Source organism: Streptococcus castoreus DSM 17536 (assembly GCF_000425025.1).
GTDB lineage: Bacteria > Bacillota > Bacilli > Lactobacillales > Streptococcaceae > Streptococcus > Streptococcus castoreus.
The window spans coordinates 1-57,671 of record NZ_AUKZ01000009.1; the positions used below are offsets into that span (position 1 = coordinate 1).

A 57,671-nucleotide genomic window follows, 5' to 3' on the forward strand; every position below is an offset into this window, starting at 1 on the left:
AATTTCATGACCATCTTTTTCATCATATTTTGGTAGGTCTTTAAAAGTGTGTTTCCAATCGGTGGCGGCTGTCAAGGTGACCGTTGCTTTTTCAATGCCATCTGCAAGTAGTTTGACTTCTACCTTATCGGCTGCCTTTCCTACCCACTGTTTGACGATTGGAATAGAAATCTTATCCGTATGTATATTCGTATTTGTATTCGTAACTACAAAGCCTTGATCAGCATTCCCCGTTATTTTGGATTCATATCCATCAATAGCGTCCTCTGTTATATAATACCTACTTTTACTCGATAATCCCGATTCATTAAAATAGAATTTTTCTAATCCTTCAAAAACATATTTCCAGTTATTATTTTCATTTAATTCTATCGTTTTTACTTTTTCGCTTTTCGTTACTTTATTCAATGTATCGGTTTCATCATTGTATTCTTCAACTTCATACTCCCTATACAAGTGAATTGTTGCCGAGTCTCCTCTTTTTCCTATCCATTTTTTCTCTACTGGAATATCAATGATAGACTTATTTACAATTGCAAAATAATCACCTCTATATTCTATTTCTGATTTATACCCCTTAACCTCATCTTCCTTACATGTATATTCAATATGATGCCCATCTGTTTTATCATAAATAGGCATATCTTTGAAAAAGTGTTCCCATCCATCGGCTTCAGTTATCGTTGCTGAAGCTATTTCTTTGCCATCAGCCAATAATCGAACAGTAATACTTTCTGGCGTTGGCTGTTTCAATTTAAAAATATCGTCTTTATCTTCTTGCTTTCCTGAAATAGAGGGCAAAGAGAATTTGCTCCTCGGTATCAGTGAAGGTGGTTCTTGGTTCCAAAATTTTCTTACGTTTATATCCCTTGTAGTTATATTAGTATTAGTAATTACAAACCCATTTTCAGCATTTCCCGTAATCTTGCTTTCATAAGCATTTCTTCCCCAATCGGATAATTCTTCTTTAACACTATAATTAATTATTTTGTTATTATTATCATACTTAGGCAGGCGTTCGAAAGTATGTTTCCAATGATTGGCTTCACTTAATTCCTTAGATTCTTTTTCTTCCCCATTCGCAAACAGTTTTACCTTTACAGAATCCAACGGATATCCAATCCATTTTTTCTCTACAGATATTGATCTTTCTTTTTGCACCACCTCTTGTGCAAATACAGATTGACTTTAGAATATTAATCCCAAAAACATCACAAAAACCAAGAAAAATGAAGTCAGATTTTGTCTGTTTCCTCTCTTTTTCATTTTCTTTTTATACTCCTTCCTTCGTTTGTTGTTTCAACTTTTGGAAACAAACTTATGCTTTAAGTGTCAATAATGTTAGACTTTAATTAACAACGAATTATTAATGAATAACACAATATTACTCATCACTAATTCATTGATATACAAACAAAAATCTACCGTACATATTATACTAGATAATAGGAAGAAAAAACTGGCATTATTGACAACTTTTTCTCAAATATAACCATTTTCGCACAACAATTTTGAAAAAATTCTGTGACTTTTATAAAATAACTTAGCGCCTTTTCTTAAATTTATTTCTTCACTTTTAACTATATGTTAAGATTCTTTATTTTATCTCGTATTTTTTCGATTCTCTTGCCCTCTCTATCTGTTTTGGATGACTGTTTTTTTCTAACTTGTGTAATTAAAAATTGCAACGTTAAATCTAACTAGATCCTCCGATCAGATAAAATTCATCACTTCGTGCTTTAATATCTCTGCTGAACTCATCTTGATAGAAAATGCCAAATAGATTTAGAAATAATATAAAAATGCATGTGCTCTGAAAGAAATGACACGCATTTTTTTAATATTTGACATTTGCTTTTCATTCATTTACTTGACATCGTTGCAACTGGTTGCCTAATTCTTCTTGAAGTCATAATAAGAATAGACTATCGCTAAAGCGTATCATACATCACCTTTAAACCACGAAGTTATTTTGTCGTGAAAACAAATGGCTTTTATTATATTTGTACAGCTAACGAATCCTCGTGTTTTATTATAAATCCCTATAATCAATCAGTTCAACCTTTTTCTTATCCAAAAAGGTTTTGATTTTTGAACCAGTTAACATTGCCACTTCTTGGGGACGAATCATTGTCATGCTAGAGGTTTGGAGTAATTCCCAATCTAAGTATCCTGGATGAAAGACAAAAAGTTCTACGATGTCTTCTGACATTTGCTCAACTACTGTCTTAACCATATCAAATGGGTCATAGTCTGGAAGCATAGATGCCATTGTCATCCGCACTCGTGATGTTCCAATTGTCAATGATTGGTTAAAATTCTTTGGTAAACCAGAGTATTTCAAGTCATATTTACGTGCTATTGTTTCCAAAGCATTGAAAAAATTCTGTGATGCAACAGCATGACCTTCAAAATAATCAGGCTTTCGCCCAAAGAGTTCAGTAAACTTCAAGTATTGGGCTTCCACCTCAAGGATCACTTCCTCATATACCACAAATTCCTCTTTTGAAGATCGATAAGTCGTTGAAGATTTAAAGAAACCATCTTCAGTAACAAGGCTCGGAATTAAAGCAGGATCTGTTAATGGTCGTCCATTGCAAATATTGACATGAACGCTAAAAGCAATATCATAATCCTTGACCAAGGTCACTCCGTGCTGAGTAGCGGGCATATTGACCATGACCCCCTGACTCCTTATAAGACCTTGACTAACCGCCTTATGAATACCGTAGTTGACTCCTTCTGAGTAACCCAAATCATCACCACGAAAAATAACTTTTTTGGACATGATGGCTCCTTTGCTCTATTTTTATCTAATTGACAGTAGCTAAGAGGAACTCACCTGCTTGGACAGTGTCCGCATGAGTGACCTCGACATCTATAAACGCATTACTATTAGTAACAATAATTGGTGTGACCAGTGAGAGATTGGCTTGACGGATGATTTCCGAATCAAAGCTAATTAATACCTGACCTTTAGAAACCCTATCTCCTGCCTGAACATGCGTTGTAAAACCTTTACCATTCAATGATACGGTATCCATGCCAATATGAATAAGAAGCTCTGTTCCGTTTGAGCTTGTTAAACCAATTGCATGACCTGTTGGAAAGACTAAAGTTACTTCAGCATCTACTGGTGCAATTACTTGATGATCTACCGGTTGAATCGCCATCCCTTTCCCCATTGCACCTGTTGCAAAGACTTGGTCTGGAACATCTTTGAGAGGGATGACATCCCCAGTTAGTGGGCTAACAATTTCTTCAGAAACACTTGACTTTCTTTGAACGGACTCCTTTTCAATGTTTTGAGCAACGATGAGATCATCTTTGGTAAAACCAAAGAAATAGGTCAAAACAGCTGTCCCGAAAAAGGCAATGGCTGTGGCGACAAGACCATTAATGATATTACTCGAACCCCCCGCAAAATAGCCGACTACACTAAGGAAATTTGAGGCACCAGCGACATAAAGACCGACCTTAGTCAATCCCGCATAGGTTCCAGCAATAAAACCTCCTAACGACAGAATTGCGATGGTTCGTTTATATTTGAGCATCACTCCATAAATTGTAGGTTCTGTTACCCCACCAATAAGACCACTAATCACATAACCAAAAGTTAAGGCTTTTTCTTCCTTATCCTTGATACGCAAGGCGGCACCAAGTGCCAAACCAAAGGTCGCCCAAGTTGCCAAAATAGCAGCTACCATAACAAAATGATCCACACCATTAGTCATCAAACCAGTTAGGGCAAAAGTAATCAAAACCATATGCATCCCAGTCATCACCAACAATTCCCAAAGTGCAGCTACCACAGCCACTGCTAAGAAACCTCCAATACCACCAAAGGAAATAAGCCCTGTACCAATCCATTGTCCAAAGATATTTCCAATAGGTGCAAGTCCCATCAAAATAATTGGTGTCATGACCACCATAGTCAAAAATGGCACAAAAATGGTTGAGAGAACTGCAGGAATAATCCTTTTGAAGAATTTCTCTACATAGCCCATAACCCAGATACTAAGAACAGCTGGTAATACCGTTTGTGCGTAATTATGTAAAACTGCTGGAATAAAACCGTAAATTGTTATTGGTTTTTCAGCCAAAGTGACCAAATCAGGTACGACTAAAAGTGCACCGATATAAAGCCCCATGACTTGATTAACTCCCAATTTTTTAGCTGCTGTAAAACCGAGAAATATTGGTAAAAAATAGAAAAAAGCATTATAGAGAGCACCTGTCAGAATAAAAAAATCACTTTTATCACTGATAAGGTTAAGGAGCGACGGACCAAAAACCACCTGTAAGGTTTTAAACATAGCAGCTGTAATCATCGCAGGAATCATAGGTGTCATGCTTCCTGAAAGGTAATCCAAAGTCTTAGTTAAGACTGTTTTAATAGTCAATTTTTCCTTAGCTTGGTTTACTTCTGACGCATCCACTTGGTTAAAGCCAGTTAAATTGCCTAACTCTACAAAAACCTTATCCACCGTCTGCCCGATGATAATCTGGTATTGCTCGCCTGAGTGATTGACCCCAATAACTCCCTTGATACGCTTAACAGCATCGTCGTTTACCAAACTTTGGTCTTTTAGGTTAAAACGCAGGCGTGTCATACAGTGGGTCATGTTTGAAATATTGGCTACACCACCAATTTCTTGTAAGATGTTTTTTGCGATTAGTTGAAAATTATCTTGCATCATTTTTTCTTCTTTCATTTTTATCATACAGACGGTTGATGTGGATCATGAGATATAACAGTTCATCTCCCGTCATTTTCAAGCAATAAGATTGATTAATTACTTGACCAATCTTATAAGCAACTGTATAGATTTCATTTTTTTCATGTTTAAGACTCTCTAAAATACTGCTATTATCATCCATAAATTGTTCTCCCCCACGCATGTGCATGATATAGTAACGAATATGGTTTTTAAAGCGATTATAGTTGAACTCATCACGATTTATCTGGATATGAAGTGACTGCTCAATAATCTGAGTTACTTGCTCAATGGTATCCTCCAACCGCAACTCTTCTTGAGATTGTTTGAACTCTGTTTGACTGGTCACAAAATGCATTGCTAAAGTTGTAATCTCACTTTTAGGCAAAACAACACCTAACTGTTCCTTTAGCATCTCACGTGCTTGTTCACCCAAACGTGTTTCAAGAGGATAGAGTTTCTCAACTTCATGGGAAAACAGTAATTTCATCTCTTGATAATTATTAAGCCGCTGAATAGCAAAGTGAATATGGTCGGCTAGGCTAAAGACTAATGTCGGGTTCAGTCGTCCTTGAAGTTCTTTCTGGGCCATCGTAACAATCATAACACTGACTGTCACAATTATTTCAGGCAACTCAGTCAACAATTGTTCAAAATGCCTTTCCAATTTGTAAAATGTCATATCAATCATTGTCAAATCCGTTAAGATATACGGCATCTTTGGAAAGCCAATTCCCTTTCCAAAAGCAATTAAGCTTCGACCATTGCCGTCAATACATTCTGCAACATTATTGTTAATTTTCTTAACAACTTCCATGATAACTTCCTTCCAAACTCATTTATTTAACATAAAAAAACTCTTCAAAGACATACCACACCCCTTACTTTTGGATATTTGGTAATGCCTCCCGAAGAGTTACAATCCGTTTATTAAATTATTAATCAGTTTAACAAAAAATGGTAACGCTGTCAATAGAGACTTGATCATTTTCCACGACAGGCACATGAAAAATTTCAAATAATGAGTTAAGTTCCCTACTCCAGATAACACCAAACAAGGAAAATTCACTTCACAACTCACTATAAGCATCTATCGCTAGTAGCTAGAAAAAATATTCTTTTACTAACAGAATAATTCATTTATATTATGTTGTAGGCAGAATCGGTAAGGTGTTTCTAAAAGATCATTGCGGTTCATTAAGACGACCGACACAAACAAAAATTTGAAAACCTTTCACTTGCAGAAAAAAGAAATAGAGAAAGTGGTTAGACAATGCCTTGATCTGACATGGCTTGAGCAACTTTAAGGAAGCCTGCAATATTGGCACCAAAAACAAGATTACCTTCTTGACCAAATTCTTTTGCAGCACTGGCTGATTTTTCATAAATACCTGCCATAATCTCATAAAGTTTGCGATCAACTTCCTCAAACGACCAAGACAAACGACTACTATTTTGCGCCATTTCAAGGGCAGATACTGCAACTCCACCTGCGTTCGCTGCTTTTGCCGGTCCAAATAAAACATCTGCTTTCTGGAAATAATCAATTGCTTTTAGGGTCGATGGCATGTTGGCTCCTTCAATTACAGCCAAAACACCGTTAGCAACCAAAGTTTTAGCAGCTTCTTCGTCCAGTTCGTTTTGAGTGGCACACGGAAAGGCTAGATCAGCCTTAATCGACCAAATGTGATCTTGATCAGCTGTTTTAAAAATAGCTGTCGGACGATCTTTGAGATAGGCTCTAATCCGACCACGTTCAACCTCTTTAATACGTTTTAAGAGTTCTAGATCAATCCCATTATCATCATAAACATAACCTGATGAATCAGAAACAGCTAACACTCTAGCCCCTAACGCTTGTAACTTTTCAACAGCGTAAATAGCAACATTACCAGAGCCAGATACAATAGCTGTTTTACCTACCAGGTTCTCTCCCCTTGCCGCTAGCATTTGTTGTGCAAAATAAACAACACCGTAACCAGTCGCTTCCTTACGGGCTAACGAACCACCATAAGTTAAGCCCTTACCAGTTAGAACACTATTTTCAAAGCCACGTAGGCGCTTATATTGACCAAATAAATATCCAATTTCACGTCCCCCAACTCCAATATCACCAGCAGGGACATCAAGATCAGGACCGATATGTTTTTGCAACTCTGTCATAAAACTTTGAGTAAAGCGCATCACTTCCCTATCAGATTTACCTTTAGGATCAAAATTGGCGCCTCCTTTTCCACCACCAATAGGTTGACCCGTTAAGGAATTTTTAAAGATCTGTTCAAATCCCAAAAATTTTACGATTGATTGATTCACCGACGAATGAAATCGTAATCCACCTTTATAAGGACCTAGGGCAGATGAAAATTGAACACGGTAACCACGATTGACCCAAACCTTACCCTGATCATCAACCCAAGGAACACGAAAACTCACAATGCGTTCTGGCTCCACCAAACGCTCTAAAAGATTCTCCTCAATGTACTGGGGATATTTCTCAAAAACGGGTACTAAAGAAGCAAACACCTCTTCAACTGCTTGAAGAAATTCTATTTCGTGTTGATTCTCTTTTTTTACTGTCTCAAAAACAGTTGCAACATATTCTTTTGCAGTTATCATATAAATATCCTCCCTTATCTATTGATTTAAGTATAATCAATATTATAAATTTTCAGAATATTCCTGTCAAGTTCTGCGCTTGCAGAGCTAAAAGTGTTCTCAAAATGATCAGTAAAAAACAGTCTCCTCAATATGGGGAGACTGTCAAACATGCCACTATTATTTTAACCAAATTATGATAGCCTTTTTATTGCCAGTCTCGCATGAAAAACGATCGTAACATACAATTTATACCTCTAATCCACTGAGATAATCAAAACGGTCATAGGCTTCTAATAAGTCAAGATTCCATTGTTCTAGCTCTCGTTGCAACTGAGCCAGTTGACCATAGTCACTAGCAACTTCTGACATCTTATTTTCTATTTCTTCTATTTTCGTTTCGATGTCAGTAATTTTATCTTCAATCCCTGACCACTCTTGCTTTTCAAGATAAGACATCCTCTTCTTTGCCACCTTTTGAGAACGTTTATTTTCTTGAACCACAGTCGGTTTAGTCATCTCTACCTTTTCTTTTTCAAAAGTTTTTTCATCAAGGTAATCGCTATAATTGCCATAAAAAACAGCAATGTTCCCTTCTTCAAAAGCTAAGATTTTAGTAGCTACCTTATCCAAGAAATAACGGTCGTGACTGACAGTGATAACAGGACCAGAAAAGTTCGCCAGAAAATTTTCTAAAACCGTCAAGGTTGCAATATCTAAATCATTAGTCGGTTCATCAAGAAGTAAAACATTTGGTTTTTCAATAAGGAGTTTCAGTAGATAAAGACGCTTTTTCTCTCCACCTGATAACTTTGAAATCAAGGTACCGTGACTAGATCTCGGAAAGAGGAATTGTTCCAATAATTCACTGATACTGGTTGACCCTACATTCGTCTTGACTTCATCAGCTACTTCTTGAAGGTAGCTAATAACACGTTTATTACCGTCCATATCTTTAATTTGCTGCGAGAAATAAGCCACTCGGATGGTTTCACCAATATCAAGTTTACCAGATGTTGGTTTAAGATCACCATTAATTAAACTCAAAAGGGTTGTTTTTCCAACCCCATTATCACCAACAATACCAATACGATCCTTGCTTTGAATAATCAAATTAAACCGATGAATTAACTGTCGATCTCCATAAGCAAAAGAAAGCTCTTCAAAATGAATAACCTTTTTCCCTATCCGGCTTATCTCAAAAGACATTTCCAGTTGATCTGTCGACTTGTTTTGATGAACCTCTTTTTTAAGATCTGTAAAACGATTAATTCTTGCTTGTTGCTTGGTGGCACGCGCCTGTGGCTGAGTCCTCATCCAAGTTAATTCTTGCTTATATAATTGCTTTTTCTTATGCAAACTGGTAGCATCACGGTCATCTTGCTCTGCCTTTAGCCTCACATAGTCCTGGTAATTTCCCTGATATTCTGTCAGCCCAGCCTTATCCAATTCAAAAATACGAGTGGCTACATGATCCAAGAAATAACGGTCATGGGTGATAAAGAGGACTGTTTTTTTAGAATGCTTCAAATAATGAGTTAGCCAAGCAATGGTATCAATATCTAAGTGGTTAGTTGGCTCATCTAATAGTAACAAATCAGCCGATCCCAAAAGGACTTGTGCCAACTGAACACGTCTTTTCATCCCTCCAGATAAATGACCTACCTTTTGATTAAGGTTTTGAATACCAAGTTTAGATAAAACCGTTTTGACATCACTTTCTATTGACCAAACATCTAATCTATCCATTTCAGACATCAACATTTCTAACTTCTCTTGATTATTTTCAGAATAGTTAGTCGTTAACCATTCGTATTGACGAATCAGCTGTATCTCTTTCAAGTCTGAAGACAAAACGGTATCTAAAACCGAATCGGTGTCATTAAATTCAGGGTCTTGCGTCAGATAAGAAATCTTGTAATCGCTGGCTTTTGAAAAGGGGGAAACATCCCCATCAAAACCAAGTTTTCCTGACAAAACATCTAAGAGGGTTGTTTTTCCTGCTCCGTTTACCCCAATAATTCCAATCCGATCTAGCTCATGAATGATAAAGGAAATATCCTGAAAGACCGTTTTGTCTCCAACCGATTTTGTGAGTTTTTCCACCAAAAAATGGCTCATTTTGCTAATTCCTCTCTAACAAAAGTGTTAATCATAACTGGATCATTGTCTAATCGACCTTCTACAATGGCTGATTCAATTTTTGCAAGCATATGACCGAGTTGAGGTCCCGGTGTCATACCAAAGGTTTGAATCAAGTGAGACCCATTGATGGCAATATCATGTTTATCATGAATGGCTAAGGCTTGATTGAGTTGCCCAATACGTGTCATATCAACCTCAAATCCCTGTGCTTGACGAAGTTCTTCAACTAGCACTGCCAATTTCTCGCCATATCGGTAAATATCTGATTTTTGAAAGGGTCTTTCTTGTCGAATGGCATAGAGGGTCACCAAATTTGTAACACAATGTTGAAAATCATTTGATGTTTTCCAAGCCTTTAAGAACTGTTTAGGATTACCAACCTCAAGATTAATCATAAGGCAAGCCCAAGCTTGATGATTATCCGTAAAAGTAAACGCATTAGATAAAGAGCCTGTCATTTGCTTCAAAGCCACCTCTTGATTTTTCAAACCAGGTAAATATTGATAGGCTTGACAAGCAATCATAGCAGAAATTCCCTTACGCCAATGAGGAGCTGTTAATAATTTATCAAACTCAATAAAAGACCGCTCCACAGAAATTTTTTCTAATAAAAACGAATGACTTTTCATGGCATCAAAAGTTGCTTCTTCAATCTCAAAATCTAAACTAGCCGCAAAGCGAAAACCTCTCATAATGCGTAGAGCATCTTCTTCAAAACGTTCTTGAGCGCTACCGACAGCTCGTAATCGTTTTTGCTCTAAATCTTTTAAACCTGTAAATTTATCAATGACTTGACCATTGTCATCTAAGGCTAAGGCATTGACTGTAAAATCTCTTCGTTTTAAGTCTTCTTCCAAAGAGCGCACAAATGAAACCTGACTCGGACGACGGTAATCCACATAAACATCTTCTGTCCTAAAGGTTGTAATTTCATAGTCATCACCGTTTTCTAAGACGAGAACTGTCCCATGTTCGATGCCAACATCAACCGTTCTGGAAAAAATGGTCTTAGTCTCCTCTGGATATGAGCTAGTCGCAATATCAACATCATGGATAGGGCGTTCTAACAAAGCATCCCTAACACTACCTCCAACAAAGTAGGCTTCATAACCAGCTTCTTTAATTTTTTTCAGTATTGGTAAAGCCTTCTGAAATTCAGAAGGCATCGTCATTAATTTCATATTTTCTAACCTACCATCCAACAGGTTTGACAAGCCTATTTGTCAAAATTACTAAATCATCAACAACTGCTACTATCAACTGATGTCTTAATCATCGTTTCAGAATTAGAGAGTTTGCTTTGCCCAAATCAAATACTAGACGTGAGGGGTAACACCAAAAGCGACTGCCCCTTCTCCAAGATGTGTTGCAATAACAGCACCAAAATGCGCCTCTTCAATAGCACATTGACAGCCACTATCAAGCAACAGTTGTCTTAAATAATCAGCTTTATCTTGTGCTCTTGAATGAATGATTGAAACCTCGTAGTCACCCTCTTCGGTTAAATCCTTTAAAATATCAACCAAGCGTCTCATGGCTTTCTTTTCCGTTCTCACTTTTTCATAAACCACAATTTTTCCTTCATCATTAAAATAAAGAATTGGCTTAATACTCAACAAGTTTCCAAGTAAGGCAGAACCATTTGATAAACGCCCCCCTTTAACCAAATGATTAAGATCATCAACCATGATAAAAGCTGTTGTGTCATCAATTTGCTTTTGCAATCTGTCTAAAATAGCTTGAAAAGTCATCTCTTGACTGGCCCAATCCAATACATTTTTCACCATACTGCCAAGCGGTGCGGACGTTATTTTACTATCTGGAAAAGCAATTGTCAATTCAGGATGTTCTTCAATCAAAAACTGAATATTTTGCCAAAATCCTGAGATACCACTTGCTAAAAACAGACCGATAACATGAGTATATCCTTTGGAAGGTAAAAGTTCTAAAAGGTTATCCAATTCAGATAGACTTGGCTGACTCGTCTTAGGAAGATCCTGTGATACTGCCATCTTTTGATAAAAATCATCAATAGTCAGGTTATGCCCTTCAAAATAAGTTTCACCATCAATAATAATCGGAATATCAAGACTAAAAATCGCATCATGATTTTTCAGGCTTGCCGGTAGTGCTACTGTACTATCTGTAATGACTGCTAATTTCATTAATTTTTAAACTCCAAATTTATACCAGGACGATCCAAGGCAATTTCTGTAACTTCATAAGTCAAGCGCTTAACAATATCCAATAAAGGAGCGGCTAAAGATTCGACTTCTTCCTGATTAAATTCACTCGGTTTATCAACCAAACGGTCCAAAATACGAACCATCTGTGAAATCACACCACTAATCACAAACTCTTCTTTCACGATCACAAATTGTAAAACGGAAACAATAGCAGTTTCTTTTTGCACTTTATCTTTATTGATTAATTGAAAAGTCACTTCAAAATTCGTTTCAGGTATTCCATTTTCTTTTTCCCATTCGAGATTTCTAGCATCATAGTGGTATTGGTTGACAAATTCTTTTTCACGAACTAATTTCATGTGTTCTTTCTCCTCGGTGGTAATATGACTCATTATAGCATAGATTTGAAGATTATTAAAGTAGGCTTAAACTAGTATTTTTTAGGGTGACGATTAATAATATCGGTATTAGCAGACAAAACTCTCTCGCCTTTTTCCAGTAAACGGTAACCCCTCACTTCAAATAACCGGTCTAATTCCTCTTCGTTGAAATGCCTTAACACAACCTGATCCAATTCTTGACGTTTCAATTTTGATAGCCCTTTAATACCTTTTTGTTTTAAAAACTGGTTTAAGCTGCTTGCCGGTAAATGACAAAGTGACTCTCTTGCAGAGTTTTTTGAACATAGCCTTGTGCTATTAACCAATCCAGTTCAGTTTGAGCATCAATGCCATAGTTGGTATAAAAATATTTGTGATGACTAGTAGCTGTTGTATAGGTGCCAAAATGAATACGCCACAACATAACCAAATGACCTGGTAACAAGCCTTCTATTGTTCTCACCATATGCCGTTTGGGAATTGGCTTTCGTCTCAATTCTTCTTGATATTTTAAGGAAATGAAAGGCATTTCAGCATGATTTTTGTAAATTTCTTCAATGGTTTTCATGACTTTCATTATACCAAAAAAATCACCCTTTTGGATGATTTTCTGCTCATATTAATTGTAGATGCGTCGCGCCCAAGCCTCATCAACCGCTAGTGTTTCAGCGTCCGTATAATTTTTACGGTAGTGATTCCAAACATAAGTTGAAGTTGCCACACCTCCACCTTGAGTATTGGTATTAACCACATCATAAGCTGTTAGACCGTAAGCTTCAATAATGCTATTTAATTTCACGTTATAACGGGTATCCGTAGCATACAAGCCTGTCAAGGCTGCTGTAGCATCTTGGTAAGATAAGGTATTTGATTTTCTTGCACCTGCATAAATGTCAGAACCCAATAAATCGGCATAATCATAAAGGGACTCTGAAATGCTTGAATAGGCTCTAAATGGCTGATTAATCGTGTAAGTATTACCGGCACCATCATCTTCCCATGTTGACATGGTCACAGAAGCACCTTTATAAGCACCTTTTATGCCAAAGAAATTATAATATGGCGCTTGGCTTAAACCAGACTGACCATTACCTGACTCCAAAATAGCCTGAGCAATCATGACAGAGGCATAGAGGTCACGTTCTTGGGCAATGACACTTGCTGTCGAACCAATTTTATTAATAAAAGCTTGCGTTGAAGAAACAGATACTGTTTCTGCCGATACTTTTGAAGTGCTACGCGGTTGTCTCATTGAGCTATAAGCCCCTAAACAAGCCGCTAAAACAAAAAGACCAATCAGTAGAAACTTACCTTTCTTTTTCATCATTATACTATTTATATCCCTTTTCTATTCGTTTTCTGATACTTATTATAGCATAAGAATTTTTTAATAGAGTTATCCACAGATAATTTAATCAGATTGATAAGTTTTGTCTTTAAATCGAAATATTTCTTCTGATTTTTGAGAAAATCTGTGAATAACTTATTTCATAGGACTATCAAAATTAGTCAACTGATAACGCTCTATTATGTCATTCAACTTAATATTATAAGCTGTATCAGTCGCATAAGTTCCTGTTAAAGTCGCTGTCGCCTTCTGATAATGAGACCTGAAAGATTTCTTTGTGTTTTGGTAAAGAGGATCACTTAAAACCCTAGCATAATCTTCAAAACTCGCCGTCAAACTACCATACGAACGAAAAGCGGCATCAATTTGATAAAGATTACCCTGTCCATCGTCTTCCAAAGTTGGAAAAATAGCTGACCGTCCTTTATAACTCCCCTTAATGCCGAAAAAATTATAATAAGGTTTTTGACTCAGTTGTGACTTGCCATTATTGGATTCTAAAATGGCCTGAGCCATCATCACAGAACTATATAACTTTTTCTTTTGAGCGACTGCTCGTGCAGAGTGACTAATCTGGCGGACAAAGACCATGGTTTGATCCCCCGCATAAGGTTCTAGGCGCTTCTTAGTGGATATGAGTGTCCATACACTAATCATCAGATTAAGTAATACTAAACCTACAACAAACCCATCAAATTGTTTCGGATGACTTCTTCTCCTTCTTTTGGTTTTCAAAACATTTTCCTCATTCCTGTCGTTTATCTCCAGTATATCAAAAAACTAGAATCTTAGCAGATTCTAGTAAATTTCGATTTGTTTAGAATAATCTTGTAAATTTAAGCTTTTTTGCGGAGAGCACCAAAGAGAATCCCTGAAACAAGTGCACCTACTGCCACAAAGACAAGGTATAAAATTGGATTACTTGTTAAAGCAATAACGAAGATACCGCCATGAGGCGCCATTAATTTAATACCAGCTAACCCAACAAGAGCACCGGTCAAGGCAGAACCTGCAATAAAGCTTGGGATGGCACGTGCTGGATCAGCAGCTCCAAACGGAATAGCCCCTTCTGTGATAAAAGAAAGTCCCATAACAATATTTGTTAACCCTGATTCACGTTCTTCTTTAGTAAATTTCTCTTTAAACAATAAGGTTGCGACAAAGACTGCAAGTGGGGGTACCATACCACCTGCCATTACAGCCGCCATTACCACTGAACCACCGTTTGCCACAGTAGCTGCTAAAGTACCTGTACCAAAAACATAGGCTGCCTTATTTACAGGACCACCCATATCAACAGCCATCATACCACCGACAAGAAGTCCCATGAGAATTGCAGAACTACCAGAAAGACCTTGTAAGAAGTTATTAAGTGCTGTGTTGATAGCTGCCATTGGAATATTGATAAAGAGCATCAAGAAGCCGGTCACAAGCACCCCCAGTAATGGATAGAGGAGAATGGATTTAACCCCTTCTAAAGAACGTGGTAAACCTGCCAACAATTTACGCAAAGCAAGAATGACACCACCTGCAAGGAAACCACCAACAAGGGCTCCTAAGAAACCTGATGGCACACCTGCTAAGGTCAAGCTCGCTTCTCCTCCCGCTGCAAATGGCACCTTGCCAAAAGCAAGACCATTTGAAGCAATTGCACCTGCCACAAAACCAGCAACCAAACCTGGTTTTTCAGCAATAGAATATGCAATGTAACCTGCTAATACTGGCAACATAAATGAGAAGGCTGCGCCCCCGATTTTCATGAAAATAGCGGCTATTTCATGATAAGAACCTAGACTAGCAAGTTGATCTTTTGGCACACCAAGCATATTATCTAGCAAGAAAGCAAGGGCAATCATAATCCCACCACCGATAACAAATGGCAACATTTGAGAGACACCGCCCATCAAGTGTTTGTAGAAAGCACCACCTAGGCTTGTTTTCTCAGTTGATACTGCTTTTTCAGTCCTACCATTTTTAGCGTGATAAGTGTTTCCTTCATTATTCAAAATCAAAGAAATTAATTCCTGACTCTTTTTAATCCCATCTGCGACGGGACGAGTAATCAATTGTTTGCCATCAAAACGGTCCATTTCAACCGCTTTATCTGCTGCAACAATGACACCTTTGGCTTTCTTAATATCCTCAGCTGTTAAACGGTTAGCAACACCTGATGCTCCATTGGTTTCAACTTTAATGGCAACTCCCATTTCAGCAGCTTGTTTTTTCAAAGCTTCTTCTGCCATATAAGTGTGGGCAATACCAGTCGGACAAGCTGTAACAGCAACGATAAAGTCCTGACTAGTTGCTGGAGCAATCACTTCTTCTTTGGTTTTTGAAGCTTCATCAAACACAGCAAGTACCTCATCTGGAGTGTTTGCTGCACGAAGTTTGTCTGCAAAACCATCTTTCAAGAGGTATTGTGACAATTCTGCTAGCGCAGCCAAGTGTGTATCATTAGCACCTTGAGGAGCAGCAATCATAAAGAAGAGATCAGTTGGTTGACCATCCAATGACTTATAGTCTACCCCTTTATTTGATTTTGCAAACAAGACTGCTGGCTTATCCACCACAATGTTTTTTGAATGTGGCATAGCAATCCCGTCACCAAGACCTGTAGAGGTTTGTTCTTCACGTGTCATGATACTCTTTTTAAAGATATCAAAATCATGGACAATATCTTTTTCAACTAATTTAGTAATCATCTCGTCAATGGCAACTTCTTTGGAAATCGCCTGTAAATCGAGAATCATAATATCTTTTTTCAATAAATCTTGAATTTTCATCGTTTTTCTACCTCAACTTTATCATATGTTTCCTTAATAAATGTAATCGTTGCTAAGTCATCTGAGAAGGCTGTCGCCGTACCACAAGCCACACCCAATTTCAAAGCCTCAACGGGATCTTTACTTCTTACAAATTCACCTGTGAACCCAGCAACCATTGAATCGCCAGCACCAACAGAATTTTTGACTTGCCCACTAATCGGTTTTGCAAAATAACTTGCTGCTCCCGTTACGAGTAGGGCACCATCACCAGCCATTGAAATAATTACATTTTGGGCACCCATGTCTAAAAGTCTACGTGCATAGGTTTCAACATCGTCAAAACCATTTAGGGTAACACCAAAAATAGCTTCTAATTCATGATTATTAGGCTTTACCAATAAAGGATTGAAAGCAAGGGCATCCAGTAACGTTTGACCTTCAAAATCACAAACCACTTGGGCTCCACTTTGTCTCACTAAAGGAATTAATTCCTTATAAACAGCATTGCCAAGATTTGTTGGTGCAGAACCCGCAAAAACAACCGTGTCTTCTGCTGTAAATTGAGACAATCTGGATTTCAATACCTCTAATTGCTCCAAACTAATGGTTGGTCCCTGACCATTCAACTCCGTCTCTTCCTGCGACTTGATTTTAACATTGATCCGAGTATCTTGATCAACTTCTACAAAAGCAGTTTTAATGCCCTCAGCTATCAAGCTTTCTTCAATAAAACGCCCTGTAAATCCCCCTAGAAATCCTGTCGCTGTACTATCAATACCTAAACGTTGCAAGACTCGACTAACGTTAATGCCTTTTCCCCCAGCAAACTTATCGTCACTCACCATGCGATTCACTGACCCAAGATTTATCTGGTCAAGCCTGACAATAAAATCAATGGAAGGATTTAAGGTCACTGTATAAATCATAGTTCAATCACCTTTGCCTTTTCCTTTATTTTTTTGAGAATACTTGTCGTTCCCCTCTCTGTGATAATAGTAACGTCATCAATAGGAGCCACTTTGACAAACGACACCTGACCAATTTTAGTGCCATCTACTAAAATATAGGATTGTTTAGCGTTTGCCATGACAGCCTTTTTGATCACCGCTTCTTCCATATCAGGAGTGGTTAAATAAGCCTCATCAACACCATTCATTCCAAGAAAGACCTTATCAAAATTCATCTGCCTAATTTGTTCTAAAGCCATATTACCAATGCTAGCATCTGTCGTTTGCTTCACATAACCACCAATAATAATGGTTTTAATAGACAGTTCAACTAAGCGCGTTGCATGATGAATAGAATTAGTCACAACCGTTAGATTTTTAGCCTTTAAAAGGGGCAATAAAAATTCAGTGGTTGTGCCAGCATCAATAAAAATCACATCATTATCATAGATAAGAGTTGATGCCTTTTGCGCAATTACCTTTTTAACTTGACTGTTTTTGACAGACTTTTCTTGATTAGATAATTCCTCCTGCAAAGAATGAAAGAGTTCTGCACCACCATAGACACGGTGCAAGCGCCCTTCTTGTTCCAATTCTCCCAAGTCTCTACGGACAGTTGATTCAGACGAATCTAGTAGCTGCATCAAATCTTCTAAAGCAACATAGTTATCTTCAGTAATTTTTGCCATAATTAGCTGTTTTCGTTTTGATTTTAAAATAAGATCACCTCTATCTGAAATCGTTTACAGACATTATTATACTCTTTTTTCTTTCAAAGTCAAGCGGAACCTTTCAAAACCCTTCAAAACTTGCCATTTTCTAATAGCTTGTCAAGCTAAAGGCGAATTTTTAAAAGGACCAGCAAGATCAACCTTTTTTTGTTTAAAAAGCAAAAAGCCTATTATATAAGAACTTAAGCTTAATATAATAGACTTTTGACTTCTTACTTAATATTTAAAACGGCTTCCTTTGCATGAACTAATTCTGTAATCATACGGCAATAGGGTGTGTTGATCCCAAGTTTTTCACCCTTAGTATTGACTGCGCCATTGATAAAATCAATTTCAGTCAAACGGTGATTTTGAACAAGGTCTTGGTGCATTGATGGATAATGGTGGGCTGCTTTCACAGAAGTATCCATCACATATGTAGTAATTTCTTCTTCGTTTAATTCAACTCCCTCAGCCTGACCAACAGTCACAAATTCATGGATAATTTCCTTAACCATTTTTAAACCATCTTCGCTAGCAAACAATTCACCAATGGTACAATCTAAAAGGGCACAAGTTGAATTCATGGTTCCGTTAACACAAGCTTTTCGCCAAATATTTGGAACAACATTGTCATCATAAGTGGCATTCAAGTTAGCTTCATTTAATAAGTCAGCCACTTGATGCCCTGCTTCTTGATTAGTTGGATCCATACTTTGCAAGTTAAGGGCACCAACACCTTGTAAATGAGCACGACCAGGACCTTCCAAACCAGCTGTCCAAACCGTTACACCCATCAAAATATTGTGCTCTGGGATATAGTGACGAATCACATCTTCATGACCAAGCCCATTTAAAAGGCAAAGGACTTTTGTTTCTTTTCCAATAATTCCTTTAATATCTTGAAGCATTTGTGGCAACTGCATCGCTTTTGTAAATAAGATAATCAAGTCAGCTTCTTGAGTTGCTTCAGCAGGTTTCATGATAGGAAGTTTAACCGTTTCCTCCACATCACCAGTCACAATCAAACCATTTCCCTTGATGGCACTAATATGATCTTCCCAATTATCTAACAAAATGACATCATTGTTTGTCTTTGAAATTTGGTAACCAAAACGGCAACCCATAGCACCCGATCCAGCAATATAAACTAACATGTTTTTCTCCTTTTAACCTTCAAATACGAAAATGTCTTCTTTGTACAGTTTCAGTATATCTTTAGAAATTTTATGTGCTGCAAAAGCCACTGAAAATGGCACAAGCAACCAAGCAAGAACGATAACGATAATAGAGCTACCACCTGCCAAAGAAGCAATTGGACCTACCGCACCTACTAATCCAAATCCAGATGACGCTGGTGTCCCAACAAGGTTGAATAGAGGAACGGTCAATGAACTAATTGCAGCTGTAACCACCATTGGAATTGCCATAATTGGATGTTTCAAGAAATTCGGCATCATCATTTTCATCGCACCAAGAGCAATGGCGATTGGAACACCTGATTTATTAACTTTAAGGGTTGCCCAAACCAAAACGGCAGCCGTTGAGGCAATTCCCATTGAAGCTGCCCCTGCTGCCATACCATTCAGACCAATTGCCAAGCCAATAGCAACTGTTGAAATAGGACTAACAATAATGAGAGAAAAGGCAATAGAAATTAAAATAGACATCAAAATAGGTTGAAGGGTTGTAAATGAGTTAATCCCTTGACCAATCAAGGTCGTTACGTAAGATACATAAGGAAGCAATTTCCAACCAACATAGCCGACACCAGTTCCGATAATAATTGGTAACAAGATAATAGTTAGAGAACCAAATTTATTGCCAAAGTATTTCACAGCTAAAACAGCAAGACTGGCAGTAATCATCATATTAATTAAATCACCAATACCTCTTAATTGGAATATCCCTGTGGCAACCCCTTTTTGAACCACCTCAGTATAAACCCAGGCACCTGACCCAATATAAGCTGCCCCACCAACAGCTAGTTGTTGCATTGGGTTAAATTTAAATTGCTGACCAATCAAGAAACCTGCCATAATCGGCGTGAAGAATTGGAATACTTGGACAATATGTAAAAATTCTGCCGCCATTGCATTTGGCAGAAGTGGTTTTAAAAAAGTTGCTAAAATAGCATTAGGAATCAATGCTACGACGATTGCAGTCGCCGTACCAGCTAAAACCTTATTCATAAAAGAGCTAAATGTCTCTTTAGCCGTTGTTGTCATAATAGACCCCTTTTCATTGTAATGTTTTATCCTGTGAAAACTATCACATTTTTCACAATGACTATATTCTACCACAAAGACTAGGACTTGTCACGACAACCTAAAAACGACACCAGCATACAGTATGAAGAAAATACAGACAGCTTTTTTGAACGACAAGTTTTTCAAAAAATAATTATAATCTCTAAAATTAAAACCATTTCGTCAATGAAAGATAATGTAAGAGAAAATCTATCGACAAAATAACCATTCTCACTTTGTTCAAATAAATCATTCTCCACTTTTTAGGTTCTTAATCGATGAGAGAAGTCGAATGCAAAACACGGTTATCTCTTTCTGGATAAATGTACTGAATGGCTTGATTAACAGCTATCGGTGCTTCACCAAATCCAGTCGCAATCAAATCAAGTTTTCCCTCATAGGCAGCTGAATCTCCAATAGCAAATATGCCCTCTTGACTGGTCTGAAAAAGAGAATTAACAATGAGGCTTGAACGCTTATAATCTAAATTCCAATTTTTCAAATTTTTATTTGAAGTTGAAAAACCGAAACTAACAATTAAACTGTCCAAATCAAGTTCCATTACTTCCTCTTCTTTGACCTTTTGGATAACTAATTTTTCGGCTAAATTGCCAACACCCTTCACTTCAATTGGTATATAAGGTGTTAAAACCGTAACATTTGATTTTTCCAAAAGTTCGACACTATGCTCATGTGCCCTAAAAGCATCTCGACGGTGAACAATTGTCACGCTTTTAGCAATCGTTTCTAAAGCCAAAGCCCAATCCACCGCCGAATCCCCACCACCACAAATCACAACTTTTTGACCTACAAACTGATCTAACTGATGAACGTTGTAAAAGAGATTATGATCTGCAAAGGTTTCTTCGCCTTCTAATCCTAAAGTTCGTGGCGCAAAAGCACCATTACCACAAGCAATAATAATCGCTTTTGAAAAATGCTCTGCCTTATTTGTTAAAATCCTAAAACTGTTATCAACTTTTTCAAAAGATAAAACCTCTTCTTTTAAGCAAATCCTTGTACGATCTTTAAAACGACTAAGTTGTTTGATCAAATTTTCTGTTAATTCTGCACCAGTTAGTGACGGATAAGCTGGAAGATCATAAATCATTTTTTCGGGGTAGAGAATGGCAGGCTGACCTCCAAGCTCCGACAAACTTTCAATGATTTTAACCGTCATGCCACGAAGTCCAGCATAAAATGCTGCAAATAATCCCACTGGTCCCCCACCAATAATGGTAATATCATATCCTCTTTTTTCCACTACGTTTCTCCTTGAGTTAGTTCTTCCCTTATCTTATCAAATAGCTTACGCTCTTCATCCGAAAAGTCATAATGTTCTAGCAAGTCTGGTCGTCTCAAATAGGTTTTTCTGAGACTCTCTTCCATACGCCATAGGCGAATACGTTCATGATGACCACTCATCAAAACATCAGGCACCTTCATTCCTCGATACTCATAGGGTCTCGTGTATTGAGGATATTCTAAAAGACCTGATGAAAAAGAGTCGTCCTGATGACTACTTTCTTTTCCAATCACATTTGGAATTAACCTAACGGTCGCATCTACCATAGTCATAGCTGCTAATTCTCCACCTGTTAAGACAAAATCTCCCAACGAAATTTCATCTGTCACAAGTGTTTTGATTCGTTCATCGTACCCTTCGTAGTGACCACAAATAAAAATTAACTCTTCCTCAAGAGCTAATTCCTCCGCATAGGACTGAGTAAATGGTTTACCAGCTGGGTCCAAAAGAATAATTCTTGGATGCTTGGCTTGAATGTGGTCAATGGTATCAAAAATTGGCTGTACCCTCAACAGCATCCCCTGACCACCACCATAAGGCTCATCATCCACATGCCGAGCTTTTTCAGCATAATCTCGAAAATTATGGTATTGAATCGTTAGCAGACCTTTTTCTTTTGCTTTTCCAACAATCGAATGTTCCAAAGGCGCAAACATTTCAGGAAACAAGGTCAAAATGTCAATCTTCATCATCTAAACCTTCCATCAATTCAACCAGCACACGCTTATTGGAAACGTCTACCTCAAGAACCACAGACGGAATATAGGGCAGGAGTAAATCCCGTTTTTCGTTACGCTTAACAACCCAAACATCATTAGCCCCTGGCTGTAAAATTTCTTTGATATGACCAATCAAATGATCCTTTTCATAAACAGCCATGCCAATAATTTGATGATAATAAAATTCGCCTTCTTGCAAATCGCCTTGATTATCTTTAGAAACTTTTAATCTGTAGCCCTTATATTTTTCAACAGTATTAATGTGGTTCATATCTTTGAATTTGATAATCTCAAAATTCTTTTGTTTCCGGTGACTAACAATAACGACGTCTTTTACAAATCGCTCTTTCTCATCAAATAAAGCCAATTGAGACCCCTTTTTAAACCGCTCCTCAGCAAAATCACTGACAGATAAAACACGCATTTCACCTTGTAAGCCTTGGGTATTCACAATTTTCCCAACGTTAAAATATTCCATGATTACTCCTAATTATAAACCTTTATCTCTTGGTACAATAGTGACTTCGTTTAATTTTTAAATTAAGCTCAAAACCAAGAAACCACCCCTCTTAAATTCAAATCACCTATTATTCTAACATGTTATGGTCTATTTTGCACCCAATACTCGTCTTTTATCACGCCGTACGCACGAAGAAATTCTCTTATCAAAAAAATAATGAAAACGGCAAAAGGCTATCGCATGTTTAAATTGTCATTCAATTATGAATATATAAAATTGCCAAAATAGTTTTCTTCCTAAAATGTTAACTAGAAAACGATGCTTTCTGAAAAGTCAAAGGGTTTTTCTGCATTTCAGAACATAATTTCTCCTTTTCAGAAAAATCATGATTGTTTTTTCTACATGCGTTTGTCGTGGTCTTTTATGGTTTAACTAGTTCAGGTTTTTACGATAGAAAAGATCTGTTCAATGAAATCTACAGAGACTATAATAGTCAACTAAGGGACGTTACAACGAAACGTCTTTTTAGCAAACAAGAACAAGGAGGAGCTTCAGTATCATAAAAGATTTATAAGTTAACGCTACTTCTAAGGATTTTAACAATAACCAGTTCATTTTTGACAATTTGAACTTTGTCTTTGACGACCTTGAAGCCAACATAACTCTGTTCCTTACAGTCAGATCAAAGATTTCAATAAACGAATCTGTCTTAAAAAATTCAGTAAGATATTACCATTTCTCATTCTGGTAAAAGAAATTTATAATACTTCTCATACCCTTATGAAAATTTAAGAGTGAATCCCTGTGATTACATCCATCACAGAATAGAGATAAACGCATTACTCAATTCAAAGACTATGACCATACGAAATTTCAAAAGGCATGACTCCTACGGAATACAGGGAATCATACCTTTTAACCAACACTCTTTTTTTATTGTCCATTTTAATTAGGGCTTCTTAAATCTTAAGCTTCACTTATTTGAATATCTGCCCCTAGAGCTGTTAGCTTAGCAATGATACTGGCATAGCCACGTAAAATGAACTCAACATTGCTAATCTCAGTTTTTCCTTCTGCCATTAAACCTGCAATAACAAGGGCAGCCCCTGCACGCAAGTCAGTCGCCTTAACTTGTGCACCTGTTAATTGACTCGGCCCGCGATAAACAATCTTGCCACTAACTACTGAGATTTCCGCTCCCATACGAGCTAATTCTGGCACATGATTGATACGTTTTTCGTAAATGGTATCAATAATACTACCACGCCCTTGTGCCCTTAACAATAATGGTGTTAAAGGTTGTTGTAAATCCGTTGCAAATCCTGGATAAGGTGATGTTTTAATGGTAACTGCCTTGAGTGCTTCTTGTTTTTCCACAAAAATAGCGTCTTCTTCCACAGTCATGCGGACACCCATTTCTTCTAATTTAGCAATAAAACTTTCTAAATGCTCGTAAAGAACATTGGTTACCTTAATCCCGTTTCCAATGGCTGCCGCTAAAGCGATATAGGTTCCTGCTTCAATACGATCTGGAATAACTTGGTGCCTTGTTCCATGCAATGTTTCAACGCCTTCAATGGTAACCATGTCTGTACCAGCACCACGAATATGGGCTCCCATATTATTTAAAAGAGTTGCCACATCAATGATTTCAGGTTCACGCGCAGCATTTTCAATAACCGTTCGACCATTTGCTTTAGCCGCTGCAATCATGGTATTGATGGTCGCACCAACACTAACGGTATCCATATAAATATGGGCTCCATGGAGCTTTTGACCATTAGTTGACAAGTTCATGTTCTGCCCTTCGTAAGAGACCTTAGCTCCCATAGCTTCAAAAGCTTTTAAATGAAGGTCAATTGGTCTTGGTCCTAAATCACAACCGCCCGGCAAGCCAACAACAGCCTGACCAAAGCGCCCCAAAAGGCTCCCATAAAAATAATAGGAAGCTCTCAAACTATTGATTTTCCCATAAGGCATCGGAATGTCTTGCACTCCTCTTGGATCAATTTCCAAAGTATCCTCATGGTAGTTCACTTTAGCTCCCATCAGTTCTATAATCTCAATCAAACTATCCACATCACTAATAGCAGGAACACCATCTAAGATAACAATATCATCTGCCAAGATAATTGCTGGGATAAGGGCAACAACACTATTTTTTGCTCCTGAGACTGCCACTTCCCCGGATAAGGCTTTTCCGCCATTAATAATAATTTTATGCATACATTCAAAACTTTCTTGTACTAGAATTCAACCTTTTCATTTTATCACAATTCCTATCAACTGACAATTATTGATCTCTTAATTTTCAATCATTTCTTAAAAAAAAACGAGCCGTTTTAGGGAATTATAAAAAAGGTAGAATCCCATGAAACATCAGTCACTCCACCTTCTTCAATTAATTTTATACTATTATGATGATTGTTTCACTACTTCCACTAAGGCTCCAACCTTATCCAAACGTTCCCATGGCAAGTCAATATCTAATCGTCCCATATGCCCATAAGCAGCTGTTTGTTTATAAATTGGGCGTTTTAAGTCAAGCATTTTAATAATACCTGCTGGACGCAAATCAAAAACTTGACGAATAGATGCTTCTAAGATTGCTTCTGAAACTGTTGAGGTGCCAAAAGTATCTACACGAACAGAAATAGGCTGAGCAACTCCAATAGCGTATGCTAGTTGCACTTCCGCCTTGGTAGCAAGACCTGCTGCAACAATTGTTTTAGCAATATAACGTGCCGCATAAGAAGCTGAACGATCAACCTTAGTAGCATCTTTTCCTGAGAAAGCGCCACCGCCATGGCGTGAATAGCCACCATAGGTATCCACAATAATCTTACGTCCAGTCAAACCAGAATCCCCTTGAGGACCACCAATAACAAAACGACCTGTTGGATTGATAAAGAACTTAGTTGCGTTATCCAAATAGTGAGCTGGAATAACTGCCTTGATCACTTTTTCAATCATATCCTGACGGATTTGCTCGTTTGTAACCTCTGGATCATGTTGTGTTGAAATAACAACCGTATCCACACGAACTGGTTTATCGTCTTCATCATACTCAACGGTTACTTGAGACTTGGCGTCTGGGCGTAAGTAACTAATCTCGCCTGACTTACGTAATTGTGCTAAACGGCGCACCAGTTGGTGTGACAAAGAAATTGGTAAAGGCATCAATTCAGGTGTTTCATTAATGGCAAACCCAAACATCAACCCTTGATCACCCGCCCCAATATGGCTAAGGTCATCCGTATCACCCTCTCTGCTTTCAAGGGCCTCATTAACCCCTTGAGCAATGTCGCCAGATTGTTCCACAAGCGATGGGTGAACACCAACAGATTCTGCTGAAAAACCATACTCAGCATTTGTATATCCTATTTCTGCAATGGTATCACGAACCACACGGTTAATATCAACATAAGCTGTCGTTGAAATTTCTCCAAAGACATGGACTGAACCTGTATAAACACAAGTTTCCACAGCCACATGAGCTTCTGGATCTTCTGCTAAAATAGCATCTAAAATAGCATCTGAAATTTGGTCTGCAATCTTATCTGGATGCCCCTCAGATACTGATTCAGACGTGAAAAGTTTACGTTCTGACATAAAAATGTCCCCCCTTTAAAATATTTTTTTGATGATTTTTTATTTGATCACTTACTATACTGACTGATTGATCCCATTCAAGAACTTCTTACCCCCTCATTCTCCTTTAAACAAAAGTATAAGAAAAGATTAAACCTTAACCAGTACATTAAAGATAGCCTACCGTCTTTAACAAATCAAGCAAAAACAGCAATCATCTGCACAATAGAAATGATGATTCTATAAGAAATCACCTGTTATAGAGAGTTACAAAGCACTGCCCTAACCAACTCAACATTTTAACCATCATCGGCTAAATCATCTGGAAACACGATCTTATCATCCATTCTTGTACCTAAAATGTAGGTCGATAAACAAGGGATGATTCAAAACGTTTGGCTTAAGACATCTTATCGGGACTCAATAACCAATATATTATAACATGTTTTAGCATTTTCCGAGTAATTCTTTTGACTTATTCTAATAAAAATAGCCAGTCCAGTTGTAAAGAAAGTGAAAACTCCTAAAATAATAAAACTGTACAAAATATCGGCTTTTACCCCATTGATTTCATACAGTTTTTATATTAATGTGATTCTAGTAACCTTAGATGAAATATTCTACTCAATCACTTTTTAAACTTAGATACAGTCAGTAATTAGCAGCTGAGAAAGACACACTTTAACCATTCAAATCAATTAATGAGCATGTCCATCATGACTATGGTTTTCTTTTTCTGACTGTTCAACATCATGCTTTTGCTCTTGAGTTTCTGAATCTTTCTTAGCATTATTATCAGCCTTACCAGTCGTAGCAGCTTTTTCTTCTGCTGTTCCATTACCTACTATAGAACCTCCTTGAACGGCTGGGAAGTTTTTTGCAATGGTTTCTGGAATCCCTTGATCATTTACTTTAAGATCTGTTAATGGAATATGATTATGGCTAACATCAAGACTTGTAATGGTTTTATTCGGTTCTGAAAGCGCCACATCTGTTAATTGATTCTTCGATGCACTTAGGGTATCAAGAGCTGTAAAGTTATTAACACCTTCTAATGAAGTCAACTGATTCCCTGTCACATTCAAGAAAGTTAATGACCCCTGCTTGTCTTTGAGAACAAGGGTTTTAATCTGATTTCCTTGTGCTTCAAGCCTACCAATCACCTTGCTTGCTTCCACCCCATCAAGAGATCCCAAATTAGCGTGATTAATGGCAAGAGTAGACACATTTGGATTATCCTTCAAGAATGCTAAGTTATTAACATTCGTACCGTTAAGCATAAGCGTCTCTAGTTTTGGTGCTTTTAGAGTAGATAGGTCTACATTTTTATTGCGTGATAAATCCACTACAGTCAACGTCTCGCGATAAGAAATTGGACTGAGATCTGTGATTTGATTATTATCAACGTGCAATTCTTGCAACTTGGTTAAGGATGATAACGGTGTCAAATCTGAAATGGCATTGTTACTTAACACCAAGAATTTAAGGTTCGGTAACTGGGCAAGCGGGCTAATGTCTGTAATACCATTATCAGCTGCTGCCACTAAACTTAACCGTTTGTACTTGCTCAAGAAACTAATGTCTTTAATATTATTTTGAGAAATATCAATACTTTCTAAGTGAGGCATATAATCCAAAAAGCTATAGTCTGTAATACCTGTTCTAGTCATCAACAGTTGTTTCAATTTTTTAAATTGTAAAACTGGTGAAATATCTTTAATTGGAGTAAATCCAATGCCTAAAATTTCAAGGTTAGGCAACATAGAAAGACCATAACGTTCAAGCGGATTTGCCCGGCTTCCCAAATCAATTTTAGTAACCGTTGCCAACCAATCTTTCATCTTCTCGGGATTCGTCTCATTTGATGGAAATGGTGTTGGCGCATCGTGGGTACGTACAATATCCAAAATAACCTCATCATCAAATCCTAAAGCTTTTAAGGTAGCCATTCCAACCTTGTGCTTCTCTAATTCTCGAGCATGTTCAATGGCATGTGGATCTGGGATGTCTTTACCAATTTCAATATCAGATAACATTAAAACGTGGGCATGATCGTGGTGAGGGTATTCCAAACCAAGTCTACCATCCTGTGTTTTGACACGCTTAATCACTGATGGATCAAGACCCAATTTACTTGCTAAATAAGCTAATTTTTCTTGGTATTCTTTTTCAAGATCCGCTTGTTCCGCCTCAGTTGGTTTTGCTGGTTTTTGGGATTTAGTGGATGGATCATATTGATCCGCAAGATGTGCCCAACCTCCTTGTCGAAGGTCTGTAAATGAAATAGGGTGCAAATGCCCATCATGATTGACTAAAATACTATCTTTCGTCACACCAACAATGCCTTGACCAGTGAATTTAAAACCATCTGATGTGGGAAAATGCAACCCGGGAATACCTCTTGTTGTTGCAGTAGATATTGGACCTGTCGTCTGCGGAAGATGTGTTGCAACTTGCTTTGCTTGTTCCTGTACACGACCTGATAAGCTTGATTTTAAAATATAGTGGAAATGATCCCCATGACGAACCGTATACCCCAAGGCATCCTCAGCCACAATATCAGCCGGGTTAAATTCATAATGGTGATGTGGGTCAGTCGCCTTAACAGAAGATTTCTCAGATGCGACTAACTTTGCTCCCTCTGGCTTGGTTAATTTTGCCCCATTTGGAATTAAATACTCAAATGAACTTCCTTTTAAGTCAGCATAAAAAATAAAATGCGAATGTCCATTATGATCAACAATAATCCCTTGAGCCGTCTTTGATAAAATTTTTGACTCTTTGGTTAAGATAAAGCCATCATCTGTTGGAAAATCAATTCCAGCGACACCTTTACGCGCTTTTTTACTATTTCGAGCTTTTTTAGCCGTTTTTTGTTTCTTTGAGTTAGCTTTTTTGCTCACTTGTTTTGTTTTAGGCTGATTCGTTTGCTGCTTTTTTGCCGTCTGACAGGCTGTTAAGGTCAAGTTACACAACAAAACCAATCCTGCTAAAACCAATAATTGTTTACGCTTCATTTACCCCTCCGTAAGTTAACCAGTTAATTATGATGTTAACTAGTTAATTATATCAAAAAAGATTTATTTTGCAATATATTTTTCGTTTTTGATTTTCCTTAGAAACTCAGCTACTAGAAAGCTCTTTTTCCATAATAAATTCCATCCAATTGTCTTTTTACTTGAAATCTAAAGCTTTTAGACTATACTAGAATTATGAAAACATCTGATAAAATCTACCAATTATTAACACAGACCACTGACTTTGTTAGTGGCGAATATTTAGCAGAACAGCTCAATCTGTCTCGCACATCCGTTTGGAAGTCAATCAAAAGTTTAGAAAATCAAGGCGTTCAGATCAAATCCTTAAAGCACAAAGGTTACCGTATTGTTCAAGGGGATATTTTATTGCCAAATATTATTAGTCAAGAACTTGATATACCGGTTAGTTACAATACGCAAAGTCAATCCACTCAGCTAGATGCCAAACAGGGCATTGATTCTCAAAATAGTGCTCCTAGACTTTATCTAGCTCCCAACCAATACGCAGCCAAAGGGCGTTTAAATAGATCATTTTTTGCAGCTAATCACGGTGGCATCTATATGTCTTTGCATCTCAAACCCAATACCCCTTATACTGACATGCCACCTTATACCATGATGGTTGCTTCTAGCATCGTCAAAGCTATTTCAAGATTAACGGGCATTGATACTAACATCAAGTGGGTCAACGATATTTACCTTGGGAAACACAAAATCGCCGGTATTTTAACAGAAGCCATTACATCTGTTGAAACAGGTTTAATTACAGATGTCATTATTGGGGTTGGCTTAAACTTTTTTGTAACCGATTTTCCAGATGACATTGCCATGAAAGCTGGCTCTCTCTTTATATCAACACCTACCATCACTCGTAATGATCTCATCATTGATATTTGGAAACTTTTTTTATCTATATCAATCAAAGACCATATAAAAATTTACAAAGAAAAATCACTTGTTCTTAATAAACAAGTGACCTTCTTAGAAAATAACCACAAAAAACAAGCGACTGCCATTGACTTAACAGACCAAGGTCACCTCATCGTTCAGCTTGAAAATAATGACCTCCAAACACTTAGAAGTGGGGAAATTAGTCTTTCTTCTTGGGAAAACTAGTTGTTTCCATAATTGTTTTAGTCAATTTGTTAATGGCACGTGCCCTTGTTAAATCTCTAAAAAGTAACAGACCCCAAAATAAGGCAAATACATAATCACCAGAAAGCAATAAATCATTGAAAAAATAAGTTTCAAAGGCGCAAACAAAGGCCATAAAAAGAAATTGTCGAATCGTCATAGTGTTATTATAGCACACCTCCCCCAGCAGTCCAAATTTAAGGGGAATAAGTTGCACAAGTTGATTCCTGCATTTTTATTGGGTTTATTGAACTTACATCTAGTTTAGCAAGCTTTTAGTAGGGGAAGGATTTAATCCTGCTGGGTAATTTCATCTGAAATTGTTTGATCACAGCATAATACCAATAACGGCATGTATTTAAAGTTTTCGCTTGATCTGCGTGACCTAATCATCTGGAAACATATAGAATTTTTCAAAACATTCATGAGATAAGAAGCGTGAACAGGCAACACTTCTCTATACAATTTTTATAAATTGTTCGTGTGAGATAAGTCTCAGTGATAAGGGCATCTGATAGTTACTAGAAGTCATCACTAAACTGACGGCGCTGTCTTTTAGTCAATAGGATTTCTCCCATAGTTACGAGTAGTCTGGAACGCTTTATAAATTCTGTCTACTTTGTGTAACTGATCCAGTTTATCCTTTAGGTCGGAATGCACCTTTTTTAGTATTCACTTTTAAAATATGCTCTGCAATTAAATTGAGTACTTCTGGATTTTGTGGTAAGTCTGAATGCTCTGCATCATCACCTGAGACTGTAACCTGTGTATAGTGTGCGACTTGATTTTGATAGATATACTTTCCTAACTCAACACTGGAAATCGGTACAATATAATCACCATCATATGTTTGTGTCCCAGCAATATTATACATGGTTAACGTATTAGGTAAAGCTTTATTATTCGCAATCAAATCTTTTAACATCTCTGTTTGGTGAGAGGTATCTGTTACTTCAAAGTTATAAGGAGTTCCTATTGTCATCAAGGTTTTGATATTTAGAGAAGATGAACTATAATATTTTTCTAAATAAACTGTCCAATCAAGCCCACCATTTGAATGACCAATAGCATTGAAATTTCTAAAATGATATTTTTCTTGTAAATCATTTAATGCCTTAGATAACCATTTTGCCTGTTTTTTAATAGTTGCATAGCTATCTGTATTATTTTGAAAAGCAATGACAATATAAGGATGATTATCACCTGATTGTAATTGACCGGTATACTTGATACTACCGTCAGTTTGGACTGTTAATTTCAAAAGACTATGTTTACTTCCCATTTGATTTAAGGAATTAATAGTGCTATTAAACCGTTCTTGAGTTGCACTTGATCCTGGTACCATAATAGTTGGCACCATTCTTGATTGAAATATTCTTTGATTTGTTTTAGTAGAACTAATGACATGATTTCTCCCCACTACTGCCATAAAAACAAATCCTATTAAAACAGATAGAGCAAGACAATAATTAAGCCACTTTTTGATCATTATTTTCTCCTCTAACAATTTTTTTAACAAATGGGTAATAAATACACGTTGAAATAATCATGATGATGAAAATAACTATGAAATATCGCCAATCACCATTAGAAGCTAAAAAGCCAAACAATAGATTTGGTGTCCCTCCAGGGACATTATAAATAGCAGGATTTAGCCATCCCAAATATAAGACAAGTGCTCCAATCAACTCTGCGGTAATAGTTGATAGAACCATGGGTATCAACAATAATGGTTGAAAAATAATAGGAAACCCCATAACAAGAGGTAGAGGTTGATCAAATAATAAAGGAATAAAAGATAAGGATAAAAAGTGCTTTGCTAAGTGATTAGGATTTTTTTGTAAACAAATATAGATAGCAAATCCTAATGCTAAAAGCAATCCAACTCCGCCAAAGAGTGCAAATGAAGATTGAACAGTATACAAATTAAAAAGATGTGGGATTTTTGCAGTTGCGCTTTTTAATACCGTATTTAAATTTGCACTGACTGATGGTAATGAAGAATCTGGCCAAATCAAGAAGCTAGGATTTGGGAAACCAAAAATGAAAATGATAATAGCAACAATAGACCAAATTAGGACACTGTATAATTGTACTGGTCCACTTCCTATCAAACTGTATAATAATCCTTGCCAAGAAAAATTAGGATCAATATTTGGAACTTTATTTGCCCAAGTATTAAAAGAAGTTGCTACATAAGTAAGGGTAACAATTGGGATCCAGACCAACATTGGAAATTTACATTCCCATTTTCGAACAATGTGACTGAAAAAGGCAAATAAAAAAGTAAATAAAATAAGCAAGATCCAAAAAGGTTGTGCCACAAACCTATTATCAATAATAAGGTTAGAACTTCCCAAAATAAACCACACTGTTAAAAAGAGAAATAAACTCGATAATAAAGGGCTTTCAACTTTTTCTTCTAAAAGTTCTTTCAACAAATAGGCTGCAAAAAGCCCCACAATTAGTCCTAATACTAAATTATTAAAATTAATGAGACGACTTGAAATGTAAGCAATGTAAGTATTTTTGAAAAGTTTTAAGCCCATGGTTTCAGAAAAAAAACTATGTGGTGCTAAAAATAACGAATGGATAATGGTCACAAACGAGTAGATTAGCCCCAATGGAAAAAAACGTCTCATGCTTTTATAAATAGCCATTTTAACATAATTAATTCTAAATTTCATTTTCAATTCCTCAAGATGATAAAGGTAGTTTTATTATAACAATATTCTTCAATTGAAAGCTTAAACCAATGATAGGACATTGTTTAAATGTCCCGACTGGCAAAATCTGTTTCCCATTTTACTAATTATTGAAAATTTATAATCTGAATAATTGAGATGACAAATGACTTTTTCTTGATTGACACGAAACATCACCTTAGATGTATCAACAGCATCTCCTATATAAAAATAGTGATTTCCTGATTTTGAATCAGATAAATTTGTCAACAAACCTTGAATTAACTTCGCTTGTTTTTCAATGTTAGTATAAAAAACAGGACCAAAGTCACCTGTTGTCATAATAACTGATTCAATCCGGATATGACTATCTTGTCCAAACTCATCTTTTGATTTTATTTTCATGAGGGTCTTCTTCCTATTAAGATTATCTTATTATAGCATGGCTTATCAAAAACACACTAAGATTAGGAGTGAAAAGATTTGCGACAAACGAAAATGGCAATCGTAAACGACTTCGACCAAGCCAGAGACAATACCTTGCCTCATTACGCATAACAAACTGTACAGCTACAATTTAACCAAAAGTCAGTCAAGTTTGACTATGCTCTCTATCATTTTAACACCTTATGAAAAAGTTGCTAGATAAGGTGTTGTTTTCGTGGACACTTTTTTGCCAAATAGCGATGGAAAACTCAGATATTACAACAAAAAAATCACCCTCTGACTTTCTAATCAGTCAAAGAATGATAGACAATATACTAGCCTACCCGAAGTCTATCTTTGGTCCTAATTGGCACAATAATTTCCGTTACAAACTCGGTTTCATTCTGGGTCACCCAGTAGTCAATAACATGGCGTTCATAGCATTCTTGCTTCAGCTCATAATGATTTTCATCTGCAAACTGAATCATACTTTGATAGGTTTCACCAATATCATTGAGGGAACCTATATGGTAGCAACTCAATGCCATAAATCCCCCAAATGTTCCAAAATCTGCTGATTCTGGAAAAACATGCTGAAGGATTGTAGAGGATTGAATCTCACCTGTCATTTTTTTCACATAGGAGTCATACTTTAAAATCACAGGACCGGATACTTCTAACTTCTTTTCTTCCAAAAATTTTGTCCACTCAAGATTGATAATAGACTCCTTGTAACAATACTTATAGGGTTGCTCCACATGATAATAGGATGATTCTTCTTGGTAATATTTTAAACTAATAGTCGGTCCCTTGATTGTCGTTAAATTGTTTTGTAGACAAATTTCACCTTCAATGATTAATTGTAGCCAGTCATCAATCGATGTCATGGATACCAGTAATTGTTGCCGTTCCGCTTCTAATTCATTGCGTCTTTGCTGTAGATATTTGTAATGATTGGAACAACCATTAAAGGAAATCAACTCTTTAATTCTTTTCAAACTAAGACCAATCTGTTGGTAATACTTGATCATCGGAATCAAGAGTAAGGTGGTCTTATCATAGTAGCGATAATTGGTATCCTCTGAGACGTACTTGGGGAGGATGAGCCCCAGACTTTCATAATAGCGCAATGTCTTAGCTGAGACGCCACTCATACTAGCTGCTTTCCCAATGGGAAACAAACCTTCTTCTACCATGCTTCTCCTCTTTCTACAACTATTTTATCATTTAGTTGATGTCTTACTATACAGTAAAATTGTAAACCTTTCCATAGTTGTAATGTCAAGTATTTTTTGAACTAGTATATGAATAAATTCTCTTTTCTTTTTGCTTATAAAACCCTCTATTAGCACTGTTTTGACATTTTAGACATCGTTATAAAATATAATTTTCTATCAATTTAATCTACATTGAAAATCCGAACTTTTCCCTTAGTGGAATGTTTTGTTTTTTATAATTATTGTATTTAAAAATACTTTTTTACCTTTTCCAAACAAGCCTTGTGACTGATACAGGAAAAGGATTTTCTCCCTTGAAGAGGAAAAACCTTTTTCATCTTAGAATTCTAAATCCTTCAAAATCGCCTGAAATCCATCTTCAACGTCTACTGCAATGAATTCTTGCTTACGATTAATTTTCTTTTCTTGATGTCTATTGATTGTCTCTAGATCACCGGACAGGGTTGCATACTGTTCAAAACGACGTTTTGCCTGAGCAACTGCCTGTTCAAATAATTTCTCTACCTCAGTGGGATTAGCTTGCCTTAGGTCTGAAAATCGCTCTTGTTTCAGCATAAACTGAACCATTTGGCTAAAATCTGGTTGTTTAAAGTCAAGCAGCATAGGGTTCTTTCCTTGTTCTACTAATAATGGATTGTAGCGGTAAAGAGACCAGTAACCACTCTCTACTGCTTCTCTAGCTTCGGTCAGTGTCTGACTCATTCCACCTTGTAAACCATGCGTAATACACGGAACATAGGCAATGACGATCGACGGACCTGGGTAGTTTTCTGCCTCTTCAAATGCCTTGATAACTTGTTCTGGATTCGCTCCACTAGCAACTTGAGCAACGTAGACATTGCCATAGGTAATCGCCATCATGCCCAAATCCTTTTTAGCACTGCGATTTCCATCTACTGAAAAATTTGTAATCGCAGAAGTCGGAGTTCCTTTTGATAAATGACCACCTGTATTGGAATAGACTTCATTGTCTAAAACAAGAATGTTCACATCGGCTCCACTAGCAATGACATGATCTAAGCCACCATAACCGATATCATAGGCCCAGCCATCTCCTCCAATAATCCATTGACAAGGTTTAACAAACAAGTCACGCTTATCATACAATTCTTGAAAAATACTCTGCTCCTCACGGACTTCATTTAGCAGACTGGAGAGTTTGCTAGCACGTGCGCGCGAACCACATCCTTCATCCATATGCGCTATCCAATCTTCGATGAGCAATGACAGTTCTACATTCGCTATTTTTTTAGCTTCTTGCATAATAGGAATCAAGGATTTTCGGCGAACCTCATTAGAGACGACCATGCCATAACCAAATTCTGCTGCGTCTTCTAGGAGAGAATTGCTCCAAGCTGGTCCTTGACCGTGGCAATTTTTGCTATAAGGACTAGTTGGAATCATACCTCCCCAAATCGAAGAACAACCTGTCGCATTGGCTATCAGCATACGATCTCCAAATAATTGAGTCAATAGTTTAACATAGGATGTCTCACCACAACCCGCACAAGCACCTGAGAATTCTAACAGTGGGCGTTCAAATTGGGTATGCGCAACTGTTCCTGATTTGGCTGGATTTTCCTTGATACATAATGTTTGTGAGAAAGCCCAATTGACCGTTTCTTGACTAATTTCTTCTTGAGCAAGCTGATTGAGTGGCAGCATTTTTAAGGCCTTACCTGTCTTTGGACAAGCATTCACACAAAGACCACAACCTGTGCAATTTTCTACAGATACCTGAATGCGGTAGTACATGCCATCTTTACCTTTGAAATCCATGACACGATAGCCTTCTGGGGCTACTTGCAACTCATCTTCTTCTGCTAAAAATGGACGAATGGCAGCGTGAGGACAAACAAAGGAACAGCGATTGCATTGCACACAATGATTTTCATCCCATATTGGGATCTCCCATGCTATATTTCGCTTTTCTTGTGGAGCTAGTCCCAGTGGCATATCTCCTGCTGCCATGCCATTATCTATTAAGGATCCAACTGCTAAGTGCTCCCCTTTCAAACAATTCACTGGCATTTGGATTTGACAAGAAAATTGGTTCAAATCTCTTCGAAGAATTTGCTTACTGTCTGATAAATCCCCCCACTCTTTGGCTACAAGGACTTTCTGAACAGCGCCAATCGAACGATGAATGGCATTTAAGTATTTCTCCATTTTTTCTGGTGACTTTAGGCCGTAGCTAGTCTGCATTTCTGCTTCTAACACTTGTCGACTAGCGGGAAGTAGCTGCAAAATTTCAAAAAAAGCTACTTCAAGACAAAGGCTGGTCCTTGGAAAAATATCAGCTTCCTGTGCTATTTGAAAGGCATCTATGATGTAAAACTGAATGTGATTTTCGGCTAGATACCGTTTCATATCATTGGGTAACTTACGGCAAACGTCGTCCACATCATCCGGTGTATTAAGCAGAAAAATTCCGCCTTTTTTCAATCCCTTGAGCAGGTCATATTTTCTCAAATAAGCTGGAGTTGAAACAGCGACAAAGTCTGTCGTTTGTACAGAGTAACTAGACTTGATGGTTTCTTTTCCAAAGCGTAATTGAGAAATGGTTAATCCTCGTTGCTTACGAGAATCATAATAAAAATAGCCTTGAATGTTCCTCTCAGTGTGATCCCCAAGTAATTTTATGATGGACTTACTAGTACCTACAGTACCATCTCCGCCCATTCCCCAAAACTTTGCCTGATAGGTATCTGATGGGGTCAAATCTAGTTTTTCTCCTACTGTCAAAGACAGATGGGTGACGTCGTCTTCGATCCCAACCGTGAACTGTTTTTTAGGTTCTACCTTTAGCAACTCATCAAAAACAGCTACTATCTGCTCTGGGCTAGTGTCTTTTGAACCAATCCCATAGCGTCCCCCGATGATTTTAGGGTGAAGGGAGCTTTCATAAAAAGTAGCCTGTACATCCAATAAGAGCGGTTCACCGATCGAACCTGGTTCTTTTGTCCGATCTAAGACAGCTATCGAAGTAACGGTTGCTGGAATGACTTCCAGAAGTCTTTCGGATGGGAAGGGACGATACAAGTAAATTTGGATAAAGCCAACCTTTCTACCAGACTGATTCAAATAATCAACTGTCTGTTCAATGGTTTGGGATACAGACCCCATGGCAATGAGGATATGCTCGGCTTGTAGATGTCCGTAATAGTTCACTACATCATAATGAGTGCCTTGAAGCTGATTGATTTTATCCATATACTTTTTGACAACATAGGGAGTGACTTGGTAATGACGGTTGACTGTTTCTCGTTGTTGAAAGAAGGTATCTGGTCCTTGGTTAGTTCCTGAGACTGTTGGATGATTTGGATTCATCGCACGTGAGCGAAAGGTTTCAAGCGCATCTTGAGCAATGAGATTCTTTAAATCATCATCATCTAACACGTTAATTTTTTGCAATTCGTGACTCGTACGAAATCCATCAAAAAAACTCAGGAAAGGAAGACTAATTTCAAGGCTAGCTAAATGGGCTACTGCTGATAAATCCATCACTTCCTGGACAGTACTTTCTGCAAGCATGACAAAGCCCGATTGGCGGACAGCCATTACATCACTATGGTCTCCATAAATGCTGAGTGCATTCGTAGAAATAGAACGAGCTGCAACATGAAAAACTGTTGGTAACAATTCGCCAGCAATCTTGTACATGTTTGGAAGCATGAGTAAAAGACCTTGTGAAGAGGTAAAGGTGGTTGTCAAGGCTCCTGTTTTGAGAGAGCCATGTACAAAGCCAGCTACACCTGCTTCTGATTGCATTTCAACAACTCTCAGAGATTGACCAAAAATATTTTTTCGCCCTTGGCTTTGCCAAATATCGACACTTTCTCCCATTGTTGAACTTGGCGTAATGGGATAAACTCCTGCAACCTCACTAAATGCATATGCCATATGAGCTGCTGCTGTATTCCCATCCATAATTGCCTGATGTGCCATAGCCTTCTCCCTATCTTTTACAATCCACTAACCTTAGATAAAACGCCCACCCTCTTACTCAGGATAGGCGTTTACTCTCATTTCAATCGTTGTCGTATTAGTTGTGTTTTGGTAAAATGGTTTCCACTTCGCTATGCGGACGTGGAATAACGTGAACTGAAATCAATTCACCTACACGTTGCGCTGCAGCTGCACCGGCATCTGTGGCTGCCTTGACCGCACCAACATCACCACGAACCATGACCGTTACCAAGCCACCACCAACATGTTCTTTACCAAGCAAGGTTACATTGGCTGCTTTAACCATGGCATCAGCCGCTTCAACAGAGCCAATCAAGCCTTTTGTTTCAATCATTCCTAGTGCTTCTGATTGCATGATATCTACCTACTTTCTGATTATTTGTGAGCTAAAATACTTTCCACTTCGCTATGCGGACGTGGAATAACGTGAACTGAAATCAATTCGCCTACACGTTGGGCAGCCGCCGCACCGGCATCTGTGGCTGCCTTGACCGCACCGACATCACCACGGACCATGACGGTTACTAAACCGCCGCCGACATATTCTTTGCCGATGAGAGTGACATTGGCTGCCTTGACCATGGCATCAGCCGCTTCAATAGAGCCAATCAAGCCTTTTGTTTCAACCATTCCTAGTGCTTCTGATTGCATAATATCTACCTACCTTTTACTTTATTAATTTTAGTTTGTTTTTTGCCGATACACCCAAGGTATTGGCTTCTTCTGTGTCCAAATGACACTCTAAGCTAAAACTCTCATGAACACGAATAGTCACATTTTTTAGGATACCTCCACGTTCTCCTAGACATTCAAGCGAGACTTCTTGACCGTCTCTCACACCAAATTCTCTAGCGTCTAAGGGAGACATGTGAATATGTCTCTTTGCAACAATGCAGCCCTTAGTTAGTTGCACAGAGCCTTTTGGACCAATCAAGGTACAACCTGGTGAGCCAACCAAATCTCCTGACAGGCGAAGTGGTGCTTTAATGCCTAGTTTAAAGCAATCGGATACGGTCAACTCAACCTGACTGTGAGAACGAACGGGACCTAAAATACGGACTTTTTCTAATATTCCTTTTGGACCAGCAACAAAGAGACATTCTTGTACAGCAAATTGACCTGTCTGGGAGAGATCCTTGAGTTTCTGAAACTCATAACCTGGACCAAATAAGGTATCCGCGTCTGTCTGAGACAAATGAATATGATGATTTGAAACGCCTAGTGGAATGACAAAGTCCTCTACATCTAGTTTTGTCGGTTGAGGAGCAAGAGACTTCACTTCCTCTACAGCTACAGCTCGTCCTCCTAGTTGATCAATTACCCGATAAAATAGGTCTTCTAATTCTTCCATCAAATCACCTCCTATTTTTGCCTGAGCGCAGATAATATTTCACGAACAAGTACTTCGTTATCAACTCCAGTTGTAGTCGTTGCGACTTCTTGGTGTGGACTTTCTTTTTGTTGATGCTCAAATGTTTCTTGGATAGATTGTGGTGTTTGCTTCAATATATCACAATTTTTAGGCGGTTCTTGATCTTGATTAACATGGACACTTGGTGAACAAACAGCATCTGGTTTTATTTCTGTTGGCAGAGCCAATTTGGGTAAAGATTGAAAAACATCATCTTCTATCAAAGTTGCGACGTCCTTCACACCGTAAGCTACTATCTTAATATTCACCAAATGTTTTGGAGAAAGATTTTCAGATACAGAACTTCCGCCACCTGTGCCACATCCTAGTGTAAATGAAACGGGTAGACCCGTTGAAATACCTGTCCCTCCTTGGCTACCACCCGTATTGATCAAAATACGAGAAGCTGGTTTTGAGGAGAAGCGTAAAATCATATCTGGATCTTCGGTGTGCATACTCATGGTGTGCCCAATACCATTTTGCAAGAGTCGAATACTAAGCGCACAGGCTTCTTCCCAATTTTTAACAATGTAAAAACCAATAACAGTTGTCAATTTTTCAAAGGAAAGTGGGTTCCCTTGACCAACACCAGCCTGTGGTCCTACTAATATTTTTGTATCCTTGGGTACAATAATGCCTGCTGCCTCTGCAATTTCTGTGGCTGCGCGACCTACAAACTTGGGATTCATTGCTGGATTGCATCCATTTGAATTGCCACGGAAGAGTAAGTTACAAACCTTTTCCGTTTCCTCCTCGCTCATCATGTAGCAACCTTGTTTACTCAATTCACGAATGACCTCATCCTTATTAACCTCTTCACAAATAATGGATTGTTCTGAAGCACAGATGGTTCCATTGTCAAATGTTTTTGAAGCCACGATAGCCCGTACTGCTTTTTCTACGTTTGCTGTGCGTTCAATGTAGGCTGGTGAATTTCCTGCACCAACACCAATAGCAGGTTTTCCACAACTATAGGCTGCTTTGACCATGCCGGGTCCGCCCGTTGCGATAATCATTGATACCTCTTTGGCATTCATCAATTCATTTGTTGCTGCCAAGGATGGATTGGAAACAGAACCTACAATATGTTCTGGTGCACCTGCTTCAATTGCTGCTTTATGCACAATCTCTACCGCCGCATTGCTACAACGTTTAGCAGATGGATGCGGTGCAAATACGATGGCATTTCGTGATTTGATAGCAATCATTGCTTTAAAAATCACGGTTGAAGTTGGATTAGTAGAAGGGGTAATTCCAAGCAAGAGCCCCATTGGCTCTGCAACACTGAATACTTTGTTCTTTTCATCAAAATCATGGATCCCAGCTGTTTTCATATCCTTAATTTCTTGATAGAGCAAATAAGATGCTGCATAATTTTTATAGGCTTTATCGTTTACCTTACCAAAACCTGTTTCTTCAACTGCCATATCAGCAAGATAATAAGCGTTGACTCCTACTGCTTTTACGATATTTCTTAATATGATATCAATTTGTTCATCTGAGAATGTCGCTATTACATTAGCGGCTTGTTTCCCCTTTCTTACAAGATCTCGTGCTTCTTGAATTGAACAAAGATCAACGTCTAGTGTCTTCATCATCCGACCCCCGAAATTCTCCTTTATTTTTTCTGTTTATGCTGCGCTTTAAAATCTTCTAAGAGAAGAGCAATCATTTCGCGTCTCACTAGAATTTTTAGATCGTCTTCATCTATATCTAGGTGTGAATTAGCTGAAATAAGGCCACGCAATTCGGACGCTTTTGTCCTGTCCAATTTGTGTTTATATTGCTTAAAGGTCATTCTTTCATCTGCTTGTTCAACTGGTGCGACCGTCTCAAACTCTCTTATTTCTGGTGAAACGGCAACTGGTTGTTCCATACCAACTGCTTCTTCTGTTACAATTTCTAAAGCTGCTGCAACTGGGTGGTGGAGTTCTGCTAATTGGTCATCCGGTCGTGGAATAACATGAACCCCCTGAAGATGATTTTCACCGAGACGACGAACAGCCTCAGCTCCAGCATCAACGGCTGTTTTAACGGCCCCAACATCACCCGTTATACTAATGTAGTATAGACCACCACTCACTTTTTCGGTCCCTAAGAGCGAAACATCTGCACATTTTAGCATGACATCTACCGCTTCCACAGAACCGATAAACCCGTAGGTTTCAATCATTCCTAAAGCCTTCATATGGGAGACCTCTCACTACATTAAATCAGCCCAGTTTGAAGGATAGGTGGTATAGAAAATTTTGGCATTATCTGGTGAACCCCAAATAACATCTGAACCAGATGGAACGAACAAGACATCTCCAGCCCGACCAACATAGGTTTGACCATCAATTTCAATCGAAACTGTTCCTGAAATGACATAGTCTATTTCTTCATATGGCAGTTTCCAAGCGAAATTAGAATGATCAATAGTCAAGAAACCTGCACTCATTTTTGATTCATGTTGGCTAACTAACTCCTGAAAACCAACTTTAGCATCTGGCGTACCTGTATCAAAATCATCCATACGAACAGTACCACCTTTTACCACCTTTAAGCCATTTGTATGAGAAACACACCGATAAGGTGGCGTTTCCTTATTAGGCTCACTGTCGCCAGTCAATAACATGTTTTTCAATAAGGTCAATAATTCGTCAGAAGTAATCCCATCCAGTCCTTTTTCTGTAGACACCTGTGATTGACACCGTACTTTTTTTCCTTCTTCAAAACAAATGCCATGTTTCTTTGCTTCATCACGCGCAGCTGGTGTGACGATTGTCCCTGGTTCTAGGTAACAAGTAGTCTTTCCAGCTTGGTGGCAATTCAACACATCTTTTGCTGTAATTAATTTTGCCATGTTTTCTCCTTTTTTAAGTTACGAAAAACGTTCTATTTTTCCATTTTGCTTTTTGACTTGGTCATAGTTTTCATCAATTATGCCGATAACAGCAGCATCAACAGGCATCTGGTCATCCCCCATCATCCGGCGAGCTGCAGATCCAGTCGCAACGATAACACGCTCACCAATACCTGCTCCAATCATATCTACAACCACAAGAAGTTCACCTACTCTACTTCCACCTTTCACTTCGGCGAGTAGAAATTTTACACCATTCAGTGCCTCAGACTTCCTTGTTGCCCAAATTGTATCGACTAATTCTGCAACTAACATATCGCCCTCTTTTCTAATAGATAATGTCCTGACTACAATTCATCGCAATGCCAATTGGTGTCACAAACATTGGATTTTTCGGTTTGATGGTTTTGATTTTAGTTTCCTTTTCAATGATTGTCTCGATTCCTGGCAAACAGCTTGTGCCACCTACCAGATAAATCACATCAACATCCATCCCCTCCAGGCTCCGTTTGATAATAGAGGCTACCTTTTCAATGACAGGTTTCAACACACTAAGCAACTCTTTGTGGTGCTTTGGATCTCGTTTGTAAGCATCTGCTTCATCAAAGCCAAGTTTGTAAGCTCCCGCAACGACAAGTGAAAAATGAGTTCCACCAGTCGCTTCATCAACTGACTTCATCACTTTTCCATCTTTCAAGATTGAAATCCCTGTCGTACCACCGCCAATATCCACAATCGCTCCATTTTGAAGCCCAACAATGGTATTTGCCGCTGTTGGTTCATCCAAGAGAGCAGTCAATTCAAAGCCTGCGCCCTGGACTACATTTTTGATTGCTCCGCCATCTAATGTATCTGTCCCCGGTGGAATAGCTGCTGCTGCAAAAAGCAATTCTGCACCTAGTTGCTCTTCGAGTGATTCTTTCAACTCTCGAACAATCCGGATGGCTCCAATATAATCTACTACCATCCCATCTTTAATGACAGAGGCAGGTCGGTGCGCTCCAGCTACAATATTTTTTTCTTGGTCCAAAACAACTAGAACAATATAGGCCGTTCCTAAATCCACACCCGTCAAATAAATATCGCTAGTTCCCTTGATAGGCCTGACTTCTACGCTTTCAAATTCTTCAACGTATTGATCACAGGTTTTAGGTAACTGTTGTAGCATCATTGGTCGCTTCCTCTCTTATCTGTAAATAATGGGCAATAACTTGACCAAGCCGATAGAGTAACGCCAGAAACTTTTCTTCTTTTTGAAGTTTCAAGTCATCTATCACTTTTTCTAAATGAAAATAAAGGGGATACAATTTTACAAGTATCTGACCATTATTGGACTGGAGAAACATTCCAACATTAGACAAGTTTCCGTGAATAAAGGATCTATCTACTCTTTCAGTCGAAATCCTTCCACGACAAATAGGGGGTAAGACAGCTTCTCCTTCTGCAAGAATGGTTGCCAGATAGCGTTCTAAGGCATTTAGTTCTTGAGCTAATGGTAAGTCTCTCCCCACAACTTCATAGGCTGTTTGTAAAAACTCACAACGAATATCCAACCAGACTGGATGAGATAACCAGCTCGTATCCAATAGTCCAGAGGAAGTAGAAACTTCCTCTTTTTGAACATACGGTTTCAATTTCCCCCGTAATTTGACTTCATTTTCATCCACAATTTTTATCTTGCGGTCTAAAAGAAACGTACGTGCACCGGGTGTTAATCGCTGTTCTTTTTTTATGGTAAAGGTTTCAAATGGAAATTGATGATACTCGACACGCAAATCATCTTCGGTTAAAAATTTCATAAAAAAACTTCTTTCTTAACGACTTCAGATGATTCCTTCAAGTTTCCATTCCCTACAAGGCTCGATAAATAGCCTCGAGATCCTCGATGGTAACAGCACGTGGATTGCCAACTGTACAAGCGTCAGCAAGTGCACGTTTTGCCATTTCAGGAATCATTTTTTCAAATTCATGACGATTAATGCCCAAGTCCTCAATCGTCATTGGCATGTTCATCTGTTTTGCCAATCGTATGATGGCATATATCAGAGCCCGAACCCCTTGTTTTGGAGTTGAGCCATATAGACCGAGCATTCGAGCTGCCTGAGCATAGCGCTTTGCAACAGCAGTTTCTTCTTGTTCTTCTAAAGAAGCATTGAAGGAAATCACATGAGGCAACAGCATGGTGTTAATCCTACCATGTGGAGAATGGAAGAAGGCACCAAGTGCATGAGAAAGGCTGTGACAAATTCCTAGCCCTGCATTGTTGAATGCAATCCCAGAAATTGCTGAAGCATTATGCATTTTTTCACGTGCAAACTGATTGCCCCCATTTTTATATGCCTCAAAGAGAAATTGATAGGCTAGGGTGATGGATTTCTCAGCACAGGCATCGGAAAAATCAGTAGCACCATTGGCGACATAAGCCTCTAAACCATGCGTCAGAACGTCCATCCCGGCATCTGCCGTGACTCCAGATGGGACTGTCATGGTAAAGTAGGTATCCAAGATAGCTACATCTGGGACCATCGACTCATCAATAATGACAAATTTTTCATTTTTACTAGGATCTGAAATCACTGCAAAAGCTGTATTTTCACTACCACTACCACTCGTTGTCGGAATTGCAATCATTTGTGGCTTGGTCACTTTTTCGGATTCAGTATATACTTTTAACATTGCTTTGGTAGAGTCAATGGCTGAGCCACCACCCAAAGCAATGACTAAATCAGGTTTGAAGTTTTTAATTTCTGAAATACTTTCAGCAATCACTTCAATCGTAGGATTTGGAACAATTTTTGAAAAGACTTTTGTCTCCGCACCTGCTTTTTTTAATTCCTGCAAAACGGCATCCACCATATGATTTTGGTCTATATAGGGATCACAGATAATGTAGGCTTTCTTTGCAGATAACTTGGAAAGCTCTTCAGTAGAATGATGTCCTATCACAAATTTAGGTCCTACACTAAACGCTTTTGTTTTCATATCATTCCTTCTTTGATTCGGTTCATTATATGTAAGAATTGTTGGCATTGCTTATCGTTACTTAAATCTAGTTCTTGAATCACATCCACCTTAGTCTCTTTAAATTCTCTTCTACATTGCCCAACTCCTACACGGTTATCTTCATTTTTAGTATATAAAATGATACCGATAGTGGGAATGTGAAATGCTTTGGCAAAATTTGGAGAATAAATAGGGAAAGATCTCGAAGCAGATAAGATCATTAGGACAGCGCTTGCATTTTGCTGTGTCGAAATGATATGTTTCATCATTCCAGCCCCTCTTAGATAGGAACTTGGTATCTGAATCGTTTTATCCAAATAAAGCACTGAACAAACATGAGGAAGATTTTCTGTTCCCTCAAGCAATTCGATTATTTTTTCCTTCTCCTTGTCATTTGGACCAATAACCATTATTCTTTTTTTCATGATTGCGTCACATTTACAACTGAAAAACCCAGTTGTTCTTCAAAGTACACCAAGATGGATTGTAGGGCTGTTTGCACACTCTGTACATCTCCACTAAATATTACTGAACCCGTAAAGCGATCAACAAAACAAATACCAACACTAGCTGATTTCCCAGCTATATCTGCTGCAATAATAGCGGTCTCATAAGGAGTTAAGGCAAGAATCCCAATGGCTCCCGACTCGTCAACACCTAAACTTTGGTACACAGACCGGATAGGTGCAGCAATCATATGAGCCAAGGTAATCTGTTTGCCAGGAACGGATTCTTGAATAATCCGATCAATCTTTCCTATTCCTTCAATCAAGACTGCACCTCCTTTTCATGTAGATTAGTGTTTCACAACTGTCACTGGAAAATCATAGGTCATAATATAGGATTCAATCCTATCCAAATCATATTGACTAAGTGAAGGATCACCTTCAATTTTGTATTCGAGCCCCAGTTGATGGTATTTATTTACCCCTAACTTATGATAGGGTAATAGGTCAATACCACGGAAACTACTATACTCCTTATAGGGAAGGAGAAATTCAATAATGGCTTTAATTTCCTCTTGGCTATCATTAATCCCTTTTAACATAGGCATGCGGATTTTGATATTATGCCCTGATTCAATAACATACTTTAGATTGGTGAGGATTCGTTCGTTCCCAACCCCCGTCCATTCATTGTGTTTTTTCGAATCCATATGCTTCATATCAAACAAGAAGAGATCTACATAAGGCGCTACTGCTTGAAAAACCTTATTTGGTACGTGACCTGCTGTCTCAATAGCGGTATTCAGACCATCTTGCTTACAAGCCTGCAGTAAGGCAATGGCTCCTTCTGGCTGAGCTAGACATTCACCACCTGACAAAGTTACTCCCCCACCTGACATATCATAAAAGGCATCGTCTTCATGAATGATGGACATGAGCTCAGAAATCGTTTTGGATTCTCCCGCAACAGTTAGAGCACCTTCAGGACACCCCTTAATATCTTCTTTCGTTGGAAGACCTTTTTTGTATTTACGAATATCAATCGGATGCTCCCTGTCAGCATAATCAAAAGGACTAGGGCTTTCTGGACGTTTATATGAGAAGCAAATCTGACCTAGCGGACAAGTTGTTGCACAGGAACTATATGGTTTACATAAACTTTCCTTGTACATCACATTTGAACCAAATTCCAGTCCTTCTGGATTGGCGCACCACTTACACCGCATCGGACATCCTTTGAAAAACACAATTGTTCTGATACCAGGACCATCATAAAGATTATATTTTTGGACATTGAATACATTGATCCGCGTCTCGTGTTTTTTCTTCTGCATTCCCATCACTACTTCCTTACCATCTGCCCATCACCATTACATGGTTGTAAGCAAAATTTTCATTACTAAAGCTTTGTCAATACCGTGCGTGAAATAATTTCATCCTGGACATCTTTACACAATTCTACGAAGAAAGCACTGTAACCTGCCACACGTACAATCAAATCACGGTAATTTTCTGGATGTTTTTGCGCATCAATTAAGGTTGCATTATCCAAATAGTTGAACTGCATTTCACCATTTCCAAGGATACTTGCTGTACGCAAAAGAGTAATCAAGCTTTCTTCTCCCTGAGGTGTATCAAGCAGACCTGACATAATCTTGAAGTTGTGTACCAAACCGATGTTCATGTTTTCATTTGCCATCTTAGATACAGACTTGATAATAGCTGTTGGTCCTTTGACATCCATACCGTGGTCTGGTGAGATACCATCTGACAATGGTTTCCAAGCACGACGACCCGAAGCTGATGCACCTGTAATTTGTCCCAACGGTGTATTATTTGAAATAGACAGGGTACCATGGCTCAATACAGAGTAAAGTGTCCGGTATTTACGGTGTTCTTCTTCTGTAAATTCAATGATGTCTGCTGCAAAACTATCTACGTAATCATCATCATTACCATATTTTGGTGCTGCAAGACAGTCTGCTTTAATTTGGTCATAACCTTCAAAATCGGCTATTAATGCTGTATTCAATTCTTCTAATGTATATCTCTTGTCTTCAAAGACCAGTTTCTTAATAGCGGCCATGGAGTCTGCGTAGTTGGCAAGTCCTGACCAGACAACACCTGGACCAAAGTTATACATCGCACCACCAGATTTGACGTCACTACCATGTTCCATTGTTCCTTCGTACATCATAGACATCAATGGTACTGGGGCTAATTCACGATGAACACGTTGTGAAATAACGGTCATCACCGATGTCCATTTTGTCACATACTTAATCGTATCTTTGACTGCTGTTTCAAATTCTTCGAACGTTTTGTATTGATGTAGTGGCCCCATATCTGGTGTAACAGGTTTACCGTACCAGAGTGGTACACCACGGTTTAGTGTTGTTTCAATCAAGATTGGCCATTGTGTATAAGATGTTGAAGTCCATTGATAGAGACGACCAGATTTTTGTGGTTCTACACAGCCCATAAGGCAGTAGTCACGCGCATCTTCCATTGACACTCCCTTAGCCAACATCATTTTGATATGGGTATCATCAAAGTGACAAGCTGGAAAACCTAGACCTGCACGTACAACATCAACAATCTTTTGTAGATATTTACGTGGGGATTTGTTGTTAATACGAGTTGCCAAAGTAGGTTGGTAAACCTTGACATGGCGAATAGCATCCATCAACAAGTAGGTCAAATCATTTGTTGCATCACTACCTGTACGCGTCACACCACCTACACACATATTGACAAATGGTTGGTAACCAGCGAAAAATTTCGAAGAACCTTCTGATGTTAACCACATCATCTCAGACATCTTAATAAACATAGAGCCTGCAATTTCAAAGGCTTGGAAGTCATTCATACGACCTTCTTCAATATCCTTCTTGTAAAATGGATACATGTATTGGTCCACACGACCGATAGACAATCCTGTTTGATTTTCTTCACATAGCAACAAGTGTTGGATAGTAACCAAGTACTGCATTGCTTCCCAGAACGTTTCCGGTTTATGAGCTGGAACATTGGCATTCACCTGTGAAATCATTTCCAATTCTGACTTACGTTTTAGATCTGTTTCTTTGCTTGCTAATTGCGCTGCATAATCTGACATTCGTTTAGCATAAATGATGACACCTTCCGCTGTTAAAATTTGTCCCTTATAGAAATAAATTTTATCAAGGTCACCTGGATTGCCGTAGTCTAACCCTTCTAAATGCGCTTTGGCTTCTTCAATAATATCCAGCATCCCCTTTTTCATACCAACCACATCATAACCTGGGTTGGAATCGCCACCACCAGACTGTGCATGGTAAGAACAATCTGAAACAAAGGATTCACCTGATAATTCCCAAGCCCCTGCTTCGCGGTATTGTGATTCACACGCTTCATCAACAGATTTGCCAGTCCAGTATGGGAAGATTTCTTCTATCAATATTTTTTTGTCTTCTGCTGACAAATCATATGGATCTTGCGAACGAGTTGAAACAGTGTCCAATTCATCACGAAGCCATCGCCAAGAAATATCCGGTGAGAAAGCACCCCAACGCGCACCACCATTTGGTGCACCAACCAATAATTCATGGTCTTGAATCACCAAAGGAGCAATTTTACAGAATTCTTTGAAAGCTGTCCCACGAAGAACGGCTTTTGGCATTCCTTCATTTTCCTTTGAAACACGTGTCAAATTAGTAGCACGGATTAACGAAATCGTTGGACGAGCTTTTAAGTATTGATTTTTCAAAGCTTGCAAACGTGGGGTGATACCTTCTGGTAGCTCTGTCCCTTCACTTACAAGTACTGGTGCTACTTTGACTTCTGGTTTTTGAACGTCTTCTGAAACACTTTGGAAAATCTTAACGAGTGAGGCACGTTCTGTTTCACTTAATTGTTTGGTAGCCTCTTTTAATTTGGCTGTAAATTCATTCATATCCATATGGATTCTTTCCTCTCTTTCAACTAAAGTTAGCAGACTGTTCTATTTTGAGAGCAACCCAATTTGCCGAAATTCTTCATTCTTTTCTGTTCCTTTCACTCAAATCCAACTTGACGAGTATATGTGAGATGTCTTGGAGTAATATTTTCTGAGCGGTAGCCACGTCCTGTGGTAATCCCTCCCAATACCAGTGACGGTGCAAAACTTGATTTCACACCAGTCGCCGTAAATGCTGTTGGCGCATTGACCACGATTCGTCCGACCGCTTTCACCACAGCAAATTCTTTGATAATTTTCCAGTCAGCCGAATGAATAGTCAGGGTATGCCCCATTCTCAACTCAGATAAGATGTTCATGCATTTGACACAGGCAAGTGTCCAGTCCGGTTCTCGATAAAGGATGATAATTGGACAAAGTAATTTTTTATTGAAAAAGTCTTCATCGTTCATGTATTCTTGTACTGATACCAGTACTTGTGTATCTTCTGGAACGGTAAAACCCGCCATTTTAGCTAGCCATTTAGCAGATTGACCATTATAATTAGTGATAACATTCTTTTCAGATATCTTTAAAAATGTCACCAACTTCTCCGTATTATCTTCTGTCAAAATATAGCCTCCATTGGTCTCCATTAACCATTTTATACGGTCTGCAATGACAGTTTCTGTTACAAGAAATTGCTCTGAACCTGGTAAAATCCCATTATCAAAACTTCTTGAGTAAATGACATCCTTGACGGCTTTCTCCAAGTCTGCTGTGCGTTCAATAAAAACTGGACCAGAAGACTCCCCACCATAAATAAGAGGAATATTGGTTCGAAAGTCCTTATTGATGTACTCAGGGCAGCCGATATTGATCAGCAAGGAGAGTTTGTTACTTAGGAGCAACTCGGAAATTCCGGCATCATTAGCCATCTCAGCTAAGCTCAACCCACCCTCAGGATAGCCTAGGTCAGTTAGAAAATCTAGTAACTGATTGATAGCTTCTATCGTCGATGGTTTTGTCAGTTTATTGGCAACAAGTACCATAGAATTCCCAGATTTAAGAGCTAATAACAACAGATTAACAAGTAAAGTATAAGTCGGGTAGGCGGGTAGCAATACTGCTACAATCCCTAATGGGACGCCAATCTCAATGACCTTTTCCTGACTGCTCCCTCCAATCATACCTGTGTAGGTTTCTTGCTGGATGGTCTCCTCAAACCGTTTTAGAAACTCTTGGCAAAGAAAGAGTTCATCTTCCTCTTTGGCATATTGGTTTTTTACCACAAAATCTCTGATACTGCTGGCTCCATCTTGCTGCAATTTCCGAATGAGCGCTTCACTATACTTATCTAAGTCAGCTTGAGTTAATTTTTGTAATTGAGCAAAAGCAGTTTGAGCATTCAAAAGTAAATTGCGGATTTCTTGGATGGATGCTAAATCTTTGTCAATATACAACATACTCTACACACTTTCTTAGGATTGAACTTCAGGTTCTGGACTTTCTGGTAATAAAACAGACAATGAGTAACGATCAATAATCTTACGAAGGTCTTCGTGCGGTCCAGGAATAACAACTCGACTATATACCTCAGCCCCCATTGCTTCAACTGCACGTACACCTGCTTCTACAGCTGTATTACAAGCTTCCGTTTCACCTTGAACGATGACAGAGATATAACCAGAAGCTACATTTTCATAGCCAACAACGTCAACTTCAGAGGCTTTAACCATAGCGTCTGCTGCTTCTAATGCAAAGACTAAACCAAATGTTTCGATTGCCCCAATTGCTTGATATCTTTTCACGGTATTCTCCTTTACGCCTAATTATCAATATCATGTACTGACACAATATCACCTACAGTTGGAATTGGTCTTGGCATCACATTGTGAGCTGTCAATTTCCCAATTGCTGCGGCAGCTGCAGCACCCGCTTCAACAGCGGCACGAACAGCAGCTACATCACCTACAACCATGACGGTTACGAGAGTTGATCCGACATTTTCATAGGACACCAGTTTGACATCACTTGCCTTCAGCATCTTATCACATGCTTCCATGGCCGGTACCAGTCCTAGAGTTTCAACTAAGCCTAAGGCTTGTCCACCATAATATCTCATTGATAATTCCTCCGATTATCTTTTATATTCTGCTGCAATATATTTGTTGACAGCATCTAAGCCATCAGATTTGATTTTGTAGAAGATTCTCAGTTTTTGCTGTTCATCTAAATCATATCCTACTTGTTCCACATATCCATTACATTCTAGAGACATCAAGTGTTCAAGAAAAAGCGGCACTGTGAACTGTTTTTCAGTACCATATTGGGATTTCAATGCGTCCATTACTTGCTGAACATCAGCCTTTTCTACGGTACTCATATAATTCAAAACAGCTGTTCTTGCTGGTAAAAGTCCCATCTCTTATACCTCGCTCTTTCTAAATAAGTCCAATGGATTTGTTGTTACGATAATTGCTCCCAAAATAACAATAATCGAACCAATTGTAATCGTTGGCGTCAATGCTTGTCCCAAGAAAAGAATGCTGAAGAATACTCCCCAGAAAGCATAGGTAATATTTAGAGACATCCCAATTGCAGTACCAACCATGGCATTTGATTTATACCAAGTGGTGTAAGAAATACCAACTAAGGTTCCAGATACTAACAAGAGAAGCATTGGGAGTGGAGCTACAATCAATTTTGCAAACAGACCAGTTGCCCCTACCATCGGTACGACAATAATCATTTGAATCAGTCCAGATACGATTTGACGAAGGGTTACTGCGACCTCTGAGTCTAGCATTGCGCCACCAAAACTAGAAATACAACCTTCAAGACCCCAACAAACCGCTGCGAAAATAGCTAAAAGAATCCCCAATGTAAAGTTTGAAGCTCCCTCTGGTTTGACCAAATTTAAGATAACGGCACCTGCAACACAAAGAATCATGCCTATTCCAACACGAGGAGTAATTTTCTGTTTTAAAAAAACCGCTGCAAACAGTGCTCCGAAAGCAGCTGTTGTAGCAGATACTGGAATAGCAAAGGCGCCCGCAAGTGACAAACCAACAAGGTAGGCCCCATTCGCAATTGGACCACCCAAGACAAAACCTAAAAGCATTATTTTTCCAGGCTTGGTTGCTAAACTTCTTCCCAATTCTTTAAATTTACCTGTACGAATGACATTAATAAGAAGAACACAACCTCCAAGAAAGTCATTCAATCCCCCCATAACAAAGGGAGCTGCAAAAATTCCTACTGCTGATTTTATCGGGTCAAACCCACTAATAATCATCACCACAAAGGAATACAAACCATAAAACAAGCCCGAAATAATCCCGCTTCGAATCCCAATCGCATGGAATTTCTTGGTCACCTCGACCATTTGTTGATGAGCTGATACTTGACTTCCATTATTCATATTTTGTCCCATGGAAAAACCACTCCTTCTTCACTCTATTTTTTCACTGGTAAAATGGTTTCCACTTCTGTATGAGGACGTGGAATAACATGGACAGAGATAAGTTCACCAATCCGTTGTGCAGCTGCTGCTCCTGCATCTGTTGATGCCTTAACCGCTCCCACATCTCCTCGAACCAAAACCGTAACAAGTCCACCACCAACTAGTTCCTTTCCGACCAAAGTCACATTGGCTGCCTTGACCATTGCGTCAGCTGCTTCAATAGCCCCGACTAAACCTTTTGTTTCAATCATTCCTAATGCTTCAGAACTCATGATACAAACCTCCTTTATAAAATTTATTTTTTTGAATAAACTTATGATAGATTTAGTAGCGATAAACAAGGATGTCCTTTCGATATTTTTATATTTACCGATTATCAAATCTTCATTGCGTTTTTATTGTAAGCCTTTCCATTGCGATAAAGTCAATATCTTTTAAAAAAATATTTTTTGTGAATTTACTTACAAATAGACGTTTTTTTATCAAATTTTTTCTAATGAACGATTATATGGACAGAATATTCTGGATTATTATCTGTTTTTATGTTTATCAAACTCTTCCCTCAGGGCTAACTTTACCTTCTTCCATTTTTCTATCAAAAAAGTCTTTCGACTTCTCAGACTAAATACAAAATTCTAGGAATTACAGTTCCTATAGGCTTTTCCTACCATTTGTAACGCTTGCCCTTTTACCAAGCTGTCCCCAATCTAAGCATCATTAAAAGCTGCTCACTCATCGTATTTAGAAGGATGCCTTGGACATTTGCGAAGCAATCCGTCATCGAAAGATAAAAGGATACATAAGAAACAGATTGAGTGATTATTCGATACCGCAAAAGAGTACCACAAGTTACGCTACACACGATTAGCGATAAAAGCGATTACATAAAGTAGACAGGATTTATAAATTATCCTACACTGAAGAAAAAAAATTCATGTCTAGAAAATCACATCGCCACTTCACAGATGACTTTAAATAACAAATTGTTGATCTTCACCATTCAGGTAAAAAACGAAGCGAGATTATCAAAGAGTATGATCTGACACCATCGACTGATGATAAGTAGATGAGACAAACTTAGAACGACTAAGCAACATGAACTGATTGAACTCAGAAAGCGAAATAAAGAGTTAGAACTGAACGTTAACTTCTTAAAGCAAGCTGCAATGATTATGGTATAAAAAGGGAAGTCATTACTACTAACAAAGGGAAATACCATATTTCTGCCATATGCTATTTCTTGAAAACACCTCATTCTAGCTATGATTATCAAAAATTTGTCCATCCTATTAATTATCAAATTTTTAAAATTCTTTAACTTCCCAAGAATTTTATTTCTTCTCTTGATTAAAGTCGAGTGTGTCATGCTTTTTACCTTTGCTACCAAACGAAGCGTTTCATCATTAGTTTTGGTATAACAGTTCTAAGTACTTCAATCATCATCTGTGTTTCAACAATCTTTTCCACATCAATACTTTCAGCGACTATATTTTCTACAAAATATCCATCATGACCTATCTGAGAAAAAAGAGCAAGTGATTTTTTCTGCCCACCTGCTCTCTAAACACTTCTCATCTTCTTTTTCTCGCCAGTAGACTTCTATATATCTGCTCGGTGACTTTAATCTTCTGCCCTCTGACATAAAGTAATATTCTTTTGACATTTTCTTTCCTCCATCCTCTTTCTGTCTGCTTGTTTTCAAACAAAAAAGGAGGACTCCTGTATCTTGGCATAAGAAGTCCTCTAAAACGAAAGAAATTCACTCTTTCTATAGAAAATATTTAATTTGTCAACACAATCTGAGAATTCCTCAATTGATATAAAGCAAATATAAAAAAATACAGACATTGGCACTGCCCCCAATAGTGAGTCACAAGAAAAACACTGATATGAGCCCTGTTTCCTGTACTCCACGGGAGACAGGTCATTTAATTTCCGTTGAATTCTAGTTTTATTATAAAATGTGATATAGTTTTTGACAATATTTGTTATACTATCTTTATTGGGATTTCTCCAGTTATGGAGATAAAAGGTTTCAGACTTTAGGACGGAATGGAATCATTCAATACAGGCATTATCTGCAGGTGTTCCTTTGCGGGACATAGAGCGGGTAATGTGAATCGGTTACACTAAACTAGACAGATTTTATGAAGTGTTCTACACTAAAGAAACAGGAGAAATTATGTCTAGAAAAATACGTCGCCACTTCACCGATGACTTTAAGCAACAAATCGTTGACCTTCACAATGCAGGGATGAAACGAAGTGAGCTTGTCAAAGAATATGAGTTAACCCCATCAACCTTCGATAAGTGGGTATGTCAGGCAAAAACAACTGGTTCCTTTAAAACTATTGATAATCTTACAGATGAGCAGCGTGAGCTGATTGAACTCCGAAAGCGTAATAAAGAACTCGAAATGCAGCTAGATATCCTAAAGCAAGCGGCGGTGATTATGGCACGAAAAGAGAAGTAATCACTGCTAACAAAGACAAATATAGCATTTCAGCCATGTGTCGTTGGTTTAAGATTCCTCGTTCTAGCTATTACTACAAGGCTGTTAAACCAGTCTCTGAAGCGGAACTTGAAGAAAATATCAAAGCTATTTTTCTCGAAAGTAAGGCCAGATACGGGGCTAGGAAAATCAAGAAATGTCTAGAAAATGAAGGCATCAAACTATCTCACCGTCGAATTCGTCGCATCATGAACAGACTCAACCTAGTATCCGTTTATCAAAAAGCAGCCTTCAAACCGCATACCAAAGGGAAAAATGAAGCACCGATTCCAAACCACTTAGCCAGACAGTTTGAACAAGAAAAGCCATTGGAAACTATTGTGACCGACTTGACTTATGTTTGGGTGGGTAATCGTTGGACCTATGTTTGCCTCATCATAGACCTCTTTAATCGTGAGATTATCGGTTTGTCAGTGGGATGGAACAAGACAGCTGACTTAGTTAAACAGGCCCTTCAAAGCATTCCGTATGCCCTGACTAAGGTCAAACTCTTTCATTCGGATCGAGGGAAAGAGTTTGACAATCAGCTGATTGATGAGATTCTAGAAGCTTTTGGTATTACTCGCTCACTCAGTCAAGCTGGCTGCCCATATGACAATGCCATTGCTGAGAGCACCTACCGTGCTTTCAAACTTGAATTTGTCCACCAAGAGTCATTTCGCTCACTGGAAGAATTATCTCTGAAAACCAAAGATTACGTCTACTGGTGGAACTATCATCGCATTCACGGTAGTCTCAACTACCAAACACCAATGACCAAACGATTAACCACTTAGAAAAAGCAATTTATAAATTTTGTACAGAAAAGTAGTGCCTTTTCAGTACGAATAAATATTTGTTCAATCATCTAAAAATACTAATTATATTTTTTCTTTTAGTAAGGTTTACTGAATGGGATTGATATCTGAGTAAATCAACTCTGTTTCAATGATATATACTTAAATTTATGCTATACTATTTGAATAAAAGCAAAAAGGAAATGTATGCAAAATTTAGGTTTAATTTTTAAAAAAATTCGGGAGTCCAGAGGAATTTCCTTATCAGATGCGACGGGAGGTGAGTTTTCCGTGTCCATGTTATCTAGGTTTGAAAACGGAAAATCTGAAATGTCAGCTGAAAAACTCAGAACATGCCTAAGTAATATTTATCTGGGCATGGCTGACTTTGAATTCTTTGTGTCAGAATTTCAACCCACAGAGTTTGCAATTTTGCAAAACAAAATAAAAGAATATAGCCAACCATTTCAAAAGAAAGCATTATTAAAACTCTTGATGGAGCAAGAAGAATTCTGTCGTAAAGGTAAAAAATACCAGTTCTATAAACTGAATAGTATATGGATTAAGTCAATTATTTCTTTTTTTGATGAGGAATATGAAATTCCAAAATCTGATATTGAGTTTCTAGTGAATTATCTTTTTTCAACAGATTTTTGGGCCCGTTATGAGTTAGTAATTTTTGCAGATA

Annotated in this window: 51 protein-coding genes and 4 pseudogenes (1 of these 55 running past the window's edge); 4 read left to right on the plus strand and 51 right to left on the minus strand. The window is 38.1% G+C overall.

Features of this window, described 5'->3' with window-relative positions; all coding sequences use genetic code 11:
* From H346_RS0103935 to H346_RS0104045, 23 genes and pseudogenes are all read right to left on the minus strand, one after another.
* On the minus strand, positions 1-1,161 hold a 1,161-nt coding region (locus H346_RS0103935; protein WP_027969940.1), incomplete at its 3' end, for a Cna B-type domain-containing protein.
* 871 nt (positions 1,162-2,032) lie between these two features.
* A complete protein-coding gene (locus H346_RS0103940) occupies positions 2,033-2,788 on the minus strand; it encodes a ChbG/HpnK family deacetylase (RefSeq protein WP_027969941.1) in 756 nt (251 codons plus the stop codon).
* Between the two features lie 25 nt (positions 2,789-2,813).
* A complete protein-coding gene (locus H346_RS09640; RefSeq protein WP_156888841.1) occupies positions 2,814-4,715 on the minus strand; it encodes a glucose PTS transporter subunit IIA in 1,902 nt (633 codons plus the stop codon).
* Positions 4,687-5,535: a PRD domain-containing protein gene (locus H346_RS0103950; RefSeq protein ID WP_027969942.1), complete on the minus strand. Its 849-nt coding sequence runs from the start codon at positions 5,533-5,535 to the stop codon at positions 4,687-4,689. The genes H346_RS09640 and H346_RS0103950 overlap by 29 nt, the downstream gene beginning before the upstream one ends.
* 449 nt (positions 5,536-5,984) lie before the next feature.
* A complete protein-coding gene (gene gdhA / locus H346_RS0103955) occupies positions 5,985-7,334 on the minus strand; it encodes an NADP-specific glutamate dehydrogenase (protein WP_027969943.1) in 1,350 nt (449 codons plus the stop codon).
* A 228-nt stretch (positions 7,335-7,562) separates the two neighbouring features.
* Entirely contained in the window at positions 7,563-9,434 is a 1,872-nt protein-coding gene (locus H346_RS0103960; RefSeq protein ID WP_027969944.1) for an ABC-F family ATP-binding cassette domain-containing protein, read from the minus strand.
* Positions 9,431-10,639 carry a CCA tRNA nucleotidyltransferase gene (locus H346_RS0103965; RefSeq protein ID WP_027969945.1) on the minus strand — a complete coding sequence of 403 codons (1,209 nt, stop codon included), beginning with the start codon at positions 10,637-10,639 and terminating at the stop codon, positions 9,431-9,433. Before H346_RS0103965 ends, H346_RS0103960 begins: the two co-directional genes overlap by 4 nt.
* A gap of 135 nt (positions 10,640-10,774) precedes the next feature.
* Positions 10,775-11,623: a DegV family protein gene (locus H346_RS0103970; protein ID WP_027969946.1), complete on the minus strand. Its 849-nt coding sequence runs from the start codon at positions 11,621-11,623 to the stop codon at positions 10,775-10,777.
* A complete protein-coding gene (locus H346_RS0103975; protein WP_027969947.1) occupies positions 11,623-12,003 on the minus strand; it encodes a DUF1149 family protein in 381 nt (126 codons plus the stop codon). Before H346_RS0103975 ends, H346_RS0103970 begins: the two co-directional genes overlap by 1 nt.
* Positions 12,004-12,074: 71 nt before the next feature.
* Positions 12,075-12,592, minus strand: a pseudogene (locus H346_RS09645) (hypothetical protein).
* 51 nt (positions 12,593-12,643) lie between these two features.
* Positions 12,644-13,351, minus strand: a complete 708-nt coding sequence (locus tag H346_RS0103985) for a glycoside hydrolase family 73 protein (RefSeq protein ID WP_027969948.1) — start codon at positions 13,349-13,351, stop codon at positions 12,644-12,646.
* 156 nt (positions 13,352-13,507) lie between these two features.
* A complete protein-coding gene (locus tag H346_RS0103990; RefSeq protein WP_027969949.1) occupies positions 13,508-14,107 on the minus strand; it encodes a glucosaminidase domain-containing protein in 600 nt (199 codons plus the stop codon).
* A 101-nt stretch (positions 14,108-14,208) separates the two neighbouring features.
* Positions 14,209-16,155, minus strand: coding sequence for a PTS fructose transporter subunit IIABC (locus H346_RS0103995; protein WP_027969950.1), 1,947 nt, complete (start codon positions 16,153-16,155; stop codon positions 14,209-14,211).
* Positions 16,152-17,063 (minus strand): 1-phosphofructokinase, encoded by a 912-nt coding sequence (gene pfkB, locus H346_RS0104000; protein WP_027969951.1) that lies wholly within the window; start codon positions 17,061-17,063, stop codon positions 16,152-16,154. The genes H346_RS0103995 and pfkB overlap by 4 nt, the downstream gene beginning before the upstream one ends.
* Positions 17,060-17,773 carry a DeoR/GlpR family DNA-binding transcription regulator gene (locus H346_RS0104005; RefSeq protein WP_027969952.1) on the minus strand — a complete coding sequence of 238 codons (714 nt, stop codon included), beginning with the start codon at positions 17,771-17,773 and terminating at the stop codon, positions 17,060-17,062. The genes pfkB and H346_RS0104005 overlap by 4 nt, the downstream gene beginning before the upstream one ends.
* A 254-nt stretch (positions 17,774-18,027) precedes the next feature.
* Positions 18,028-18,951: a 2-dehydropantoate 2-reductase gene (locus H346_RS0104010; RefSeq protein WP_027969953.1), complete on the minus strand. Its 924-nt coding sequence runs from the start codon at positions 18,949-18,951 to the stop codon at positions 18,028-18,030.
* Between the two features lie 12 nt (positions 18,952-18,963).
* Entirely contained in the window at positions 18,964-20,022 is a 1,059-nt protein-coding gene (locus tag H346_RS0104015) for a PTS sugar transporter subunit IIC (protein ID WP_027969954.1), read from the minus strand.
* Between the two features lie 292 nt (positions 20,023-20,314).
* Positions 20,315-21,307, minus strand: a complete 993-nt coding sequence (locus tag H346_RS0104020; RefSeq protein WP_027969955.1) for an NAD(P)/FAD-dependent oxidoreductase — start codon at positions 21,305-21,307, stop codon at positions 20,315-20,317.
* The gene (gene trmD, locus H346_RS0104025; RefSeq protein ID WP_027969956.1) at positions 21,307-22,038 is read right to left on the minus strand and encodes a tRNA (guanosine(37)-N1)-methyltransferase TrmD; all 732 of its coding nucleotides are present in this window, start codon (positions 22,036-22,038) and stop codon (positions 21,307-21,309) included. Before trmD ends, H346_RS0104020 begins: the two co-directional genes overlap by 1 nt.
* Positions 22,028-22,546 carry a ribosome maturation factor RimM gene (gene rimM / locus H346_RS0104030; protein WP_027969957.1) on the minus strand — a complete coding sequence of 173 codons (519 nt, stop codon included), beginning with the start codon at positions 22,544-22,546 and terminating at the stop codon, positions 22,028-22,030. Before rimM ends, trmD begins: the two co-directional genes overlap by 11 nt.
* A gap of 948 nt (positions 22,547-23,494) precedes the next feature.
* Positions 23,495-24,754, minus strand: a complete 1,260-nt coding sequence (locus H346_RS0104035) for a UDP-N-acetylglucosamine 1-carboxyvinyltransferase (protein WP_027969958.1) — start codon at positions 24,752-24,754, stop codon at positions 23,495-23,497.
* Between the two features lie 189 nt (positions 24,755-24,943).
* Positions 24,944-26,140, minus strand: a complete 1,197-nt coding sequence (gene metK / locus H346_RS0104040; RefSeq protein WP_027969959.1) for a methionine adenosyltransferase — start codon at positions 26,138-26,140, stop codon at positions 24,944-24,946.
* A 677-nt stretch (positions 26,141-26,817) separates the two neighbouring features.
* Entirely contained in the window at positions 26,818-29,136 is a 2,319-nt protein-coding gene (locus H346_RS0104045; RefSeq protein WP_027969960.1) for a leucine-rich repeat domain-containing protein, read from the minus strand.
* 195 nt (positions 29,137-29,331) lie between these two features.
* Here H346_RS0104045 and birA point away from each other — a divergent pair, with 195 nt between their 5' ends.
* On the plus strand, positions 29,332-30,273 hold the full coding sequence (gene birA / locus H346_RS0104050; RefSeq protein ID WP_027969961.1) for a bifunctional biotin--[acetyl-CoA-carboxylase] ligase/biotin operon repressor BirA: 942 nt from the start codon (positions 29,332-29,334) through the stop codon (positions 30,271-30,273).
* Here the strand turns inward: birA and H346_RS0104055 are convergent.
* The 26 genes from H346_RS0104055 to eutM (H346_RS0104180) form a co-directional block, all read right to left on the minus strand.
* Positions 30,248-30,451 (minus strand): DUF3272 family protein, encoded by a 204-nt coding sequence (locus H346_RS0104055; protein ID WP_027969962.1) that lies wholly within the window; start codon positions 30,449-30,451, stop codon positions 30,248-30,250. The two genes, birA and H346_RS0104055, sit on opposite strands and share 26 nt — an antisense overlap.
* Positions 30,452-30,928: 477 nt before the next feature.
* On the minus strand, positions 30,929-31,777 hold the full coding sequence (locus H346_RS0104060) for an alpha/beta hydrolase (RefSeq protein WP_027969963.1): 849 nt from the start codon (positions 31,775-31,777) through the stop codon (positions 30,929-30,931).
* The gene (locus H346_RS0104065; protein ID WP_027969964.1) at positions 31,761-32,978 is read right to left on the minus strand and encodes a PTS sugar transporter subunit IIC; all 1,218 of its coding nucleotides are present in this window, start codon (positions 32,976-32,978) and stop codon (positions 31,761-31,763) included. The genes H346_RS0104060 and H346_RS0104065 overlap by 17 nt, the downstream gene beginning before the upstream one ends.
* A gap of 60 nt (positions 32,979-33,038) precedes the next feature.
* Complete coding sequence (locus H346_RS09650; protein ID WP_037562591.1) at positions 33,039-33,380, minus strand: hypothetical protein; 342 nt, start codon at positions 33,378-33,380, stop codon at positions 33,039-33,041.
* A 356-nt stretch (positions 33,381-33,736) separates the two neighbouring features.
* Positions 33,737-34,597 carry a MerR family transcriptional regulator gene (locus H346_RS0104075; protein WP_027969965.1) on the minus strand — a complete coding sequence of 287 codons (861 nt, stop codon included), beginning with the start codon at positions 34,595-34,597 and terminating at the stop codon, positions 33,737-33,739.
* Between the two features lie 360 nt (positions 34,598-34,957).
* Positions 34,958-38,587, minus strand: coding sequence for a pyruvate:ferredoxin (flavodoxin) oxidoreductase (gene nifJ / locus H346_RS0104080; RefSeq protein ID WP_027969966.1), 3,630 nt, complete (start codon positions 38,585-38,587; stop codon positions 34,958-34,960).
* Positions 38,588-38,684: 97 nt separating this feature from the next.
* Positions 38,685-38,963 (minus strand): ethanolamine utilization microcompartment protein EutM, encoded by a 279-nt coding sequence (gene eutM, locus H346_RS0104085; protein ID WP_027969967.1) that lies wholly within the window; start codon positions 38,961-38,963, stop codon positions 38,685-38,687.
* A 20-nt stretch (positions 38,964-38,983) separates the two neighbouring features.
* Positions 38,984-39,259 (minus strand): BMC domain-containing protein, encoded by a 276-nt coding sequence (locus H346_RS0104090; RefSeq protein ID WP_027969968.1) that lies wholly within the window; start codon positions 39,257-39,259, stop codon positions 38,984-38,986.
* Between the two features lie 16 nt (positions 39,260-39,275).
* Positions 39,276-39,959 carry a phosphate propanoyltransferase gene (locus H346_RS0104095; RefSeq protein WP_425262074.1) on the minus strand — a complete coding sequence of 228 codons (684 nt, stop codon included), beginning with the start codon at positions 39,957-39,959 and terminating at the stop codon, positions 39,276-39,278.
* Between the two features lie 11 nt (positions 39,960-39,970).
* Complete coding sequence (locus H346_RS0104100; protein ID WP_027969970.1) at positions 39,971-41,614, minus strand: acetaldehyde dehydrogenase (acetylating); 1,644 nt, start codon at positions 41,612-41,614, stop codon at positions 39,971-39,973.
* A 23-nt stretch (positions 41,615-41,637) separates the two neighbouring features.
* Positions 41,638-42,207: a BMC domain-containing protein gene (locus H346_RS10985; protein WP_027969971.1), complete on the minus strand. Its 570-nt coding sequence runs from the start codon at positions 42,205-42,207 to the stop codon at positions 41,638-41,640.
* Positions 42,208-42,222: 15 nt separating this feature from the next.
* On the minus strand, positions 42,223-42,864 hold the full coding sequence (locus H346_RS0104110; protein ID WP_027969972.1) for a cupin domain-containing protein: 642 nt from the start codon (positions 42,862-42,864) through the stop codon (positions 42,223-42,225).
* An 18-nt stretch (positions 42,865-42,882) separates the two neighbouring features.
* Positions 42,883-43,179 carry a EutN/CcmL family microcompartment protein gene (locus tag H346_RS0104115; protein ID WP_027969973.1) on the minus strand — a complete coding sequence of 99 codons (297 nt, stop codon included), beginning with the start codon at positions 43,177-43,179 and terminating at the stop codon, positions 42,883-42,885.
* 13 nt (positions 43,180-43,192) lie between these two features.
* Positions 43,193-44,032, minus strand: coding sequence for an ethanolamine utilization protein EutJ (gene eutJ / locus H346_RS0104120; protein ID WP_037562598.1), 840 nt, complete (start codon positions 44,030-44,032; stop codon positions 43,193-43,195).
* A complete protein-coding gene (locus H346_RS0104125) occupies positions 44,013-44,663 on the minus strand; it encodes a hypothetical protein (protein ID WP_027969975.1) in 651 nt (216 codons plus the stop codon). Before H346_RS0104125 ends, eutJ begins: the two co-directional genes overlap by 20 nt.
* Positions 44,664-44,715: 52 nt before the next feature.
* Entirely contained in the window at positions 44,716-45,846 is a 1,131-nt protein-coding gene (locus H346_RS0104130; RefSeq protein WP_027969976.1) for a 1-propanol dehydrogenase PduQ, read from the minus strand.
* The gene (locus tag H346_RS0104135) at positions 45,843-46,292 is read right to left on the minus strand and encodes a EutP/PduV family microcompartment system protein (RefSeq protein ID WP_027969977.1); all 450 of its coding nucleotides are present in this window, start codon (positions 46,290-46,292) and stop codon (positions 45,843-45,845) included. The genes H346_RS0104130 and H346_RS0104135 overlap by 4 nt, the downstream gene beginning before the upstream one ends.
* A complete protein-coding gene (locus H346_RS0104140; protein ID WP_027969978.1) occupies positions 46,289-46,639 on the minus strand; it encodes a BMC domain-containing protein in 351 nt (116 codons plus the stop codon). The genes H346_RS0104135 and H346_RS0104140 overlap by 4 nt, the downstream gene beginning before the upstream one ends.
* Before the next feature lie 24 nt (positions 46,640-46,663).
* Complete coding sequence (gene cutD / locus H346_RS0104145; protein ID WP_027969979.1) at positions 46,664-47,653, minus strand: choline TMA-lyase-activating enzyme; 990 nt, start codon at positions 47,651-47,653, stop codon at positions 46,664-46,666.
* Positions 47,654-47,712: 59 nt separating this feature from the next.
* Positions 47,713-50,253 (minus strand): choline trimethylamine-lyase, encoded by a 2,541-nt coding sequence (gene cutC / locus H346_RS0104150; RefSeq protein WP_027969980.1) that lies wholly within the window; start codon positions 50,251-50,253, stop codon positions 47,713-47,715.
* A gap of 95 nt (positions 50,254-50,348) precedes the next feature.
* Positions 50,349-51,695: an aldehyde dehydrogenase family protein gene (locus tag H346_RS0104155; RefSeq protein WP_027969981.1), complete on the minus strand. Its 1,347-nt coding sequence runs from the start codon at positions 51,693-51,695 to the stop codon at positions 50,349-50,351.
* A gap of 15 nt (positions 51,696-51,710) precedes the next feature.
* The gene (locus H346_RS0104160) at positions 51,711-52,040 is read right to left on the minus strand and encodes a BMC domain-containing protein (RefSeq protein ID WP_027969982.1); all 330 of its coding nucleotides are present in this window, start codon (positions 52,038-52,040) and stop codon (positions 51,711-51,713) included.
* 17 nt (positions 52,041-52,057) lie between these two features.
* On the minus strand, positions 52,058-52,354 hold the full coding sequence (locus H346_RS0104165) for a BMC domain-containing protein (protein ID WP_027969983.1): 297 nt from the start codon (positions 52,352-52,354) through the stop codon (positions 52,058-52,060).
* Between the two features lie 15 nt (positions 52,355-52,369).
* The gene (locus H346_RS0104170) at positions 52,370-52,654 is read right to left on the minus strand and encodes a hypothetical protein (RefSeq protein ID WP_027969984.1); all 285 of its coding nucleotides are present in this window, start codon (positions 52,652-52,654) and stop codon (positions 52,370-52,372) included.
* Positions 52,655-52,657: 3 nt separating this feature from the next.
* A complete protein-coding gene (locus H346_RS0104175) occupies positions 52,658-53,665 on the minus strand; it encodes a DMT family transporter (RefSeq protein ID WP_027969985.1) in 1,008 nt (335 codons plus the stop codon).
* Positions 53,666-53,688: 23 nt separating this feature from the next.
* Positions 53,689-53,967, minus strand: coding sequence for an ethanolamine utilization microcompartment protein EutM (gene eutM / locus H346_RS0104180; RefSeq protein WP_027969986.1), 279 nt, complete (start codon positions 53,965-53,967; stop codon positions 53,689-53,691).
* A gap of 710 nt (positions 53,968-54,677) precedes the next feature.
* Here eutM (H346_RS0104180) and H346_RS10810 point away from each other — a divergent pair.
* Positions 54,678-54,968, plus strand: a pseudogene (locus H346_RS10810) (transposase); the annotation flags it as partial.
* A 21-nt stretch (positions 54,969-54,989) separates the two neighbouring features.
* Here the strand turns inward: H346_RS10810 and H346_RS10815 are convergent.
* Positions 54,990-55,358, minus strand: a pseudogene (locus H346_RS10815) (sigma-70 family RNA polymerase sigma factor); the annotation flags it as partial.
* 80 nt (positions 55,359-55,438) lie between these two features.
* Positions 55,439-55,741, minus strand: a pseudogene (locus H346_RS11025) (IS3 family transposase); the annotation flags it as partial.
* A 136-nt stretch (positions 55,742-55,877) separates the two neighbouring features.
* Between H346_RS11025 and H346_RS0104195 the strand changes: the two are divergent.
* Both H346_RS0104195 and H346_RS0104200 read left to right on the plus strand, forming a co-directional pair.
* A protein-coding gene (locus tag H346_RS0104195) for an IS3 family transposase (protein ID WP_156888843.1) occupies positions 55,878-56,983 on the plus strand; the annotation gives its coding sequence in 2 pieces (ribosomal slippage) (positions 55,878-56,154 and positions 56,154-56,983; 1,107 coding nt in all).
* Positions 56,984-57,190: 207 nt separating this feature from the next.
* Positions 57,191-57,671, plus strand: the 5' portion of a protein-coding gene (locus H346_RS0104200; RefSeq protein ID WP_027969989.1) for a helix-turn-helix domain-containing protein. 368 nt of this gene lie beyond the right edge of the window; the window shows 481 of its 849 coding nt (coding positions 1-481); its start codon is at positions 57,191-57,193; the stop codon falls past the right edge of the window.

Bases quoted from the DNA above. Each gene is read 5' to 3' on its own strand.
- H346_RS09650 (WP_037562591.1), bottom strand. From the start codon at position 33,380: ATGAAAATAAAATCAAAAGATGAGTTTGGACAAGATAGTCATATCCGG.
- H346_RS0104125 (WP_027969975.1), bottom strand. From the start codon at position 44,663: ATGAAATTTTTAACCGAAGATGATTTGCGTGTCGAGTATCATCAATTT.
- H346_RS0104065 (WP_027969964.1), bottom strand. From the start codon at position 32,978: ATGAAATTTAGAATTAATTATGTTAAAATGGCTATTTATAAAAGCATG.
- H346_RS0104095 (WP_425262074.1), bottom strand. From the start codon at position 39,959: ATGGAAGAATTAGAAGACCTATTTTATCGGGTAATTGATCAACTAGGA.
- H346_RS0104015 (WP_027969954.1), bottom strand. From the start codon at position 20,022: ATGACAACAACGGCTAAAGAGACATTTAGCTCTTTTATGAATAAGGTT.
- H346_RS09640 (WP_156888841.1), bottom strand. From the start codon at position 4,715: ATGAAAGAAGAAAAAATGATGCAAGATAATTTTCAACTAATCGCAAAA.
- cutD (WP_027969979.1), bottom strand. From the start codon at position 47,653: ATGGGAATGCAGAAGAAAAAACACGAGACGCGGATCAATGTATTCAAT.
- H346_RS0104175 (WP_027969985.1), bottom strand. From the start codon at position 53,665: ATGGGACAAAATATGAATAATGGAAGTCAAGTATCAGCTCATCAACAA.
- H346_RS0104055 (WP_027969962.1), bottom strand. From the start codon at position 30,451: ATGACGATTCGACAATTTCTTTTTATGGCCTTTGTTTGCGCCTTTGAA.
- H346_RS0103995 (WP_027969950.1), bottom strand. From the start codon at position 16,155: ATGAAAATTCAAGATTTATTGAAAAAAGATATTATGATTCTCGATTTA.
- metK (WP_027969959.1), bottom strand. From the start codon at position 26,140: ATGTCAGAACGTAAACTTTTCACGTCTGAATCAGTATCTGAGGGGCAT.
- H346_RS0103965 (WP_027969945.1), bottom strand. From the start codon at position 10,639: ATGAAATTAATGACGATGCCTTCTGAATTTCAGAAGGCTTTACCAATA.
- H346_RS0104100 (WP_027969970.1), bottom strand. From the start codon at position 41,614: ATGAAGACACTAGACGTTGATCTTTGTTCAATTCAAGAAGCACGAGAT.
- H346_RS0104110 (WP_027969972.1), bottom strand. From the start codon at position 42,864: ATGGCAAAATTAATTACAGCAAAAGATGTGTTGAATTGCCACCAAGCT.
- H346_RS0104165 (WP_027969983.1), bottom strand. From the start codon at position 52,354: ATGAGATATTATGGTGGACAAGCCTTAGGCTTAGTTGAAACTCTAGGA.
- H346_RS0104170 (WP_027969984.1), bottom strand. From the start codon at position 52,654: ATGGGACTTTTACCAGCAAGAACAGCTGTTTTGAATTATATGAGTACC.
- birA (WP_027969961.1), top strand. From the start codon at position 29,332: ATGAAAACATCTGATAAAATCTACCAATTATTAACACAGACCACTGAC.
- H346_RS0104130 (WP_027969976.1), bottom strand. From the start codon at position 45,846: ATGAAAACAAAAGCGTTTAGTGTAGGACCTAAATTTGTGATAGGACAT.
- H346_RS0103985 (WP_027969948.1), bottom strand. From the start codon at position 13,351: ATGATGAAAAAGAAAGGTAAGTTTCTACTGATTGGTCTTTTTGTTTTA.
- H346_RS0103975 (WP_027969947.1), bottom strand. From the start codon at position 12,003: ATGAAATTAGTTCGTGAAAAAGAATTTGTCAACCAATACCACTATGAT.
- eutJ (WP_037562598.1), bottom strand. From the start codon at position 44,032: ATGCTACAACAGTTACCTAAAACCTGTGATCAATACGTTGAAGAATTT.
- H346_RS0104135 (WP_027969977.1), bottom strand. From the start codon at position 46,292: ATGAAAAAAAGAATAATGGTTATTGGTCCAAATGACAAGGAGAAGGAA.
- eutM (WP_027969967.1), bottom strand. From the start codon at position 38,963: ATGCAATCAGAAGCACTAGGAATGATTGAAACAAAAGGCTTGATTGGC.
- H346_RS0104155 (WP_027969981.1), bottom strand. From the start codon at position 51,695: ATGTTGTATATTGACAAAGATTTAGCATCCATCCAAGAAATCCGCAAT.
- H346_RS0104005 (WP_027969952.1), bottom strand. From the start codon at position 17,773: ATGGCAAAAATTACTGAAGATAACTATGTTGCTTTAGAAGATTTGATG.
- H346_RS0103960 (WP_027969944.1), bottom strand. From the start codon at position 9,434: ATGAGCCATTTTTTGGTGGAAAAACTCACAAAATCGGTTGGAGACAAA.
- rimM (WP_027969957.1), bottom strand. From the start codon at position 22,546: ATGGAATATTTTAACGTTGGGAAAATTGTGAATACCCAAGGCTTACAA.
- H346_RS0104035 (WP_027969958.1), bottom strand. From the start codon at position 24,754: ATGCATAAAATTATTATTAATGGCGGAAAAGCCTTATCCGGGGAAGTG.
- H346_RS0103970 (WP_027969946.1), bottom strand. From the start codon at position 11,623: ATGAAATTAGCAGTCATTACAGATAGTACAGTAGCACTACCGGCAAGC.
- H346_RS0104090 (WP_027969968.1), bottom strand. From the start codon at position 39,259: ATGCAATCAGAAGCACTAGGAATGGTTGAAACAAAAGGCTTGATTGGC.
- H346_RS0103950 (WP_027969942.1), bottom strand. From the start codon at position 5,535: ATGGAAGTTGTTAAGAAAATTAACAATAATGTTGCAGAATGTATTGAC.
- H346_RS0104075 (WP_027969965.1), bottom strand. From the start codon at position 34,597: ATGGTAGAAGAAGGTTTGTTTCCCATTGGGAAAGCAGCTAGTATGAGT.
- H346_RS0104045 (WP_027969960.1), bottom strand. From the start codon at position 29,136: ATGAAGCGTAAACAATTATTGGTTTTAGCAGGATTGGTTTTGTTGTGT.
- H346_RS0104010 (WP_027969953.1), bottom strand. From the start codon at position 18,951: ATGTTAGTTTATATTGCTGGATCGGGTGCTATGGGTTGCCGTTTTGGT.
- eutM (WP_027969986.1), bottom strand. From the start codon at position 53,967: ATGAGTTCTGAAGCATTAGGAATGATTGAAACAAAAGGTTTAGTCGGG.
- H346_RS0104115 (WP_027969973.1), bottom strand. From the start codon at position 43,179: ATGTTAGTTGCAGAATTAGTCGATACAATTTGGGCAACAAGGAAGTCT.
- gdhA (WP_027969943.1), bottom strand. From the start codon at position 7,334: ATGATAACTGCAAAAGAATATGTTGCAACTGTTTTTGAGACAGTAAAA.
- pfkB (WP_027969951.1), bottom strand. From the start codon at position 17,063: ATGATTTATACAGTGACCTTAAATCCTTCCATTGATTTTATTGTCAGG.
- nifJ (WP_027969966.1), bottom strand. From the start codon at position 38,587: ATGGCACATCAGGCAATTATGGATGGGAATACAGCAGCAGCTCATATG.
- H346_RS10985 (WP_027969971.1), bottom strand. From the start codon at position 42,207: ATGAAGGCTTTAGGAATGATTGAAACCTACGGGTTTATCGGTTCTGTG.
- cutC (WP_027969980.1), bottom strand. From the start codon at position 50,253: ATGGATATGAATGAATTTACAGCCAAATTAAAAGAGGCTACCAAACAA.
- H346_RS0103940 (WP_027969941.1), bottom strand. From the start codon at position 2,788: ATGTCCAAAAAAGTTATTTTTCGTGGTGATGATTTGGGTTACTCAGAA.
- trmD (WP_027969956.1), bottom strand. From the start codon at position 22,038: ATGAAGATTGACATTTTGACCTTGTTTCCTGAAATGTTTGCGCCTTTG.